General features: G+C 55.2%; 50 protein-coding genes and 2 tRNA genes (1 of these 52 cut by a window edge). 27 read left to right on the forward strand and 25 right to left on the reverse strand.

What is annotated here, in order from left to right; translation table 11 throughout:
• The 6 genes from ACXAIA_RS16805 to ACXAIA_RS16830 all read right to left on the reverse strand — a co-directional run.
• On the reverse strand, nt 1-141 hold the beginning of the coding sequence (locus ACXAIA_RS16805) for an ABC transporter permease (RefSeq protein WP_475350340.1). 669 nt of this gene lie to the left of the window's left edge; 141 of the gene's 810 nt are visible here — the first part of the coding sequence; its start codon is at nt 139-141; its stop codon lies off the left edge, out of view.
• Between the two features lies 1 nt (nt 142).
• Nucleotides 143-1,048, reverse strand: coding sequence for an ABC transporter permease (locus ACXAIA_RS16810; RefSeq protein WP_475350341.1), 906 nt, complete (start codon nt 1,046-1,048; stop codon nt 143-145).
• Nucleotide 1,049: 1 nt separating this feature from the next.
• Nucleotides 1,050-2,060 (reverse strand): ABC transporter substrate-binding protein, encoded by a 1,011-nt coding sequence (locus ACXAIA_RS16815; protein WP_475350342.1) that lies wholly within the window; start codon nt 2,058-2,060, stop codon nt 1,050-1,052.
• Nucleotides 2,061-2,071: 11 nt separating this feature from the next.
• Nucleotides 2,072-3,118 (reverse strand): LacI family DNA-binding transcriptional regulator, encoded by a 1,047-nt coding sequence (locus tag ACXAIA_RS16820; protein WP_475350343.1) that lies wholly within the window; start codon nt 3,116-3,118, stop codon nt 2,072-2,074.
• Nucleotides 3,119-3,394: 276 nt separating this feature from the next.
• Entirely contained in the window at nt 3,395-4,798 is a 1,404-nt protein-coding gene (locus ACXAIA_RS16825; RefSeq protein ID WP_475350344.1) for an ATP-binding protein, read from the reverse strand.
• Complete coding sequence (locus ACXAIA_RS16830; RefSeq protein ID WP_475350345.1) at nt 4,798-5,457, reverse strand: response regulator; 660 nt, start codon at nt 5,455-5,457, stop codon at nt 4,798-4,800. Before ACXAIA_RS16830 ends, ACXAIA_RS16825 begins: the two co-directional genes overlap by 1 nt.
• 162 nt (nt 5,458-5,619) lie before the next feature.
• Here ACXAIA_RS16830 and ACXAIA_RS16835 point away from each other — a divergent pair, with 162 nt between their 5' ends.
• Nucleotides 5,620-5,922: a PepSY domain-containing protein gene (locus tag ACXAIA_RS16835; RefSeq protein WP_475350346.1), complete on the forward strand. Its 303-nt coding sequence runs from the start codon at nt 5,620-5,622 to the stop codon at nt 5,920-5,922.
• A 136-nt stretch (nt 5,923-6,058) separates the two neighbouring features.
• Nucleotides 6,059-6,592 (forward strand): cytochrome b/b6 domain-containing protein, encoded by a 534-nt coding sequence (locus tag ACXAIA_RS16840; protein ID WP_475350347.1) that lies wholly within the window; start codon nt 6,059-6,061, stop codon nt 6,590-6,592.
• Between the two features lie 132 nt (nt 6,593-6,724).
• On the opposite strand, the gene ACXAIA_RS16845 is transcribed toward ACXAIA_RS16840, so the two are convergent.
• Nucleotides 6,725-7,279, reverse strand: coding sequence for a sugar O-acetyltransferase (locus ACXAIA_RS16845; RefSeq protein WP_475350348.1), 555 nt, complete (start codon nt 7,277-7,279; stop codon nt 6,725-6,727).
• Between the two features lie 127 nt (nt 7,280-7,406).
• The gene (locus tag ACXAIA_RS16850) at nt 7,407-8,375 is read right to left on the reverse strand and encodes an alpha/beta hydrolase family protein (protein ID WP_475350349.1); all 969 of its coding nucleotides are present in this window, start codon (nt 8,373-8,375) and stop codon (nt 7,407-7,409) included.
• Nucleotides 8,376-8,554: 179 nt separating this feature from the next.
• On the opposite strand from ACXAIA_RS16850, the gene ACXAIA_RS16855 reads away from it, so the two are divergent.
• A complete protein-coding gene (locus ACXAIA_RS16855; RefSeq protein WP_475350350.1) occupies nt 8,555-9,175 on the forward strand; it encodes a TetR/AcrR family transcriptional regulator in 621 nt (206 codons plus the stop codon).
• A 4-nt stretch (nt 9,176-9,179) separates the two neighbouring features.
• Here ACXAIA_RS16855 and ACXAIA_RS16860 read toward each other — a convergent pair whose 3' ends face one another.
• From ACXAIA_RS16860 to ACXAIA_RS16870, 3 genes are all read right to left on the reverse strand, one after another.
• Complete coding sequence (locus ACXAIA_RS16860; protein WP_475350351.1) at nt 9,180-10,223, reverse strand: patatin-like phospholipase family protein; 1,044 nt, start codon at nt 10,221-10,223, stop codon at nt 9,180-9,182.
• A 108-nt stretch (nt 10,224-10,331) separates the two neighbouring features.
• A complete protein-coding gene (locus ACXAIA_RS16865; protein WP_475350352.1) occupies nt 10,332-11,255 on the reverse strand; it encodes a hypothetical protein in 924 nt (307 codons plus the stop codon).
• 131 nt (nt 11,256-11,386) lie between these two features.
• Complete coding sequence (locus ACXAIA_RS16870; RefSeq protein WP_475350353.1) at nt 11,387-12,520, reverse strand: LysR family transcriptional regulator; 1,134 nt, start codon at nt 12,518-12,520, stop codon at nt 11,387-11,389.
• A 163-nt stretch (nt 12,521-12,683) separates the two neighbouring features.
• On the opposite strand from ACXAIA_RS16870, the gene ACXAIA_RS16875 reads away from it, so the two are divergent.
• From ACXAIA_RS16875 to ACXAIA_RS16885, 3 genes are all read left to right on the forward strand, one after another.
• On the forward strand, nt 12,684-14,078 hold the full coding sequence (locus ACXAIA_RS16875) for a hypothetical protein (protein ID WP_475350354.1): 1,395 nt from the start codon (nt 12,684-12,686) through the stop codon (nt 14,076-14,078).
• A gap of 161 nt (nt 14,079-14,239) precedes the next feature.
• Nucleotides 14,240-14,518, forward strand: coding sequence for a CopG family ribbon-helix-helix protein (locus ACXAIA_RS16880; RefSeq protein ID WP_475346272.1), 279 nt, complete (start codon nt 14,240-14,242; stop codon nt 14,516-14,518).
• Nucleotides 14,506-14,799 (forward strand): type II toxin-antitoxin system RelE/ParE family toxin, encoded by a 294-nt coding sequence (locus ACXAIA_RS16885; RefSeq protein WP_475350355.1) that lies wholly within the window; start codon nt 14,506-14,508, stop codon nt 14,797-14,799. Before ACXAIA_RS16880 ends, ACXAIA_RS16885 begins: the two co-directional genes overlap by 13 nt.
• A 21-nt stretch (nt 14,800-14,820) precedes the next feature.
• Here ACXAIA_RS16885 and ACXAIA_RS16890 read toward each other — a convergent pair whose 3' ends face one another.
• Nucleotides 14,821-15,774, reverse strand: coding sequence for a LysR family transcriptional regulator (locus tag ACXAIA_RS16890; RefSeq protein ID WP_475350356.1), 954 nt, complete (start codon nt 15,772-15,774; stop codon nt 14,821-14,823).
• Between the two features lie 190 nt (nt 15,775-15,964).
• Here ACXAIA_RS16890 and speB point away from each other — a divergent pair, with 190 nt between their 5' ends.
• The 8 genes from speB (at nt 15,965) to ACXAIA_RS16930 (ending at nt 24,624) form a co-directional block, all read left to right on the forward strand.
• Complete coding sequence (speB, locus tag ACXAIA_RS16895) at nt 15,965-16,981, forward strand: agmatinase (RefSeq protein WP_475350357.1); 1,017 nt, start codon at nt 15,965-15,967, stop codon at nt 16,979-16,981.
• 74 nt (nt 16,982-17,055) lie between these two features.
• Complete coding sequence (locus tag ACXAIA_RS16900; RefSeq protein WP_475350358.1) at nt 17,056-18,033, forward strand: ABC transporter substrate-binding protein; 978 nt, start codon at nt 17,056-17,058, stop codon at nt 18,031-18,033.
• A 37-nt stretch (nt 18,034-18,070) separates the two neighbouring features.
• Nucleotides 18,071-18,865 (forward strand): ABC transporter permease, encoded by a 795-nt coding sequence (locus ACXAIA_RS16905; protein WP_475350359.1) that lies wholly within the window; start codon nt 18,071-18,073, stop codon nt 18,863-18,865.
• Between the two features lie 14 nt (nt 18,866-18,879).
• A complete protein-coding gene (locus ACXAIA_RS16910; RefSeq protein ID WP_475350360.1) occupies nt 18,880-19,680 on the forward strand; it encodes an ABC transporter ATP-binding protein in 801 nt (266 codons plus the stop codon).
• Nucleotides 19,681-20,416: 736 nt separating this feature from the next.
• Complete coding sequence (locus tag ACXAIA_RS16915; RefSeq protein ID WP_475350361.1) at nt 20,417-23,500, forward strand: FAD-binding and (Fe-S)-binding domain-containing protein; 3,084 nt, start codon at nt 20,417-20,419, stop codon at nt 23,498-23,500.
• A 201-nt stretch (nt 23,501-23,701) separates the two neighbouring features.
• Entirely contained in the window at nt 23,702-23,959 is a 258-nt protein-coding gene (locus tag ACXAIA_RS16920; protein ID WP_475350362.1) for a type II toxin-antitoxin system RelE family toxin, read from the forward strand.
• On the forward strand, nt 23,952-24,290 hold the full coding sequence (locus tag ACXAIA_RS16925; RefSeq protein WP_475350363.1) for a helix-turn-helix domain-containing protein: 339 nt from the start codon (nt 23,952-23,954) through the stop codon (nt 24,288-24,290). The genes ACXAIA_RS16920 and ACXAIA_RS16925 overlap by 8 nt, the downstream gene beginning before the upstream one ends.
• A 13-nt stretch (nt 24,291-24,303) precedes the next feature.
• A complete protein-coding gene (locus ACXAIA_RS16930) occupies nt 24,304-24,624 on the forward strand; it encodes a Dabb family protein (protein ID WP_475350364.1) in 321 nt (106 codons plus the stop codon).
• A 100-nt stretch (nt 24,625-24,724) separates the two neighbouring features.
• Here the strand turns inward: ACXAIA_RS16930 and ACXAIA_RS16935 are convergent, their stop codons facing one another.
• A complete protein-coding gene (locus ACXAIA_RS16935) occupies nt 24,725-24,976 on the reverse strand; it encodes a hypothetical protein (protein WP_064790368.1) in 252 nt (83 codons plus the stop codon).
• Between the two features lie 192 nt (nt 24,977-25,168).
• Here ACXAIA_RS16935 and vapB point away from each other — a divergent pair, with 192 nt between their 5' ends.
• Entirely contained in the window at nt 25,169-25,399 is a 231-nt protein-coding gene (vapB, locus tag ACXAIA_RS16940; protein ID WP_475350365.1) for a type II toxin-antitoxin system VapB family antitoxin, read from the forward strand.
• On the forward strand, nt 25,399-25,797 hold the full coding sequence (gene vapC, locus ACXAIA_RS16945) for a type II toxin-antitoxin system tRNA(fMet)-specific endonuclease VapC (RefSeq protein ID WP_475350366.1): 399 nt from the start codon (nt 25,399-25,401) through the stop codon (nt 25,795-25,797). Before vapB ends, vapC begins: the two co-directional genes overlap by 1 nt.
• Nucleotides 25,798-25,830: 33 nt before the next feature.
• Here the strand turns inward: vapC and ACXAIA_RS16950 are convergent, their stop codons facing one another.
• The 5 genes from ACXAIA_RS16950 to ACXAIA_RS16970 all read right to left on the reverse strand — a co-directional run bounded on the left by ACXAIA_RS16950 (nt 25,831) and on the right by ACXAIA_RS16970 (nt 32,852).
• The gene (locus tag ACXAIA_RS16950; RefSeq protein WP_475350367.1) at nt 25,831-26,280 is read right to left on the reverse strand and encodes an ASCH domain-containing protein; all 450 of its coding nucleotides are present in this window, start codon (nt 26,278-26,280) and stop codon (nt 25,831-25,833) included.
• Entirely contained in the window at nt 26,264-28,456 is a 2,193-nt protein-coding gene (locus tag ACXAIA_RS16955; protein WP_475350368.1) for a GNAT family N-acetyltransferase, read from the reverse strand. The genes ACXAIA_RS16950 and ACXAIA_RS16955 overlap by 17 nt, the downstream gene beginning before the upstream one ends.
• A gap of 364 nt (nt 28,457-28,820) precedes the next feature.
• A complete protein-coding gene (hydA, locus tag ACXAIA_RS16960) occupies nt 28,821-30,224 on the reverse strand; it encodes a dihydropyrimidinase (protein WP_475350369.1) in 1,404 nt (467 codons plus the stop codon).
• Between the two features lie 17 nt (nt 30,225-30,241).
• Entirely contained in the window at nt 30,242-31,492 is a 1,251-nt protein-coding gene (locus ACXAIA_RS16965) for a cysteine desulfurase-like protein (RefSeq protein ID WP_475350370.1), read from the reverse strand.
• A gap of 235 nt (nt 31,493-31,727) precedes the next feature.
• Complete coding sequence (locus ACXAIA_RS16970; RefSeq protein WP_475350371.1) at nt 31,728-32,852, reverse strand: metallophosphoesterase; 1,125 nt, start codon at nt 32,850-32,852, stop codon at nt 31,728-31,730.
• A gap of 325 nt (nt 32,853-33,177) precedes the next feature.
• Between ACXAIA_RS16970 and ACXAIA_RS16975 the strand changes: the two genes are divergently transcribed.
• From ACXAIA_RS16975 to ACXAIA_RS16985, 3 genes are read left to right on the forward strand one after another with little or no spacing between them, the layout of a single operon-like run.
• Complete coding sequence (locus ACXAIA_RS16975; RefSeq protein WP_475350372.1) at nt 33,178-34,188, forward strand: HlyD family secretion protein; 1,011 nt, start codon at nt 33,178-33,180, stop codon at nt 34,186-34,188.
• Between the two features lie 11 nt (nt 34,189-34,199).
• Nucleotides 34,200-36,971 carry a ribosome-associated ATPase/putative transporter RbbA gene (rbbA, locus tag ACXAIA_RS16980; RefSeq protein WP_475350373.1) on the forward strand — a complete coding sequence of 924 codons (2,772 nt, stop codon included), beginning with the start codon at nt 34,200-34,202 and terminating at the stop codon, nt 36,969-36,971.
• A 4-nt stretch (nt 36,972-36,975) separates the two neighbouring features.
• Nucleotides 36,976-38,118, forward strand: a complete 1,143-nt coding sequence (locus ACXAIA_RS16985) for an ABC transporter permease (protein ID WP_475346293.1) — start codon at nt 36,976-36,978, stop codon at nt 38,116-38,118.
• A gap of 51 nt (nt 38,119-38,169) precedes the next feature.
• Here the strand turns inward: ACXAIA_RS16985 and ACXAIA_RS16990 are convergent.
• A tRNA-Val gene (locus ACXAIA_RS16990) sits at nt 38,170-38,246 on the reverse strand.
• Nucleotides 38,247-38,262: 16 nt separating this feature from the next.
• Nucleotides 38,263-38,339: transfer RNA gene (locus tag ACXAIA_RS16995), tRNA-Val, on the reverse strand.
• A gap of 347 nt (nt 38,340-38,686) precedes the next feature.
• Here ACXAIA_RS16995 and ACXAIA_RS17000 point away from each other — a divergent pair.
• Nucleotides 38,687-39,553, forward strand: coding sequence for an N-formylglutamate amidohydrolase (locus ACXAIA_RS17000; protein ID WP_475350374.1), 867 nt, complete (start codon nt 38,687-38,689; stop codon nt 39,551-39,553).
• A complete protein-coding gene (locus ACXAIA_RS17005) occupies nt 39,553-40,131 on the forward strand; it encodes an N-acetyltransferase family protein (RefSeq protein WP_475350375.1) in 579 nt (192 codons plus the stop codon). The genes ACXAIA_RS17000 and ACXAIA_RS17005 overlap by 1 nt, the downstream gene beginning before the upstream one ends.
• Before the next feature lie 762 nt (nt 40,132-40,893).
• Here the strand turns inward: ACXAIA_RS17005 and ACXAIA_RS17010 are convergent.
• The 3 genes from ACXAIA_RS17010 to dgcN all read right to left on the reverse strand — a co-directional run bounded on the left by ACXAIA_RS17010 (nt 40,894) and on the right by dgcN (nt 44,459).
• Entirely contained in the window at nt 40,894-41,997 is a 1,104-nt protein-coding gene (locus ACXAIA_RS17010; protein WP_475350376.1) for a GGDEF domain-containing protein, read from the reverse strand.
• Nucleotides 41,998-42,472: 475 nt separating this feature from the next.
• On the reverse strand, nt 42,473-43,453 hold the full coding sequence (dgcA, locus tag ACXAIA_RS17015; RefSeq protein WP_475350377.1) for an N-acetyl-D-Glu racemase DgcA: 981 nt from the start codon (nt 43,451-43,453) through the stop codon (nt 42,473-42,475).
• 1 nt (nt 43,454) lies between these two features.
• The gene (gene dgcN, locus ACXAIA_RS17020; RefSeq protein WP_475350378.1) at nt 43,455-44,459 is read right to left on the reverse strand and encodes an N-acetyltransferase DgcN; all 1,005 of its coding nucleotides are present in this window, start codon (nt 44,457-44,459) and stop codon (nt 43,455-43,457) included.
• A gap of 271 nt (nt 44,460-44,730) precedes the next feature.
• Between dgcN and ACXAIA_RS17025 the strand changes: the two genes are divergently transcribed.
• The 5 genes from ACXAIA_RS17025 to ACXAIA_RS17045 all read left to right on the forward strand — a co-directional run bounded on the left by ACXAIA_RS17025 (nt 44,731) and on the right by ACXAIA_RS17045 (nt 50,720).
• Nucleotides 44,731-46,080, forward strand: a complete 1,350-nt coding sequence (locus ACXAIA_RS17025) for a glutamine synthetase family protein (RefSeq protein WP_475350379.1) — start codon at nt 44,731-44,733, stop codon at nt 46,078-46,080.
• A 223-nt stretch (nt 46,081-46,303) separates the two neighbouring features.
• On the forward strand, nt 46,304-47,410 hold the full coding sequence (locus ACXAIA_RS17030; RefSeq protein ID WP_475350380.1) for a polyamine ABC transporter substrate-binding protein: 1,107 nt from the start codon (nt 46,304-46,306) through the stop codon (nt 47,408-47,410).
• A gap of 387 nt (nt 47,411-47,797) precedes the next feature.
• A complete protein-coding gene (locus ACXAIA_RS17035) occupies nt 47,798-48,964 on the forward strand; it encodes an ABC transporter ATP-binding protein (protein WP_475350381.1) in 1,167 nt (388 codons plus the stop codon).
• Nucleotides 48,961-49,890, forward strand: coding sequence for an ABC transporter permease subunit (locus ACXAIA_RS17040; protein ID WP_475350382.1), 930 nt, complete (start codon nt 48,961-48,963; stop codon nt 49,888-49,890). Before ACXAIA_RS17035 ends, ACXAIA_RS17040 begins: the two co-directional genes overlap by 4 nt.
• A complete protein-coding gene (locus tag ACXAIA_RS17045; protein ID WP_475350383.1) occupies nt 49,887-50,720 on the forward strand; it encodes an ABC transporter permease subunit in 834 nt (277 codons plus the stop codon). The genes ACXAIA_RS17040 and ACXAIA_RS17045 overlap by 4 nt, the downstream gene beginning before the upstream one ends.
• A 90-nt stretch (nt 50,721-50,810) precedes the next feature.
• On the opposite strand, the gene ACXAIA_RS17050 is transcribed toward ACXAIA_RS17045, so the two are convergent.
• Nucleotides 50,811-51,521 (reverse strand): TetR/AcrR family transcriptional regulator, encoded by a 711-nt coding sequence (locus ACXAIA_RS17050; RefSeq protein WP_475350384.1) that lies wholly within the window; start codon nt 51,519-51,521, stop codon nt 50,811-50,813.
• Nucleotides 51,522-51,862: 341 nt separating this feature from the next.
• Entirely contained in the window at nt 51,863-52,321 is a 459-nt protein-coding gene (locus tag ACXAIA_RS17055) for an Lrp/AsnC family transcriptional regulator (protein ID WP_033067352.1), read from the reverse strand.
• 214 nt (nt 52,322-52,535) lie between these two features.
• Here ACXAIA_RS17055 and ald point away from each other — a divergent pair, with 214 nt between their 5' ends.
• The gene (ald, locus tag ACXAIA_RS17060) at nt 52,536-53,651 is read left to right on the forward strand and encodes an alanine dehydrogenase (protein ID WP_475350385.1); all 1,116 of its coding nucleotides are present in this window, start codon (nt 52,536-52,538) and stop codon (nt 53,649-53,651) included.
• Nucleotides 53,652-53,783: the final 132 nt, after the last annotated feature.

Consider the following 53,783-nt stretch of genomic DNA (forward strand, 5'->3'; position numbering starts at 1 on the left):
CAGCGTTAGGCCCGATGAAAGTCCCTGAAACACATTGACGGTCACCCCGGCAAGCGCGGACATCACAATCGGCACGACGATAAAAAGACACAGCAAAATGGTCAGGCCAAGCTGTGCGTAAAAGACACCTGTGCGTCGCATATCATGCCCCTCCACGCACCGGCAGGCTCTTGCCCTCGCCGGTAAAGCTGCGCACCGCAGCCAGGCAGGCCCAGGTAATCAGGCCCAGAACGATGCTAAGCGCTGCGGCCACCGGGATATTGGCGTTACGGGTAAACTCGGTATAGATCACCATCGGCAACACATCGATATCGGTCGCCAGCGTAAAGGCCGTACCAAACGCGCCCATCGCGGTCGCAAAACAAATCGCCCCCGATGAAATCAGGCCGGGCATGAGGCCGGGCAAAATCACATCACAAATCACACGAAACCGCGACGCCCCAAGGGATCGCGCAGCTTCTTCAAGCTGCAGATCAAGCTTCTCGGCAGAGGCCATCACTGCCAAAATCACCCGCGGGATCGAAAAATACAGATAACCGATAAAAAGCCCGGCAATGTCATAGGCAAAGACAAGCTTCGACCCAAACGCCGCATCGGTCAGTCCACCAATCACACCCTGCCGCCCGGCCAGCATGATCACCATGAAACCAACCACCGTGCCCGGAAACGACAGTGGCAAGGTCAATGTCCCGATCAGAATGCTGCGTCCGGCAAATCTGTTGCGCACCAAAAACAGCCCGACAATCGCACACAGGATCAGCGCCATCACCGTAACGCCGGCCGACATCACCAATGTCTGGATCAGGCTTTCAAGATAGCGCCCGTTGGTCAGGATCAGAAAATAGGTCGCCCAGCCTTCCGGTCCGTTGCCAACTTCAAAGGCAACGCGCGCCAGCGGGATCAAAAAGAAGGCCGCAACAATCACCAACCCCGGGATCAAAAGGATCGACAGGATCGCCGGGCTCGCCGCCGCAGCACGCGGGGTCATAAAGGATGACAGCAAGGAAGGGCGCGAACGCCCCTCCTTCAGATCAATGTCAATCGACACCTTAACGTACCTCGGAAAGATAGCGGTCAGAGAAACCGGTCTGCACCGTGGCCATTTTGGCGTAATCAACCGGCTGGGAACGGGCATAGTCGGCATCCGGCAGGAATTTCGACGACGCTTCTTCCGACATTGCGCTCGGGATGATCGGACGCAGGAAGGCATTTGCCCAATGGGCCTGGCCTTTGTCTGACATCACGTAATCCAGAACCTTCTTGCCGTTCTCGCCATGCGGGTTGTTGGCAACCAGGCTCATGACGTACGGCACGGTCACCGTGCCCTCGGACGGGATCACGAATTCAACATTGGCGCTGTCTTTGTATTTAGCGCGATAGGCGTTGAAATCGTAATCAAGCAGGATCGGAATTTCGCCCGACAGAACACGGGCATAGGCAGTCTGCTTCGGAACGATCGGATCGTTTTCCTTCAGCTTCTTGAAGAACTCGATACCCGGGGTGAAATCATCGAGCGAACCACCCATGGCACGGTTGATCGCAACCGCACCGGCATAACCGACAAAGGCGCTCGACGGATCAAGATAACCAACCATACCGGCATACTCCGGCTTCAAAAGGTCGTTCCAGCTCTGCGGAACCGGCGCACCGTCAAGGGCATCAACATTGACAAACAGGCCAATCGTGCCGGAATGGATGGCAAACCATGCACCGTTCGGATCTTTCAGACCATCTGGGATGGCGTCAAAGTTGGTCGGCTTGTAGTTCTGAACCACGCCGGCTTCATTGGCCTTGATGCCAAACGACACCCCGTAATAGGCAACATCGGCAACCGGGTTTTCTTTTTCAGCCAGAAGCTGTGACAGGGTCTGGCCCGAGTTCTTGTTATCCTGCGGGACATCAATGCCCAGATCGTTCGAGATATTCTTGAGCTGTCCGCCCCAATCGGCCCATTCAGGCGGGCAGTTATAGCAGATGGCTGCTTCATCAGCGAAGGCAGGCTGGGCCGCCGTGGCGGCAACCGCAAGGCTCACACCCATGACAAGTTGTTTGAAACGCACTTTTGATCTCCCTATAATCGGGGTGATGACTGACGCCGGGCAGGTCCGATCGACTCACCCTTGCTAAGTTGATGGGGCAAAAGCAAACTTTGCGGTTTCGTTTGCCCCCGTATCAGGCCCAGCAGGAATGCAAGCGCCTGCTGGCCCATCTTCTGGGTGGGTTGAACGGCCGAACACAGTTTCGGTGTGATCAGCCCACCCACCGCAATTCCATCAATTCCCCCGACCGACACAGCCCCGGGCACCGAAAGCCCGTGGGTGCGGCATGCGCTGATTGCCGCAATCGCCAGCATGTCGGTCGAACAGACAAGACCGGTCACCGCATTTGGCCCGGTCAGAAAACTTTCAAGAATGTCATCAAGGTTGGTCTCGCCAAATCCGACCTGACAAAGGCGCGGCGCGGCGATATCGTTAATGCCCTCTGACGCAGCGTCACGAAGCGCCTGACAAAAACCGTCATAGCGCTGACGCGAACGGTCAGAACTTTCAAACCGGCCCGCCACCATCGCCAGATTGCGATGGCCCTGTACGATCATGGATTTTGTGATGTCATAAGCCGACTTGGCGTTATCGACACTGATCGATGCGACATCCGTTCGGGTCGGCTGGTTAAACAGCAAAACGAACGGGATGTTTTCGCTGATCAACAGATCAGTCACCCGGTTATCATCGGCATTGGCCAATGTCAGGATCAACCCGTCCACCCGGTTATTAAGCAAAGTCGAAACCGCGCCAAGTTCGCGTTCGGGATCATATTCCGACGATGTCAAAAGCACGGTCATGCCATCTTCATGGGCGGCCTGTTCGATCCCCTGCACCGATGTTGCAAAGACCGGGTTGGCCATGGTCGGCACCAGAACCCCGACCGACCGCGTTTCCGACATTTTGAGCCGTCGACCATTCATGTTCGGCCGATATTTCAAATACGCCATCGCCGCCCGCACGCGCTCGACTGTCTCAACCGGCACCTCATCGGGGCTGTTGATCACCCGTGATACGGTTGCGATTGAAACGCCGGCCTTTCCGGCCACAGTGCGCATGGTGGGCTTGGATGTCATCTGCAACAAAACTCCTTCGACGGGACAAACCATACCCAACGAAGAAGTCAGTTCGATAACGCTTACGTTTCAGTTTGATGAACATTTGAAACGTTTACAATGGCGGAAAACCGCCATTTATGACGTTTCGATTTCAAAACATAAATCGGTAAGATTTCTCACCGAACGCAAATATTCAACCGCGCCCAATCCGGCCCCATCATTCACCAGCTGCCTTTTGGGCGCGTGTTTAGGGAATGCTATTTTACGTTCTATGCACGGCGGTGGCGTCGATGCCTAACTCTGATGCAAACAAAGCTCGGCCATGAAGCCGTCCGTATGGTTCGGTCGTGGTGAATAAAGCTTGAGTTCGGCCTTGGTGTTGCGTGCAATCGCCTCGACAATCGCAAGGCCTAGGCCTGATCCGTCGGCCTTGCTGCTGGATCGTTTGAACCGGGTGGTCAGTTGGCTGAGTTCTGCCGGGCTGATGGCCGCACCGCCGTTTGACACCTGCACGGTATGCCCGTCCACCACGGTGATATCGACCGACTGGTCATCGCCACCATATTTCAGGGCATTCTCAATCAGGTTACGCATGCAAATGGCAAAGGCGTCATGGTCGATATTGGCTAAGAGAGTCGCCAGATTATCAGCATCAAAGCGGATCTCGGCCCCGTGCATCCCGGCCCGTTTCAGATCCTCGATCACAAGGCCAAGCGTCGGGCCAAGCTCCTGATTATGTCCGGTCGGGCTAAAGCCACCGCTCGATTCCGCGCGCGCCAGCTGCAAAAGCTTTTCGGACAACCGCGACAGGCGTTTAAGCGCCTCTTCGGTCTGAACCGCGCGTTTACGGCTTTCATGACCTTCGGGCAGCTCCAGCACCAGTCGCTGTGTTTGCGCCAGTGCCACGGCAATCGGCGTGCGCAGCTCATGCGCGCTATTGGCGGTAAAGCTGCGCTCGACACTTAAGGCTGCCTCAAGCTTGGCCATCAGCCGGTTGACGGCTGTGACGATGGTGTTGATTTCCTCGATCGGGTCGTCCTGCGTAATCGGGGTCAGGTTGCCCTCCCCGCGTGCCTCGATCTCGTTGCGTACTTGCCGCACCGGGCCAAGCGCGCGGGTGACACTATAGACCACCGCCAGAATGGTCACAGGGATCAAAAAGATCAGCGGGGTAAATTGCGACACCACCGTTTCAATGATCGCTTCATTGCGGTGTTCGGTCGGCTCGGCCACCTGCATGAACATGTCACCATTGCCGGTCAGGCTGGTATAGACTCGGACGTCATCGCCATTGCTAAAACCGGGTCTGAGCGGCGCATCAAACGGTTTGTCCGGTGCATTTTGGGAGCGCAGCAAAACCGCGCCATCCGCGTTGCGCAGCTGATATTGCATGAAGTCATCGAAATCGTCGAAATCCTCGTCATAGTCGCTGTCGTCGTCATCGCCCAGCTCGACGTCAAATCCCGGCTCGGGCAGCACAACGATCCCGCCATCGCCCCTGTGGTTTTCAAGATAATCAATCACAAGCGTCGATGCCCGCCGTGATGTTTCAATAAGGGCGGTATCCGCCCCCTCCTCCATCTCATGGCGTGCGGTATAGGCCGCAAACGCCGCGCCAATCACCCAGAACAGTGCAACAATCACCGTCAGGCGTTTTGTCAGAATATATTGCAGACTGTTTTGCGCCCTGATCTTCATTATCCCTCAACCCGATAGCCGACACCGCGCACGGTCTTGATCACGTCGCGGCCAAGCTTGCGGCGCAGGCGGCTGACATAAACCTCGACCGTGTTGCTTTCGATCTCCGCCCCAAATTCATACAGCGCTTCTTCAAGCTGGCGTTTGGATAATGTCTGGCCCGGCCGTTTGACCATCTGATCAAACAGCGCCCATTCGCGCGAGGTCAAATCAACCTGCGCCCCGTCGCGCAACACCGACCGCCCGGCAAGGTCGACCTCGACCCCGCCATCCAGTTCGACAAATGGATTGGGATTGCCGCTATAGCGCCGCGATACCGCCGCCAGGCGCGCGGAAAGCTCATTCAGATCAAACGGCTTCACAAGGTAATCATCCGCCCCGGCATTCAGCCCCGCGATCCGGTCTGAAATCTGATCCTGTGCGGTCAGGATAATGCACGGTGTCGCCGATCCCCGGCGGCGCAAATCGCGCAGCAGATCAAGCCCCTTGCCATCAGGCAGGTTCAGATCAAGCAGCAACACATCATAATTGGTCCCGCGCAGCATGATCTCGGCATCGACCACGCTTGCGCTGTGATCCACCGCCTCGCCCGCGGCCAGCAAATGATCGCGCACCGCGTCTGCCAACATCACTTCATCTTCGACCAGAAGAATACGCACCCCGACCTCATCCCCATGCTTCGCACAATCGAACCTGGCTATCGGCCCTTCCTGACAGCAAGCTGAACACGGGCGATATCGCGTTTCAGTTTGCTGTCAGGAAACCGCGTCATAGTCCGGGTCGATCATGACATTCCCCCTATCTTACGAAGGAACCACGCCATGAAAAACACTGTTTTGAAGAAAGCCGCCCTTGGCAGTTTTGCCGCCGCCCTGCTCGCCACCACCTCCCTTGGCCTCAGCACCAATATCGCACAGGCCAGTGATGATTACTGCAACGCGCCGAAAGCCGAATGGCAGAGCATGGATGCGCTGAAGGAAAAGCTGACTGCGGACGGCTGGGACATCCGCAAGATCAAGGAAGATGAAGGCTGTTTTGAGGTTTACGCCATCAAGCCGGACGGCAAGAAGGTTGAGGCCTATTTCAACCCGGCCACTTTCGAACTCGTCAAGGAAGAAGACTGATCTTCCTTTCGGCTGAGCGCGGCTCTGAGCAATGCTGTCCCCTGGCCCCGTGCCTGCCTGCACGTGTGCCCTTGCTCAGGACCGCCTCCCCGAACCTGTTTACCCGACAAAACCCGCACCAACAGGAGCACGCATCATGTCTGTCAAAGTATGGGACCCGTTTGTTCGCCTGTTTCACTGGGGACTGGCGGCAAGTTTCGTCATCGCCTGGATCACGGCCGATGAATGGGACAACCTGCATGAATGGGCGGGATATGCTGCCGGCTGTCTGATTGCGGTGCGCCTCGTCTGGGGTCTGATCGGCACGCGTTATGCCCGCTTTACCCAGTTCATCAAAAGCCCCCGGGCAACGCTTAAATATCTTGGCGATATCCTGCGCGGCACCGAACACCGTTATGTCGGCCACAATCCGGCCGGGGCCGCCATGATCATTGCCCTCATCCTCGCCATGGCCGGCTGTGCGCTGACAGGCTGGATGTACACCACTACCGTGTTCTGGGGCTCGGAATGGATCGAGGAAACCCACGAGGCACTGGCAAACGGCCTGCTGTTCCTCGTACTGCTGCATGTCGGCGGCGTCATCCTGGCCAGCCTGCGCCATCATGAAAATCTGGTGCGTGCCATGGTCACTGGCCGCAAACGCCGCCCGGCGACCGACGATATCGCCTGAACGAGCATTCCCGCTCAACACTTACCCTGTGACATCCTGAAAAGGTTTGTCCCAACTTGGAGCTCGCGATGAACTCCACGGCAACCGCGTCCACCCCTGGCCGGTTGCCTCTTTTTTGGGGAGATGATGTTCCTAACGCCCAACCGGCTTGGCCGGGTTCCCGACATCTGTCGCCCCGGCAGCAACGTCACGCGTCACAACCGATCCGGCGCCAATGATCGCTTCATCGCCAATGGTAATGCCGGGCAGAATGATCGCCCCGCCACCGATCCAGACATTGTCGCCAATCGTCACCGGCTTGGCGATTTCAAGATGCTGCTTGCGCAGTTCCGGATCGCGATGATGGTCGGCACAGTAGATCTGCACATTCGGGCCCAGCATCGAATGTTTGCCGATCTTGACCGGGGCTGTATCCAAAATCACGCAGCCGACATTCAAAAACACATCCTCGGCCAGATGAATATTGATGCCATAGGCACAATGAAACCGCGCCTCGATCCGCACATCATCCGCACACTCCGCAAACAACGCGCGGAGCTTCGGGCCGATATTGCCGCGTTCCGCCGGATACAGCACGCTATGCTCATGACAGGCTTCAAGCGCGCGATGGCGCATCACGGTTATTTCCGGATCAAGGCAGGAATACCAATCACCGGACTGCATTTTCTCAAACTCGCTTTGGGGCATGATGGTCAGGAACCTTGTTGGCAACGATCGACAGGGTACGCCGGATTGACGGCAACCGCAATCTGCACCGCCCGCCATTGACCAACGCGAACCATCACTGACCACCATGCCCGGCAACGCAGGTACCCTACTTGCCCGTCACATACGCCAGATCCGCACACTGGGCCGCCAGCGCATCACACGCCCTTGCCCACACCAGATCATCGCCCTCAAGCGCACTGCGCAAATAGGCCGCTGTCATCCGCTGGGTCACGGCAAGGCGGTCGGGATCTTCGTCATCAGTTTCCTTGGCATCATAACCGGCAATGCCGCCAAGCCCGTGTTTACCGCCCCTAAGGGTGAGCAAAAAGTCACTGCCCGGACTGCAATAAAACGGATCGGTATGCCATGCCGCCCCGCGCGTGGTCAGATGCGGGTTGTCATCCGCATCGCCTGCGACGACAAGGGTACGTGTGGTCATGTGGGAAAAATCGGGGTTCATGATTGTATAGTTTGCACGGGCATGCGCGCTCAGACTTTCGCCGCCATTGCCCGGTGCGGCCAACAAAACCCCAACCTTGATCCGCGGCTCCATCAGGTTCACCTCCTGCACCGCCGGATCCGCCGTATCGCTCAGGCGTGTCCCCAGCAACATGCCAACAGTATGCCCGCCCAGCGAATGCCCCACCGCTGCAATCCGATCATGGTCCAGACGCCCGGCAAGGATCGGCTGGCCCGCCTCGATCTCGGCGAGATGATCAAGGATATGTTTGAAGTCCGCCACCCGCGAGCGCCAGAAAAACGGCGCCCCCGGCGCATCCGCGCCAAACCCGGCAACCTTCGAATTGCCATGCGTTGGCTGGATCACGACAAAGCCCTGCTCGGCATAAAACTGTGCGAGCGGGCCATAGCCGTTCATCGACGGAATATAAAGCGACGGCCCGTGCCCGTGCGACAGCAGGATGACCGGGAGCCTGGTCCCCTCGGCCGGTGCCGTAATCCGCATTTCAATCGGCTGCGGTCGGTCCGCCATGGGCAAGGTGACCGGACAGATTGATACCGCTGTAACCGCATCCTGAACCGGAATATGACGCGCACTTGTAATCAGGTTATTCATGGCAAACATCCTTGTTTTGCTTGGCGAAACGGCTGATTTCGCCTATAAACCAACAAACGGAACAACGTTCCTGTTGCTGTTTTAAATACGGAACACTGTTCCGTTTATCAAGCATGAATATCAGCGCCCGGAGTCCGTCTGCGCCGCGTTGACCGGGTTAAGTGTGGAAAAACAAAGAGATGCAGGAAGAAACTACCGGCACAAAAAAACGCATCCGCGCCGATGCCGCCCGCAATGAAGACGCCGTGCTTGAGGCTGCCAAGACGGTTTTTGCCAAATCGGGCGTCGATGCGCCGGTGCGTGAAATTGCCAAAACTGCCGGGGTGGGTGTTGGCACGCTCTATCGCCGTTTTCCCAAACGAAGTGATCTTGTGGTTGCCGTCTTCAAACGCGAAGTCGATGCCTGTGCTGCGGATGCCAAAACACTTGCCGCGGACTATCCACCGGGGGAGGCCCTGTCGCGTTGGCTAAGGCGCTATTGCCAATTCATCGTGACGAAAAAGGGATTGGCGTCCTCGCTTCATTCGGGCGATCCGGCCTTTGATGCGCTGCCCGATTACTTCCGCAGCAACTTTGAACCGGCCCTTGAAAGCCTGCTGGCTGCCGCGGCCAAGGCGGGCGAAGCACGATCAGACATCGACGCCTTTGATCTGCTGCGCGCAATTGGCAACCTCGCAAGTGCAGGAAGCCAATCCGGCGGCAACACTGACGACCCCGAACAGAATGAAGGCATGCAGCATACCTATCGCATGCTTGATCTGATGATCGATGGCCTGCGTTTTGGCAAGCGCGCGGATTAATGCGCTAAACGTAATCCGGCGCAAACTGCTCAAGATCGAGCGTCGGGCGGGTGCCGATATCGCCGCGATGGGCATCAAGGAAATGCCCCGCCGCCTCGCGCCCCTTGTCGCGCAGCATGGTCATGAAGTCCCATTCCGCATTCATCTTGGTCGTGTGATCAAGTTCCAGCATCACGTCGCTGGCGATCAGATGCATCCGCATGGTGCCCCAACTGCTGGCCTCGCACTGATGGGGCGGCATGTCCTTGCGGATCACCGACATCATGCGCAGCTCCTTCACCAGGCTGCTGTTAAACGAAATCTCGTTCAGCCGACTTGAGATCTCGTGCGAGGTTTTCGGGATCCCCGGCCGCTTGACCGGGTTGATCTGCACCAGAACCGTGTCATTGGCCGAACATTCCCGCACCAGCGGACCGAGGCTCGGATTGCCGGAATATCCGCCATCCCAATAAGGCACGCCATCAATCTCGACGGTCTTATAGATATTGGGCAAACAGGCAGAGGCGAGGAGCACATCAAGGCTGATATCAGGGTTGCGAAACACCCTTGCCTGCCCGGTTTCCACATTGGTTGCGGTGATAAAAAGCTTGGTCGGGCTTTTGTTCAAAAGATCGAAATCAACCACATCCCCCAACAGCCCCGCCAGCGGATTATCCCCCACCGGGTTCAAATCAAAGGGCGAAAACATCTTGGCGGACATATCAAGCCACTGATACATCGGCGAACTGCCAAGCGACCAGTTGCCAAACAGGACATCAATCGGGGATCGCTGCAGCGGGCTGAACCGCGCGGCTTCGGAAACCGCCGACCAGAACGCCTCAAGATCCTCGCGCGCCCCCTTATGCCCGCCCTTGCAAAAGCCCGATGTCACCACAGCCGCATTCATCGCCCCGGCAGACGTGCCCGAAATCGCCTCAAGCTCGATCTCTTCATCCTCAAGCAAACGATCCAGAACGCCCCAGGTAAACGCCCCGTGCGATCCCCCGCCCTGCAGGGCCAGATTGATCTTCTTGCGGGGCTTTGACGCGTTCTTCGTATCCGTGCTCATGCCATCTCCTGCGACCGGGTCATCATGTCAGGCTTCGAGTGTCTGAACCCTGGCCATGATATGTCGCAAACAGCCCGCTCTGCCAGTGATGAAATCACGCGCGGAAAATCAAGTCGCCGCGCCGCCCGTCGTTTTCGGCTTCTCCGGCGCCTTGCCGCCGGTGCCCTTCAGGTTCGCCACCTTACCCAGCAAATCAAACCAGAACGGCGCGCCAAGACTGATCGCCGCAACCGTAATCAGCCAACCAATGATCGATTTCAGAAACTCCGTGCCGGTGAAAAGCGCAGACATGTTCTGTTCGAAAGTCGCTTCTTTCCATCCAATCGGAAATGACTTCAGTGCATCGATGTTCTTCGGTTCAAGCGCGCTCACATCCTCCATCTTTGCCGCCACCTCCGCCTGCGCAGCAATCTGGGTGCGCAGTGCTTCATTCGTCCAAAGCGCCTCGGCAACATGAATGGTGCTGGCATTTGTCGCCACGACGACAACCCCGGAAATGATCAGAATGAACAGCTTGACCTTGCGCTTGTACCAGCCCGAAATCCGGACCATCCCTTCGTCAAACCAGCTCGCCAGTTTCTCCTGCAACTCAATGGCCGCCTTCTCACCATCGGTTAGCAAGGCCGTCAAAACCGCGGCAAGATCATCATCGTCCTTCTTATCGGCTACATCCCCACCCGCCCCTTGCGGCAGCTTGGCAATCAGCTCTCGGACTTCATCGGCTTTCAGGGAAACAAAGGACTTATCGCCCTCGTTCTTCGCCAGAACCTCAAGCAACACGGCACTCAATGTCTTTGGTTCGATATAGGACGGAAGCTGTCCCGACCGCGAAAGGTTCTTGATCAGCGGATGGGCATAAACCGCCTTGGCGTATTTGTCCCCCAACAACCGCTTGATCCCCTGCTCGAGGTTGGTAGACCTCAACCCAACCCAACTCGCAACCCACTCCTGTGCGGCCGAGGCCACCAAACTCAAGGTCACATAGAAAAAGATCAGCCCCAACGCGACATCGATGACCGGATGCTCAAACATAACAACGTCCCCCGAAACCTTCCCAAAGGTAGGGTACCGTTATATCAGAAACATATCATTGATTGAATAAATATCACTGAAATCAATCATGGATGATTGACGCTATTAAATCCGTTGACGACGAAACCGCCTCAATACCACGTCAAACTGGCCGGAAGGTCCTGTTTGGGGGCGAGTACGATGACCTGATCAAGGAACAGGCGCGCAATCGGCGAAAGGCTTTTGCTTTTGCGGGTAATCACGCCGATATGGCGATGGCGTTCCGGGGTGGTGAGTGGCACGAAGACCAGCTTTTCGGGGGCCGCCATATCCGAAACCTTTGCTGCCAGTTCCGGCAAAACCGTAATCCCCACGCCCTCGGCGACCATGGCGGCCAGTGTGATGGTGTTGGATGTTTCGACAATCGGGCGCGGCAGGATCGGGCCGGTCGCGCCCAGCGCGATATCGCTGTCTTTCTTGGCTTCTTTACTGCCGTTCGGATCAAGCGATTTCAGCACCCTTTCCTCGGCCCGCATCGCCTTTTGCGCCCGCGCCAAAACCGATTTTGCGGCCGGAATGCCTGCCGCCACCGCATCGCGCACCGCAGGACTTAGAACCGGCATGGTGTCCGATGACAGATCGCTGGTCACACCGGGCTGCGCCATCAGCGCCCCGGTGCCGGATTCCGGCCCCAACCCGACAAGTTTTTGCCCGGTCAAATCCGACCAACGCAAAACCGACTTTTGGGCAAATGCATGATCGGCCCGGCACAGCACGCCAAACCGGTCGGAAAACAGCGGGCGAAAGGCAATATCCGGCAGCGCCTGCCATTCCCCGGCAATGCCGAAATCGGCGGCATTATTGGCCACCGCCTCATGCACTTCACCGGCATTGCGTTCATCCAGACGAATGCGTGCATCGGGATGGGCGGCAACAAATTCGGAAATCACGGTCGGCAAAATACGCGTCAGGACCGAGGGTGCCGCGGCAATCGTGATCTTGCCGCCAACACCCTTTGACAGCGCATCCAGATCACCAAGCGCCTCTTCAAAATCGGCCAGTAACCGCCTGGCAATCGGCAAAAACCGCTCCCCGGTTTGGGTCAGCGCCACCTGACGCGTTGTGCGATCAAAAAGGGCTGCCCCCGTCACATCCTCAAACTGGCGAATGGTCGCGGTAACCGCCGGAACCCCAAGCCCCAGAACCCCGGCCGCAGCCGTAAAATTCCCCTGATCGGCAACTGCGACAAACACGCGCATATGACGGATATTCAGCGATGACAGCATGGTCTTGATGATCCGTTTCGGTTAATTCCCCTGCCCGGTCAAACCATAACGTCCAATCGGGGAGTGAACCAAAGCTATTCAGTTTTTATCTCGCCAAAAACTACTTTTAAGGGCATTCTGAGTTTATATCTCCCGTTTTTATCACAAAGAACGAATTCAGAGAATGCGCAACGAGGAGCAGAATATTTTAGATGGCGATGCCGCTATAAAGCTTTGGCGCCAAGGTCGAAATGCATGGAATGACTGGATCAATTCCCACTCAGACTACGTTATTAGTTTTGCTGACGTAGACTTCTCACGTGAGCGAGACTCTAGTGGGAAACTCTCGTTCTCCGGGTTTAATTTCGGAAATGGTCATGTGTTTTTTTCTCTAGCCAATTTCGGGCGAGGAGATGTTGATTTTTCAAAGGCTGATTTCGGTGAGGGCGAAACTAACTTTTTTGGATCAATATTCGGTGAAGGTGAAATAAACTTTTCGGGAACACGCTTTAGAGGCGGGATTGTTAACTTTGGGAACACAAAGCTTGATTCTGCAGGACTAAATTTTTACACGGCGGAATTTGGGGATTGCGACATAAATTTCAGCAACACCACTTTTAACAATTGTCGTTTCTCGTTCGCAAATGCCTCCATCGATTCTGGTGTTTTCAGTTTACTGAACGCTACATTTAATAATAGCTCGATCGACTTTTTCCGAAGTAATTTTCGGAACAGCCCAGTAAATTTTATTGATACTAAAATCAACAGAAGTAACATCGCTCTCTCTTGGGCCCAATTTGCGGACTTATTTTTTTCTCCCCGTATATTGTTAGGCGCTAAATTTAGCGCTCAACATATCTCAGTCAAAAACCAAGCCATTTTTAAAATACCAAAAGATAGCAATGACTTTAAGCTTTTCGATTTGATGGGGGCATCGTTTGCAGGGCCGATCTTCTTATCAGGTAAACTTGACATAATTCCTGACCTACGCGGAACCCATGCATCCCATCAAGTCGAGCTAGGAGAGCTAAAAACAAACCTTCAGCGCTCTGGATTGACCAACTATTGGCCGCTAAAAACACTGAAGAAGTCTGAGAAAACCTTAGATTCAGTCAGATTACGGCGTCTCAAAGAGATTGCTGAAACAAACAAAGACCATCAGGCGGCTTTACGGTTTTCTGCTGATGAGAACAGAGCCCGAAGGTGGCGTGAAACTTCCAAACTTGGGTCAATCTTAGATATCGCCTTTAGCGGTTTAAGCAACTACGGCCAAAGCATTCTAAGGCCCTTTATCTCACTTTTGGCAATTTCTATCGGTAGCGCTATATCCTACAAGATACTTGCAACCGCGACGGTACTCTCGCCAAGAGATATCTGGGAACACGCCAGTACTTTAGCGGTTGGCAACAGCCTCCCCTTCCTGCCGCAGTCCTATGGCTTACGAGAGGACGCAATAGAAGCTCTTTACTGCAACAACCCAAGCCTGCTCCTCGACTCCATAATGATAGGCCAAGGCGTTCTAAGCTTCATCTTCCTGTTCCTGATCGGCTTGGGTTTGCGCAACCGTTTCCGCCTCTAACTCATCTCTGCGAAAGCACGGTTTTGATTGCCGTTGTCAAAAACCGGATACAGTCCCCTTTTCTCATAGCAGAGGGGCAACCTGGCGGGACTGAACCTAGACAAAACGGCCCGAAAACGCTACGGTAGCACAAGGTATTACCTTTTGGCTCAGAGGCTCACATGGCATCTGCAACGTCCATCAAGCTCGATGATGACATGAAAGGCCGCGTTCGGCATCTTGCCGAAGCCCGGCAACGTACATCGCACTGGATCATGCGCGAAGCGATTTCGCAATATGTCGAACGCGAGGAAAAGCGTGAGGCGCTGAAGCGTGACACGGAGCAGGCATGGGAAGAGTTCCAGGAAACAGGCCTTCACGCAACCGCTGAAGAGGTCGACCGTTGGCTGGAAAGCTGGGGAACGGACGATGAATTGCCAGCACCTGAATGTCACAAGTAAGGTTCGCACCGGCAGCCATTCGGGACCTGCAACGGCTCCGTGAGTTTCTGCGCACAAAGAATCCTGATGCCGCGCGCCGTGCCGGGGAAGCCATCCGTCAAGGACTGAAGGTACTTGGCGCGCACCCCAATCTTGGCCGTCTGGTTGATGACCTTCCTGAAGAATTTCGGGAATGGCTGATTGATTTTGGTGACAGCGGCTATGTCGCACGATACCGGATTGACGGGGATAAAGTGACCATTCTGGTCATCCGTCATCAGCGCGAAGCAGGGTATTCTTGAAAGTCCGTTTCCGACCCTAACTCATTTCTTATCCAGCGTCGGCGGCACGGTTTTGATTGCGGTCACCGTCGGATGGACCTCGATCAGGCATTCGCGGAACACGCGTGCCATGCGCGACATCACCGATTGCGGGAAGTTGGCGACACACATTCCGATCTTGAAGCTGAGCAGATCGGGACGAAGGGCGCGCATCTCGCCGCGCTCGACCCATTGTCGGGCGAAATGGGTTGGCAGGAAGCTTACGAACTTGCCACTTCGGATCAGATAGGCCAGCCCTTCCATGTCATAGGCCGTCGCACTTGGCGGATGTTTGAACAGGGACTGAAAGGCGAGTGCGACCGAATAGCCGCGCCGTGCGTATTTCTGTTCGGCCAGTTCCTCGATCGGCATTTTTGAATGGGCGGCTTCAAAAAGGGGATGATCCTTGCCGCAATACATCGTCTGTTCTTCGTGAAAAAGCTGCTGCATCTGGATCGCGGCATTCATCGGCTGGTTGGGCATGACGGCGATTTCCATCTGCCGACTCAATAACGCATTTTCAATCTGGTTGGGCGAGACAACCACAAAGGTCGGATGCACGCCCGGTGCCCGTTCGTGAAACAGCGCAATCGCGCGATCGAGCTTGCAATTGGGGTTTTCGACCATGGCATCAATCACGCCAATGCGAAGTTCCCCCACCATATTGCCGCGGATCGCCCCCACCTCGGCCCGAAATGAGTCGGCGGCGGCAAACAGTTTGATCACCTCGCTATAGATCTTTTGCCCATGTTCGGTCAGTGAAAAGCCAGACCGCCCGCGCCGACAAAGCTTCACCCCCAACCGGGTTTCAAGGGCTGACATCTGTGTACTGATGGTCGATCTTGAAATGCCAAGGTCATCCTGGGCGGCGGTAAAGCCATTGCTTTCAACAATGGTGCGAAAAATCCGCAACTGGCGGAAATCCACATCACTCAGCGGTGGCAGATTGACAGACATCGGGCGCAAACCTTTGCGAAAGTAATAGGTTGAAAAAATCAGACGTTTAGTTTGAAAGTTTCATATTATTGAACGCGTCCCGTCATGGCAATCTCTGGGCACAGTTTGCAAGAGCTTTGAACCATTCTATTGCGCCACCGCGTCACCAGCGCCACCACGCTATCGCGCCACCGCCTTGAGGGACGACCACATGAGCACCACCACCGACAAGCCGGATACTGCATCGGGCATTTCCTTTGTTCCGCCCTCGGCCATGACCTTGCCGCGCTATGCCGGTGTCGCAAGCTTCATGCGCGCCCCGCAAATTTCAATATCGGATGCTGCCTGCGCAGAGGTCGATATCGCACTCCTTGGCGTGCCATGGGACGGTGGGACCACCAACCGTCCAGGCGCTCGTCACGGTCCGCGCCAGTTGCGCGATCTGTCGACCATGATCCGCCCGAAACACCCCGCCACCGGCCAGAACCCGTTTGAAGACCGCAATGTCGCCGATCTCGGCGATGCGCCGGTCAATCCGGCCGACATCATGGATACGCTGGAAAGCGTCACCGGCTTTATCGCCAAACTGAAAGAAATGGGCATCAGCCCGCTCAGTGCTGGCGGCGATCATTTGTTGTCCTACCCGATCATCAAGGCGCTGGCGGCTGATGGTCCGATTGGCATGGTGCATTTCGATGCCCATACCGATTTGTTTGACAGCTATTTCAACGGTTTCAAATACACCCACGGCACCCCGTTCCGCCGCGCGATCGAGGAAGGCTACCTTGATCCGAACCGCGTGGTTCAGATCGGCATTCGCGGCACGATGTATGACGGCGAAGATGTCGAATGGGGCCTTGAACAGGGTGTGCGCATCATCCGCATGGAAGAGGTCCTTGATCGCGGCCTTGATCAGGTTATGGCCGAGGCGCGTGACATTGTCGGCATGGATAAAACCTATGTCAGCTTTGACATTGATGCGGTTGACCCGGCCTTTGCACCGGGGACCGGCACACCGGAAATCGGCGGCTTTTCCAGCCGCGAAGCCCAGAAAATGATCCGTTCCTTGAGCGGACTTAACCTTGTCGGGGCCGACCTTGTCGAGGTTTCCCCACCCTTTGATCCTTCGGGAGGAACAGCCTGGCTTGGCATCTCGCTCATGTATGAATTGCTGTGCGTGCTGGCCGGGTCAAAAGCCACCAGTAACCCGAACCGAAAATCGGGCTGAGGCAACCGAAAAAGACCAGAAAACCAAAAGACTAAAGCCATATCAGAGAGCATCTCACACCGGAGACACTATTGATGAAAAGCGTACTTTCCAAAATCTGCCTGTCGGGTGCGGCACTGGCAACCGCCTTCTCTCTTTCCACGGCCGCCTCGGCCGAGGAACTCACCATCGCCCATTCAACCTGGGTCGGCTATGGCCCGCTTTATATCGCGCAAGAAGAAGGCTTCTTTGAAGAAGAAGGCCTTGATGTTGATCTTGTCGTGATGGAAGATGTCAAAACCCGCATGCCGGCCCTCGCGGCTGGCCGGATTGATGTTGCCGTGACCACGATTGATACGGTGCTGGGCTTCTACACCGAAGACCATCCGCTGACCTATCTGTTTGCGCTTGATGATTCACGCGGCGGCGACGGCATTGTTGCCAATGCCGATATCACCAGCATGGCAGATCTCAAGGGCAAAAACGTTGCCTATACCGAGGGGTCTGTTTCGCAGTTCTTCCTGAGTGTCCTTCTCAAGGAAGCAGGCATGAGCCTTGATGACGTCAATTCCATGAACATGTCGGCCGGTGACGCCGGTGCGGCCTTTGTCGCCAAGCGCGTTGATGCCGCTGTAACCTGGGAGCCGTGGCTGACGCGCGGCAAGGACACCGAACATGGTCATCTTCTGATCGACAGCTCCAAGGCACCGGGCCTGATCACCGACATCGCGGTCACGACCGAGGAAACCCTTGAATCCCGTCGTCCTGAAATGGAAGCACTGTATCGTGCATGGGCCAAGGCGATTGCCTGGCAGCAGGCCAACGAAGAAGCAGCCGATGCCATCATGGCAAAGGGTGTTGGCGGCTGGCTTGAAGATCCGGCGGTCTTTGCCGAAACCCGTGCGGGCATCGCGTTTTATGATGCAGCCATGAACAAGTCCTTCATGGATCCGGCCAACGAAGACGGCATTGTTGGCACCATCGAAAACGCCATGACCCTTGGCAAGGAAGGCGGTCTGTTCTCGCTTGATCTCGATCCGGCAAGCATGCTGGCGTCCGACATCGTCAAGTAACGCAACGCATAATACAAAGACTTAAAGAGCAAGCATCATGTGGACCAGATCGCTTTTTTCACCCAAGACCGATATCGAAAGGTCGACCTATGTCACCCTTTCACTGATTTCGGTTGTTGTTGTCCTGGCCCTGTGGTGCTTGCTCACCTATGGCGGGATCACGCCCAAGGACTTCCTTGCCGCCCCGCATGAGGTGGTGGAAGCCGGCATCAAGCGCATTGCCAATATGTCGCTGTTTGAACATATGTGGGCAAGCCTTGTTGTCATCCTGTCGGGCTTTATCCTCGCCTCCGTTTTTGCCGTTCCGATCGGCATCCTGATGGGCAGCTTCCGCGCTGTTCAGGCGCTGATTGAGCCGATTACGGGCTTCATGCGCTACATCCCGGTTTCCGCTCTGATCCCGCTTCTGATCCTGTGGATCGGCATCGGGATCGAACAGAAGATCATGGTGATTTTCCTTGGTACCTTTTTCCAACAGCTCATCCTGATTTCCGATGTTTCGGCCCGGATTTCCAAGGATCTGATTGATTGCGCCTATACTCTGGGCGCGGATCGCCGCCGTGTCGTGACGCGTGTGCTGGTGCCGGCCTGCATGCCCGGTGTGATGGATAACCTGCGGGTGACCATGGGCTGGGCCTGGACCTATCTTGTGGTGGCCGAACTGGTCGCGGCCGATACCGGCCTTGGCTATATGATCCTCAATGCCATGCGCGGGCTGTTTACCGATGTGATTTTGCTCGGTGTCTTTACCATCGGCATTCTGGGCCTGATCACCGACTTCTTCTTTAAATGGGCACGCCGGCGCTTGCTGCCCTGGTCTGCCGATTTTTAAGGGGCGATACAGTCATGAGCATGCTTTCACTTCGTGACATCACGGTACGGTTCGAACCCAAGGGCAAACCAGCGGTTCTGGCCCTTGATGACGTCTCGCTTGATGTTGCCAACGATACCTTTTCCGTCATTGTCGGCCCGTCGGGCTGTGGCAAATCCACCCTGCTCCGCCTTGTTGCCGGACTTGAAACCCCGACATCGGGTCGCCTTGAACTCGATGGCGAGCCGATCAATGGCCCGTCGGCCGATCGCGGCATGGTGTTTCAAAGCTACACGCTGTTTCCTTGGCTGACCGTGCGTGAAAACGTCATGTTCGGTCCGAAACTCAAAGGTCTTTCGAAATCGGAGTGCGAAGACATCGCCGATGATCTGATCAAGGCCGTTCACCTTGACGGGTTTGAGAAATCCTACCCCAAGGAACTTTCAGGCGGCATGCGCCAGCGCGTGGCGCTCGCCCGGGCACTTGCCAATGATCCGCGCATTCTGTTGATGGATGAACCGTTTGGCGCGCTTGACAGCCAGACCCGTCAGATGATGCAGGAACTCCTGCTTGACGTCTGGCAGAGCCGGCGCAAGACGGTGCTGTTCATCACCCATGACATTGACGAGGCCATCTTCCTCGGCGACGAAGTCCATGTCATGTCCGCCCGCCCCGGCCTGATCAAGCAATCGCTTGATATCAGCATACCGCGCCCCCGCCACATCGATGCCCTGACCAGCCCGGAATTCATGGAGTATAAGCGCACCATCCTGTCGCTGATGCATGACGAAGCAATCAAGGCCGAAGACGCCGCCAACCACCGCAAAACCGCGTAAACGCGGCGCGCACAGCGACAAAACGCCCAGTTTAAAGGGCACGAGCAAACACCTGCCTGACTTGCCACCACCCGACAGGCTCAGGCACAGGGAATGTGCGGCACACAGCAAATCCCGCACATTCCCGACTTTTCTCGGGCACAGCAAAACGCCGAAACCCGCCCTATTCTGGGCATTGTAACCCGTCGACGCCACAAAATGCCGAACTTCGGCACCCGAACAGCCCGCCCCCAGTAATCCACCTCACGCATACTGAAGCGCGACGCCCAAGCCGATTACCCCGACCGACGCCCCAGATTGCGCTCCCCGTTCCCCGGAAAGAAGCAAGCCCAAAGCACCCACCACCTGGATACCGTGCCTGATGCAAGAATTGCAGGCAAAGACCGGCAGTGACGAACTGAGATTTGACGCCCGAAAACGGGCTCAAGCGGATCTCCGTTTTGCGGCAAACTGCACCCCCTGCCCGCCGCAAAATTTGCGTCCGGAATTTCCAGCCAAAACAATTTGTATGAGGAATAAAAACCACCCATCAGGCGACTTTTTGACCGGCTGCCCAGAGCACCCTGCCCGGTGCTTCTATTATTCACTTATTTTGAATAATCTTTCGGAATTTTCGATTTGTCTATTCAATCGCGATCAGGTCAAATGGGCGGCATGCCATTTCGGGGTCCGGCCCGCACCGAAGACCCCGCCCAAAAGGCATATGATATTATCATACGAGTATTGAGAGAGCCTGATGTCTGTCCCTGCCCCGGCAACCACCCCGGTTACGAATGCGTCGAACAAGAGCGTGATCACGAAATTGCCGGCCCTGACCCCGGATCGGTCGCTGGACAGTTTGACGCTGGGGTTTCTCAAAACGCTGGAGGCCGAGGGCAAGTTTAGCGGTGAAATCCATGCCGATTTCCCGACCCGCCTGATCCATGCCACCGACAACAGCGTTTATCAGGTGATGCCAACCGCCGTCCTGCAGCCCAAAACCCGTGATGACATCAATGTGGTGATGGAACTGGCGGGGCGGGAGAAATTTTCCGAGGTCAAAATCACCCCGCGGGGTGGCGGGACCGGCACCAATGGCCAGTCGCTTAACAACACCATCATTATTGATACCTCCAAACACCTCAACAATATCCTGGGCTTTGATGCCGAGCGCGGGCTTGTGCATGTCGAGCCGGGTGTGGTGTTGGATCAGTTGAATGCTTGGCTAAAGCCGCATGGCTATTTCTTCCCGCCGGCTGTGTCGACTGCAAGCCGCGCCACGGTGGGTGGCATGATCGGATCGGATAGCTCCGGCAAAGGATCGCGGATTTATGGCAAGACCAGCCATTACATCCATGACATGACGACAGTCCTGATCGATGGCACGGATTTTAACACCCGCGCGATGACCGCGACGGAGGCCCAAGACACCATGACCCGCGCGGATCGTGTGGGGCAGCTTTATAAAAAGGTCCATGACGAAATCGCCCCCCGTCGCGATCAGATCAAATCGACCTTCCCGGAAATGAACCGGGGACTGACCGGCTATAACCTTAAGGAAGCGGTCGGCGATACCGGGGACATGAACCTGTCCTTCCTGATTGCCGGGGCCGAGGGCAGCCTTGGCATGGTCAAGGAAATAACCTTCCGCGTCATTCCGCTGCCCAAGCACAAGGCGGTCACGGTGGTGCGTTATGACAGCTTTGACAGTGCCCTTCGTCACGTCAAAACGCTGGTGCAGTTCGATCCGGTCGCGATTGAAAGCATCGATGACAAGGTCATGAAACTGGCCCGGCAGGATGAAAGCTGGCACATGCTGGGAAAGCTTCTCGGCACGGAAAACAGCAACACGCCGACACGCGGCTTTAACGTCGTCGAGTTCGTTGGCGAGAGCGAGGCCGAAGTCGCGGCCAAGCAGGCGGAACTCAAATCCTACCTTGAGGCCAACCCGACTGAAGACTTTGCCCCCATCGGCTTTGTGCAGGCGACCGACCCGGGGCAGATTGCCGCCATCTGGTCGATCCGCGCGAAATCGGTGGGCTTGCTGGGTAACCTTGAGGGCAAACGCCGCGCCACCCCGTTTGTCGAAGATACCGCCGTGCCGCCGGAAAACCTGGCCGATTTCATTGCCGAATTCCGCGCACTGCTGGACGCCGAGGGGCTTGATTACGGCATGTTTGGCCATGTCGATGTCGGCTGCCTGCACGTCCGCCCGCTGCTTGACATGATGGATGAAGAGGACGAGGCCCGCATCCGCCGTGTTTCCGACGCGGTGGCGGACCTCACCAAACGCTATAACGGCCTGATCTGGGGCGAGCATGGCAAGGGGTTCCGGGGCGAATATAGCCCGGTCTATTTCGGGCCGGAGCTTTATGACGTTCTGCGCCGCATCAAGGAGGCGTTCGATCCCGAAGGGCAACTTAACCCCGGCAAGATCGCATCGCCCTATTCCAAAAACACGCCGATCACGGCGATTGACGAGGCGCCCATGCGCGGCCAGTTTGACCGCCAGATCGAGGATGCTTTGCGGGGTGAATACCTGAACGCGACGCGGTGCAACGGCAACGGGGCGTGCTTTAACTGGGATCTGATGGATGCCATGTGCCCGTCCTATAAGGTCACACGATCACGTGTGCATTCGCCCAAGGGCCGGGCCGGGATGATCCGCGAATGGATCCGCCAGCTTTCCGTCGGCACCGATCCGATGAACAAGGATCTGGCTGTCATCAATGGCCGGGATTTTTCCCATGACGTCTATGAGGCGATGGCCGGTTGCCTGTCGTGCAAGGCGTGTGCTGGGCAATGCCCGGTCAAGGTCGATATCCCGGAAATGAAATCCCGGTTTCTTCAGGCCTATCACACGCGCTACAAACGCCCGATCAAGGACCATGTGATTGCCGCGCTTGAAAGCATGGCGCCGCTTCTGGCAACCGCACCGGGCCTGTTTAACGCGCTACAATCCATCCCGCCGATGCCCTGGATTTTCAGACGCTTCATCGGGCTTACCGATTTGCCAAAACTGCATCGCCAGAGCCTTAAATCCGGCCTGCGTCAACGCGGCATCGGCAAGTTCAAGCAGTCGGAGCTGGATGCGCTTTCGGCGGATGAAAAGACCAAGTCGGTGATCCTTGTGCAGGATTGCTTTACCACGCATTACGACACCAACGTGATGCTCGCCCATGTCGATCTTTTGCAGCGCCTTGGTTACCGCGTTTTCGTGCCGCCCTACCGCCCGAATGGCAAGGCGATGCATGTGAAGGGGTTCCTCAAACGCTTTGATTATCAGGCGAAGCAAAATGACATTGTGCTGGGCAAAATCGCCAAATCCGGTGTGTCCATGATCGGGATTGAGGCCAGCGTGACCCTGACCTACCGGCAGGAATACGCCCAGCGACTAAGCAATCGCCCGGATTATCGCGTACATCTGTTCCATGAATGGCTGGCGGCCGAGATCGAGCACGGCCGCCTCACCCCGCCGAAAATTGATAACGGCGTTAACATGGGCACGACCGATGCCCCGGCAAGCCTGTTCCCCCATTGCACGGAAAAGACGTCCCTGCCGGATGTCGGCGTGAAATGGCAGAAAATCTTTGACGCGTTCGGGCTCAAGCTCACGACGAAAAAAACCGGCTGCTGCGGCATGGCTGGCGTCTACGGCCACGAAACCCGCCACCAGGAAACCTCCCGTGAGCTCTATGACCTGAGTTGGAAAAAGAAGGTGGATGCCACGGGCCCACAAAACATGCTGGTGACCGGCTATTCCTGCCGCTGTCAGGTGGGCCGCTATGAAGGGGTCAAGCCGCTGCATCCGGTGGAGTATCTTGCCAAACTTTTGGCTTAAGACTGAGCAAGCCATTAACGCCAACCGTCATCCCCGCGTAGGCGGGGATCCATAAGCGCCATAACAACAGCTGGATTCCGGGTCGTCGCTGCGCTTGCCCGGAATGACGTGCCCTCACCCCATGTTCTCATAACGAGAATTCTTTTCTTGCTCCAACGTTCTCATTATGAGAACATTTACTCGAGCAACAGGAGAATGCACGTGCAGGTCCGCTACGAACCAAAGGCGATCCGGGATATACGATCCCTGCCCGTAAAGGTTCGTCGCCAGATCGACGTCAAGATTGAAGCCTATGCCAAGGCCCCGGAATCCTTGCGCAACAATGTCAAGCGCTTGCAGGGTTCTGAATATTTCCGGCTTCGGGTCGGAAACTATCGGGTGATTTTCAGTATCGAGAACGGCCAGGTCACAATCATGGTTGTTCAACGCGTGCGCCATCGGAAAGAAGCTTATGACTGAGTCAACATCAACCAAATTCGTGCCTGTTGAACAGTATCAGGCGCTTGAAGACATGATCGAGGATTTGCGCGATATCATCGCCGCCAAGGATGCGCGCAGCGACCATAGCCTGCCCGCCGAATATGCGCGGCGCATTTTCATGGAAATCGATCATCCACTCACGGTATGGCGCGATTATCGCGGCATGACCCAGCGTGCGCTTTCGGAAAAATCCGGCGTTGCGCCGGGATATATTTCCGAAATCGAAAGCGGCAAGAAGAAAGGCTCGCTTGATGCCTTTCGCAAACTTGCCCGCGCCCTTGATACCAGCATTGATGCGCTGGTGATGTAAGTTTGGGAAAACCATGATCCGTCACATCGTTCTGACCAAATTCAAGGCCGAGGTCACAACGGCCGAAATCGACAGCCTGTTTGCCAAGCTAGCAGACCTTCAAAACCACATCCCCGGTATGCGCGACTTTGATGGCGGCGTTTCGGTCAGCCCGGAGGGCCTGGAACAAGGCTTCCGCCACGGATTTTCAATTTATTTTGACGATGCCCCGGCACGTGATGCCTATCTGGAACATCCTGAGCACAAAGCCTTGGGTGGGCAGTTGGTTGGGCTGCTTGAGGGTGGCGTGGCCGGGTTGGTGGTGTTTGATCTGGTTGTCGGTTCGTCTTCTTAATCGCGCAGTTTAGCACCCGGACGGCCTGCTTCGCTTGACTCGCAGGGACCGGACGATCATCCGGTCCCCATCCATATTACTTACCAATAACGTCAAACTATTACTCAGAAACAATAACTGTGCCGTTTGAAGCCCATATAACAATCCTGTTGTAGAAGATCAGGATGGACTGGAAGAATACCGCAAAGGCAATCGACAACAGGAATGGTGCCCAAGGGAACGGCCTATCGGATATCCCGCCCATAACACCACCAAAAATTGCTCCGAGAATGAACAGAAACGACAGCAATTTGCAGAGGAAGAAAACAAGGCCACGAAAAGTCGTGAGCACGGCGTAGATTACAGACTTCATTTAATGCTCCAGCACAACACGCTATGAGTGAAACACCCACAATGATTGCACTTTAATTTCGGATGTCGGGCCACTTCAACTCAAAAACGCACCTTGGTAAGATTCTCTACAAATAAGTGCATGTATATACATTTGACATATACATATTCAAAGTGCACAATGCCTGGAAGCTTACCGCTTATGGAGGCATCCATGACCCAGGCGTCCGTATTTCTAAACAACAAAACGCAGGCTGTTCGCCTGCCCAAGGATGCTGCCTTTCCCGAAGGCACGAAAACGGTTGAGGTGATTTCGGTCGGGGTGACCCGGGTAATTGTGCCGACCGATCACTTGTGGGAAACGTTCTTTGACAGTCACACCGTCAGTGATGACTTCATGGAAGACCGCAATCAGCCCGCCATGCAGGAACGGGAAGCGCTGTAATGCTGCGCTTTATGCTGGACACCAATATCTGCATCTATGTGATCAAGAACCGCCCACCGTCCTGCCGGGAGAAATTCACCACCCATAGCGGGGCTTTGGCAATTTCATCGGTCACCATGGCCGAACTGATTTATGGCGCGATGAAATCCGCCAAACCGGAAAGCAACCTGCGCACCATCGAGGAATTCGCCGCCCGCCTGACCGTGCTTGATTTCGACACCAATGCGGCAGGCCATTACGGCGAAATCCGAAGTTCCCTTGAAGCCAAAGGCACCGTCATCGGCCCCTATGACATGATGATCGCAGGGCACGCACGCAGTCATGGACTGATCCTTGTCACAAACAACATGCGCGAGTTTGAGCGGGTGGAGGGCTTGCGTCTGGAGAATTGGGTTTAGAGGGGAAAGAAGCGATAAGTTAGGTTTTCGACGTTAAGCGTACTCTGGAGCCAAAGCTGTTTGAAAGTATGACAACTCCGGACCGCTCGCATTCAATCGTTTAAAAAACTGTGGCGGTTGGAAAGCTCCCACCTTGGAGCGAATTGACGACAACGATAGGCCTCTCCCTAGAGGAAACACGTCCTCGAACACAATTGCATAGCCCTTGGTCGCGCCAGAAAAATATTCTTTAAATTCAAATTCGCTAACGCCGCTGACGTCAGAAAATTCTTCCCAGATGCCATCTGGACTCGCCTCAGCGACCCGGTCCACTACACCAAGTGCGCAAACTTCGCCTTTTGGAAGTTTGCTGTATATCCAGACGTGCGTGCCTGGCACAAGGTTGAGAGCTTTACGGCGCAACTCTACTTTCTTTTCTCCGCGAAGCATTCGGCGAACATATCGGTCTTCGACTGAGATAAGAATGTTATCCGTTCGCGCCATTCAATCCCCCTGCAGCAACCACTTTAAGTAGCTCGTTATGACTAATACGTGTTGCGGTAACAAACCGCGCACCATTGTTGCATCCGAGCTTACACAGTTTGCTGTATGACACGATATCGTTAAATTTCACTATACTGCTACAAAGCAAAGTTAGCTTGCGCGGACTTTTGCCAATGTTCTTAAGTTCCGAATGCCGCACTACACCAAATCGGTTGGTTTCAACTGCAATCTGTGCGGATGTCAGCTCTCGCACCTGTGTTGCATTTGCAATTGCGACTGCACTGCTTCGCCCATTTCCGGCAGACGACTCATAAAAAATAATCACACTATTGGGCTGTATAGTTTTATTCGGCCTACTGTAATAAACGCGTGAACTGTGAATCGAAGCGGAGTGATCCCCCAACAAAGAGAGCTGATCAGAAGTCCCAAGCAGGTCGTCCGCATAATATCTTCGGATTGGTACAATCAATCCATCGCGATGCGGCAAAAGAAGAATTAAAGGTGACAACAGCGTCTCAAATTCAGCGAGAGACAACTGATTGAGGTTATCCTCTGCGTCACGATACTCAATTACTTGACTGGCGCTTTCATACTTCGGTGGCTGCTCAGGCAACTTTATTTTGGCGAGAGCAATTAAGTCGGCCCTGAACTGAGACCAGAGATTACTTGTAATGACCTTGCCGTATGAAATTTTATGGAAAACTGTTCTAGAGGTTTTATCTTCATCGTCGGGGCGAAATCCCAGTGAGAGAGCGACTTCACGTGTTTTCGCATGCCCTACAGGTATTTCCAGCTCAAGAATTGCCGGCGCATGCTTAGATAAGTTCTCACAAAGTTTTCCAAGTAGGCCATCAACGACAGCTTTTGTATTTCCGGAAGTTTCGCTGGCAACTAATTTCACTGATGTGGCAGATGGCCCGCGCCGCTCAGCTTTCCAAGTCATCATTGCGACAAGCTTATTACCTTCTTTAACAGCCTGACAATGCGCTCCTGTCAGTCCTGTCCAACCTTTTAGCAAGGCGGATCGAAGACCTTCACTTAACAATACGATATCAAAGAATCCTTCTACTTCCGCCTTGGACACAGCCTTAGCATCAACGATAGAGATTTCGACATTGGTGATTTCGTCTGAGCGAAACTCTAGTCCCCGATTAAATTCGTCGTCGGGGCTTTCAGCAAAATCGCTGACGCTCAAGACGTCCAACTGATAGTTTTCCAGCAGACGGTCTCGCGCTCTCAGAATTGCCTTCTCACTAGTGATGAAACCATTAGCAGCGTGAATAATGCACAATGACAAATGCCTAAGGTCGGAAACATCTTGCTTAGTTAAAGTTGCCGACCGCGCACGATCCGGAAAAACCAATCTGGCAAGGTCATTCTGAAGACCTTTAAGTTTCCTTAGCTCGTCTTTATCCCTTACGTCTGGAATTTCAGAGAATAGGGCACATAGCTTCAGCATAGTATCGTCATCGGGATTATAGCTTGTCCGCAAGAGCTCTTTCGGAAACTCATCAGTCAAAGCTGCTTGAAACTCATGATTTAGAGCAGCTTTAAGAACTGCCTTTGCCTCCTTCTCGCGAGGTCGCCCTTTGCTAAAATCGAAAAGAACATTCAAGTCTATCGCATAAAGAGGCGTTGCTCCCGAAAAAGCGCTTTTCAACCCAAGGCTTGGAACCGAAGCTTGGCGTTGATCTCCCATTAGATCGAACAAATTGGGAGTATCGAGGTCCAGAACTTTCGTCAAAATGGTGCGGTTGCGGACCTTCCCACCTCTTTCTGATCGAACCGTTTCGAAACCTGTGTTCTCATAAAACTTGTTTGCGGCAACAAGGTCAGATGCCACCCGGGCGGTAATACTCAGATACCCTCCGGTTTCCGCCCAAGACACAAGAGTACTGATTAGGGATTTGCCTACACCCAGATGGCGACATTCCGCGACGCAATAGGTTTGCATAACCCTTACGTAAGGAAAAACGCCGCCAAACATCAAATGGCCAAGGTAAGCACCACCTGAAGAAACAGCTACAAATAGCTTTCCCTGCTCTGCTGCTTGTTGGTACGCAGCTTCTGGCAAAAAACCTAGCGCCAACCTCTCGGTATCAGCCGCTTCCTGGCAATCGGTCACAAATTTATATACGTCGACAGCCTTAGATAAAATTGAGAACCCAATAGCCAACTGCAACCCCTTTAATTCAACACCCACCAACACGTATAATATTTGGCGGACTGCCTATACAAGAACTAGTTAAAGTAGAAACTCAAATTTCTTGTAAGAGGTCTAGTTGTTCATTCGCGCAATTTATTAAAACTCGGGACCAAAAGAGAGGAACTGAAAGCTACGTAGCTTAGCCGAGCCCAAAACCTCGCGGTCACAGCACTCAAATTTGTTTTGCAGAAGACAAGAAACGCCAAAAGGCAGCGCCGATTTGCGGCTCTACCTTTTGGTTTTGATGCGTGTGGTTGGAGATTCCCGCCTGCGCGGGAATGACGGTCAGGGGTGGTGGTAGTGGCCGGTTTTGCCAATCTGATCAGACCGGCTTTCACGTCACCAAATTTGATTTCTGCCGGGCCAAGTATTTGCCGTCGCCCTTTTGGCCGGTAACTTCGCCGTCCTTGACCACGGTTTTGCCGCGGACGATAGTGTGGACGGGCCAGCCTTTGACCTCCAAGCCTTCATAGGGGCTGTAGTCGCAGCCCTGTTGCAGGATGTCGTTGGTGATGGTGACGTTTTTGTTGGGGTCCCAAAGGGCCAGGTCGGCGTCCGAGCCAATGGCGATGGTGCCCTTTTGCGGGTACATGCCGTAAAGTTTGGCGTGGTTGGTGGCCGTGAGTGCAACGAAGCGGTTGAGGTCGATGCGCCCCTTTTGCACACCTTCGGAAAACAGGATTGGCAGGCGGGTTGCGACGCCGGGGATGCCATTGGGGATCCAGCGGAAGCTTTTCTTGCCCTTTTCATTGAGCTTGCCTTCCGGGTCGTTAAAGCGGAACGGGCAATGATCGGATGAGAACAGGTCAAACACACCGCGTTCCAGACCATCCCAACAGGCGTCCTGACTTTCCTTGTCGCGCGGCGGTGGGGAGCAGACAAATTTTGCCCCTTCGAGTTCGTCCTGATCAAGGTCATCAGCCGTCAGCATGAGATATTGCGGGCAGGTTTCGCCGACGACCTTGGACCCGCGCACGCGCGCACGTTCGATTTCTTCCATCGCCTGCTGGTTGGAGACATGGACGATGACAATCGGGGTGTCGACGATTTCGGCCAGTGACAGTGCGCGATGGGTGGCTTCGCGTTCGGCCGCGATGGGCCGGGTTGTGGCGTGGGATTTGGCGGAGAATTCGCCGGCGGCCTCGTGCTGCCCGATCAGGAAGCGAATGGCGTCTTCGTTCTCGCAATGAACCAGCACCAGTGCGCCGGTATTGCGCGCGGCATCAAGGGTATCGAGGATTTCATCATCGCGCAGACGCAGGTTTTCATAGGTCATGAAAACCTTGAACGAGGTATAGCCATCCTCGACCAGGGCCGGGAGTTCCTGACCCAGAACCGACGGCGTCGGGTCGGTGACGATCAGATGGAAGGCCACATCGATGTGGCAATTACCATCGGCCTTGGCGTGATAGACATCAAGCGAATGACGCAGGCTGTCGCCCTTTTCCTGCATGCAGAATGCCAGGATCGAGGTATTGCCGCCAATGGCGGCCGATCGCGTGCCGCTTTCGAAGTTATCGGCCATGACGATGCCATCACCGGATGGCTGATCAATATGGACGTGGCTGTCGATGCCGCCGGGCATGACATAAAGCCCGGTGGCATCAACGATATCATCCGCACCATCAAGGGCATTGGCGATGGCGGCAATCTTGCCATCCTTGATGCCAAGATCCGCAACATAGGTGTCGCTGGCGGTGACGATGGTGCCGTTTTTGATGATGCGGTCAAATTGCATGATGTGGCCCCTGCCCCTTATTGATCGGCTGTATCAAGCAGGCGGTCAAACGCCGCGGTCAGACGGTCCACCTGTTCAACTGTGTTGTAGTGCACCATCGAGACACGCAAAACGCCAGCATTATCAGACAGGCCCATATATTCGACCAGACGCCGGGAATGGAAATCGCCAAAGCGAATGGCGATCTTTTCACGGTCAATGATCTTGCAGACCTCCTCGGCATTGCGGTTATCAAAGCGGAACGCAATGGTGGGAATGCGCGTGCCGTCGCGGTTGGTATCCTGCCCGATGACAACACAGTCATTGCGTGCGCGCAGGTAGCTCAGCAACCGTTCGGTGAGCGCATTTTCCTGATTGGCGATGGCGTCATAGGCGGCGACGATTTTATCGCGCACCGCACCCGTCCCCCCTGCCCGTTCACCCAGTTCCGTCAGGTAATCGACAATGCCGCAAACCGAATAGGCCATTTCATAGCTGGGGTTGCCAGCCTCAAGCTTTCCGGGGACTTTGTCCTTGCCGTAGAAATAATGGTACAGCGTATCAAGCTCTAGCAGCAGGTCATACTTGCCATACATCATCGCGCCATGCGGGCCGTAGGTCTTATAGAGGCTAAAGACATAATAGTCGGCGTCAAACGCCTTCACATCGACCGCGCGGTGCGGCGCATAGGCCACCGCATCAACGCAAATTTTGGCACCATTGGCGTGGGCATAATCGGCGAATTCGCGGATCGGATTGATCTCGCCAATGATGTTGGAAACATGCGTTACACAGACCAGCTTGGTGCGATCGCTCATCGCGGCCTTGAGGCCATCCAAGCTTAAACGACCGGTTTTGACATCCGGTTCCCAGAAGCGGATGTTTACGCCGAATTCCTCAAGCGCGACCCACGGGCCGATATTGCTTTCGTGATCGCCGATGGTGACGACAATCTCGTCACCCGGTTTGAACTGGCTGCGCATGGCGCGCGCAAGATTTTGCAGCAATACCGTGGTGGAGGCCCCAAAGATGATTTCTTCGGGGCGGCTTGCATTGACCCAGTGAGCGGCAGCCTTGCGCGCATCCATAAGGGCCTCAGCGGCCTTTTGCGAGACTTCGTAGGAGCCACCGATCTGCACATTGCGTTCGATCAGGAAGGCATTGATGCGATCCAAAGCCTTGGACAGGATTTGTGAACCGCCGGCATTGTCAAAGAAGGTCCAGCCGTTGGCGAGGGCTGGAAACTGGCTGTGGACATAGTCCATATCAAGGGTACGTTGATCTGCCATTGAAGGCATCCTCCGATTGATTTGTCTTTTATTTTAATGGGCGAGAACGGCGTGGAGGAAGTTCCTTGTGCGTTCTTCTTTGGGTGTATCTAATATTTCGGTGGGCGTTCCGGCCTCGATCATCGTCCCCTACCCCAAACGGCGCAAATAAAAACGGCGTCCTGATTTCTCGGGACGCCGTTTTGTTTTGCGATATTGGCTTTTGGGCTGGGTCTTTGCGATTAGCGCTTTGCCCTTAGCCCTTGCGGAGCGTAATCACGGTGAGTTCGGCGGGGACGCCGACGCGGATGGCGAAGCCCGGCCATTGGGCGGTGCCGTTATTGACGTAAAGCTGCATGTCGCCGATGTCATACATGCCTGAGACAAAGCCGCCATTCACCAGTGCGACGATATTGTCAAAAACCGCCACCATGCCGCCATGGGTATGACCGGAAAGCTGCAGATCAACACCGAGTGGTGCGGCATCGCGGGCCATTTTTGGTTGATGGTCGAGCAGGATGACAGGCGCGTTTTCCGGGCGGCCTTCAAGCGCCTTGGCGACATCGGGTTCGGGCCGGTTGGTGCGGTCCGCACGCAGGTCGGTGACCCCGGCAATGGTGAGCTGATCGCGCCCGCGTTCAAGAACGATATGGTCGTTCTCAAGGGTCAGCATATTGAGCCCGCCATAGTGGCTCATCCAGTTTTCATAGCCGAAATAATATTCATGGTTGCCCGGAATGGTGATGACGCCATCGGGTGCCTTAAGCTCATGCAGCGGTTGCACATCGTCATAACGCAGCGGCAATTCGCCATCGATCAAATCGCCAGTGATGACAATCAGGTCGGGCTCAAGCGCATTGGTTTTTGCCACGACCTCTGCCACCCAGGGGCGTTCATAAAGCTTGCTGATGTGAAGATCGGTAAGCTGGACCAGACGATAGCCTTCAAACCCGTCGGGGAGATCCCGGATGGTGACATCCATTTCCTTGACGTCAGGCACGCGCATCGACTGCGCGACACCAAAGCAGGCAAGTGCGATGGCGGCAAAGGACATGATGGTGCGCAGAACGACCGGGCCATGCACCTTGCGGCGCAGGATCACCCAGCGCAACAGCAAGCCGATCAGGTCATAGGCCAGCTGGAACCACAGCAGGAAGAAGATCACGCCAAAGGCGACATTGACCGCCACCACAACCGGTTGCGGGAATTCCGGCACGAACATGCTGCCAAAGGCAAAACGGGCATAAAGGTGATGTTGCGCGCCAACGACCAGCAACACCCCAAAAGCAATCTTCGCCCAGCGCGGCCAGGCCAGATGGCGCACATGGCGCACCAACACATACAAACAGGCCAGACCAACAAAGACGTGAAACAGAAGCACCGAAAAAACAATCCTTTGGAAACACACAAACCGCGGCGCAATATAGCCGAAACGCCAGCAACAATCGCCGTCAAAGTGACCGATATTCATGAGGGGGCTTCATAGGCCCTATGAGGCGGGTCATGCGGCATCACATTCCATAACGCATGAAACAGTGCGTTGGTTTCGCAATTGATTGCGCAACATCAAAGCCTACACCAAAACAATCACCTAGGATCATTCCAGAGAGTGTTGCGTTGCAAAAGCAGGAGAGCAATACTCGTTGAAATCATCAACCCGGCCTGCCAATGCCCCGCCTTGGTCCGCCCCGATACCGGAGAATGGAATGAAAAGCTTGCGTGCTGTGTTGATCGTGCTTGTGGTGATCGTCGCTGCTGCCGGGGGTGGTTATGCCTATTGGCAGGCACAGCAATCCGAACTCCCTGAATTCATCGCATCGGGCAACGGGCGGATTGAAGCCGAGGAAGTCCGGGTTGCGACCAAATATGCCGGACGGGTCGAAGAAGTTCTGGTCGAAGAAGGTGATCAGGTCACCCGCGGGCAGGTCCTGGCGCGCATGGATACCGCCGAGCTGATGGCAAGCCGTGCGCGCGCCCGTGCAGAGGTCGCAGCCGCCGAACAGGGCATTGCGGAGGCCGAAGCCCAGATCGTGCAGCGCGAAAGCGAGCTTTCCCTGGCCGAGCAGCAGCTTTCGCGCGCCGAAGAGCTTGTGAAAAACAATAACATTTCCCAACAGGAAGTCGATCAGCGCCGTGCAGATCGCGACATTGCCAAGGCGGCGCTCACCGCGGCCAAGGCGCGGCTGACAAGTTCGCGGCTGAATGTCGCCGCCGCCTCGGCCGAGCTTGAAGGCATTGAAGTACAGATTGATGATTCGGTCCTCAAAGCCCCGCGCGACGGCCGGGTGCAATACCGCCTTGCCGAACCGGGTGAGGTTCTGGCCGGTGGTGGTCCGGTGATCACGATGATCGATCTGACCGATGTTTATATGAATGTGTTCCTGCCGACCCGTCAGGCGGGTCTGGCCTTTGTCGGCAACGAAGCACGCATCATCCTTGATGCCGCGCCAAGTGTTGTGATCCCGGCCAAGGTATCGTTCGTTGCCGATGATGCGCAATTCACCCCGCGCGAAGTCGAAACACGGTCCGAGCGCGACAAACTGATGTTTCGGGTCAAGATCCGCATTGATCAGGCACTGTTGTCCGAACATCTGAGACGGGTGAAAACCGGCCTGCCGGGTGAGGCCTATGTCATGCTGGCGGATCATCATAACTGGCCAGATGAATTCACCCCGAATGTGCCCGATGACGCGACCCTGCGTCAGACCGCGCAATAGAGCGCCCCACCATGGTGGACAACACCGACAGCAGCAGTAATCAGATCGCCGTAAGGCTTGAAGGCGTCTCGCACCGGTATGGCAAGGTCGCAGCCCTTGATGGCATCAGCCTTGAAATCCCGGTGGGCCAGACGGTCGGGTTTATCGGCCCGGACGGGGTTGGGAAATCAAGTGCGCTGGCCCTGATATCGGGCGCACGCAAAGTGCAGGATGGAACGGTGGAAACGCTGGGCGGATCGATGACGGATGCCAAGCACCGCAACGCGATCCTGCCGCGCATTGCCTATATGCCCCAGGGGCTTGGCAAGAACCTTTATATGGATCTGACAGTGCGTGAGAACCTTGCGTTTTTCGGCCGCCTGTTTGGTCAGGGCAAGCATGAGCGCGATGAACGCATCGCACGGCTGGTTGAGGCGACCGGGCTTGATCCCTTTACCGAGCGCCCGGCGGGCAAGCTTTCGGGCGGGATGAAGCAGAAGCTTGGGCTTTGTTGCGCGCTGATCCATGACCCGGATATTCTGATTTTGGATGAACCGACCACCGGTGTGGATCCGCTGTCGCGTCAGCAATTCTGGCAACTGATCGATGCGATCCGCCAGACGCAAAACGCGATGACCGTTCTGGTGGCGACGGCCTATATGGATGAAGCCGCGCGCTTTGACCGGTTGATTGCGATGAATGACGGCAAGGTATTGGCGACCGGTACGGCCGATGAAATTCTTGAGCGCACCGGATCGGAAACGCTTGAGGCTGCTTTCATCGCCCTTCTGCCCGAAGAACAGCGCAAAGATCATCATGAACTCAATATCCCGGAACGCACCATTCACGGCGACACGCCAGCGATTGTGGCCGAACATCTGACCAAGAAGTTCGGTGATTTTACCGCCGTTGATGATGTCAGCTTCCGGATTGAAAAAGGCGAGATTTTCGGATTTCTCGGCTCCAACGGTTGTGGCAAGACCACGACCATGAAGATGCTGACCGGGCTTTTGAATGCGTCAGAAGGTACCGCAGAGCTTTTTGGCAAGCCGGTTGATGGCACGGATATCGCGCTGCGCAATCGGGTGGGCTATATGAGCCAGGCCTTTTCGCTCTATTCCGAGCTGACCGTGATGCAGAACCTTGAGCTACATGCGCATCTGTTTCACATCGCGAAAGACAAGATCAAACCAAGGATCGACGAGCTTTCCGAGCGGTTCGGTCTTGGCACCTATCTTGATGATCTGAGTGAACGGTTGCCGCTTGGGGTGCGCCAGCGTTTGTCGCTGGCGGTTGCCATCATTCACAGCCCGGAAATCCTTATTCTGGATGAACCGACATCGGGCGTTGATCCGGTGGCACGTGACGGGTTCTGGGAGCTGCTGATCGAGCTTTCGCGCGATCAGGGCGTAACCATTTTCATCTCCACCCACTTCATGAACGAGGCGGAGCGCTGTGATCGCATCTCGCTCATGCATGCGGGCAAGGTTTTGATCAGCGATACACCAGACGCGATTACCAAGGGGCGTGGCTGTGATACGCTGGAAGAGGCCTTTATCAGCCACCTTGAGGAAGCCGACGGCGCGGATGAACAATCCACACCCGCCCCTGCCCCGGAAGATGCGCTGAACTCAAACAACGGCGATCAGGCCAGCTGGAAACCGGCGCATGCGTCGCTGTTCAGTTTCCGGCGTTTGTGGGCCTATTCCCTGCGTGAAACCATGGAACTGGTCCGCGATCCGATCCGGTTGATGTTTGCCCTGATCGGCACGGCGATCCTGATGCCGGTGTTTGGTTGGGGCATTACGTTTGATGTGGAAAACCTGACCTATGCGGTTTTGGACCGCGATCAGAGTGCGGAAAGCCGGACCTATACCGAGAACCTGTCGGGATCGCGTTATTTCGAGGCGCAAGCACCGCTGACCAGTATTGATGATCTTGAAGCCCGGATGTTGTCGGGTGACATCACGCTGGCGATTGAAATTCCGCCGGGCTTCGGGCGCGATGTCGGCCGGGACGCCAGCCCGGAAATCGGCGCGTTTATTGATGGCTCCATGCCATTTCGCGCCGAGACCATCCATGGCTATGTCGAAGGCATTCACCAGCGGTATCTCAGCGAGCATCTTAAACGCGATGTTGGCAGTTCCGATACCGGCCAGCCGCTCAGGATTGAAACGCGCTATCGCTATAATCAGGATTTCAAAAGCATCTATGCCATGGTGCCGTCGGTGATTGCGCTGTTGCTGGTATTTATCCCCGCCGTGCTGATGGCGGTGGGCGTGGTGCGCGAAAAGGAACTGGGATCGATCACCAACCTTTATGTGACGCCGGTATCCAAGCTTGAGTTTTTGTGGGGCAAGCAATTGCCCTATGTGGTGCTGGGCCTGATCAACTTTTTCCTGATGAGCGCGATGGCGCTGTTCTGGTTTGAGGTGCCGTTGCTGGGCAATGGGCTGACACTGCTGATCGGGGCGACCCTGTTTGTCACCGCCACCACCGGCCTCGGACTTTTGATTTCGTCCTTTACCAACACGCAGATCGCCGCCCTGTTTGGCACGGCGATCGCGACCATGGTGCCGTCTGTGATGTTTTCGGGGATGATGCAGCCGGTTTCCTCGCTCGAAGGGGTATCGGCGCTGATGTCAAAGGCCATTCCGACATCGCATTTCATGTCGATCAGTGTTGGCACCTTCACCAAGGCGCTTGGCTTTGCGGAGCTTTACCCCGAACTGATCAGCCTTCTGATCTTCTTCCCGGCATTGACCGTGCTTTCGATGCTGCTTTTGAAAAAGCAGGAGGTGTAAGGACATGCTTGGCAGACGGATCAGTAATATCTATCGCCTTGGCATCAAGGAGCTTTTCAGCCTCAGACGCGACATGGTGCTGATTGCACTCATCGTCTGGGCGTTTTCCTTTGCGATTTATAACTCGGCGACCGGCTTTTCCCATGACTTGCGGCGCGGCTCGATCGCGATTGCCGATCAGGATGGCTCCGCCCTGTCGCTTCGGATTTCGGACGCGTTTCTGCCGCCGTATTTTCAGGAGCCGGTGCGCATTAACGAGCGCGATATCGATGCGGCAATGAATAGCGGTGAATTTACCTTTGTGCTGGTAATCCCGCCGCAATTTGAGGCCGATGTGGTGTCCGGGCGCGATCCGGAAGTGCAGCTTAACATCGATGCCACCGCGATGATGCAGGCGGGCATTGGTCAAGGCTATATCAGCAATATCATCGCACAGGAGGTCTCAACCTGGCTTGGTGGCAAGTCGGCCTGGGCCGGGCAGAACCAAAGTGAAGCCGCCACCATCATTACGCGCTATGCCTATAACCAGAATGTCCGCAGCGAATGGTTTACCAGCACGATGGAGATCATCAATGCGATCACCATGCTGTCGATCATCCTGTCGGGTGCCGCCCTTATTCGCGAGCGCGAACATGGTACGATTGAGCATTTGCTGGTGATGCCGCTTAACCCCTATGAGATCATGCTGGCGAAAGTCTGGGCCAATGGGCTTGTGATCCTGATGGCCTGCATGCTGTCGATGATTTTTGTCGTCCAGCTGGTGCTTGGCGTGCCGATTGCCGGATCGAAGCTTTTGTTCATGGGCGGGGTGGTGATCTATCTGTTCTTTGCCACGGCCTTGGGCATTTTCCTGGCCACCATGACGCGCTCCATGCCGCAATTTGGCCTGTTGTTCATTCTGGTGGTGTTGCCACTGCGCCTACTTTCTGGGGGCAGCACGCCGCTTGAAAGCATGCCCGAGGAACTTCAAAACATCATGCAGTTCTCCCCCGCAACACATTTCGTCAAATACGCGCAGGCCATCCTGTTTCGCGGCGCTGGCATTGACGTTGTCTGGCCGGAATTCCTGCTGGTGTTTGCGATTGGCGTTGGCTTCTTTGCCTTTAGCGCCATGCGGTTCAGAAAGAGTATCGCGCAGATGCGGTAAGGCATGATCCAGATACACAAAACCCCGCGCGGGAACCCGGCGGGGTGGGAATGGTGGGCCTAACAAGACTCGAACTTGTGACCTCTCGCATGTCAAGCGAACGCTCTAACCAACTGAGCTATAGGCCCCTATGGGTGGGAAAGATGGTGGGCCTAACAAGACTCGAACTTGTGACCTCTCGCATGTCAAGCGAACGCTCTAACCAACTGAGCTATAGGCCCGCAAATCCATCTTTCAGAAGACCAGGGCTTCGTAACCGAAAACCATGATCTGTGCCGTTTGCGTCGGCGAGGCGGTATTTAGCCCAAGGCGGACCTTGGCGCAACCCCAGAAATGGTTTTTTGACAAAAAATGTTCATCAATTCCGTGGCAATTCCCATATGCTAGAGGCTGGAACCTTTTTCATATGGGCTGGAACGTGCTGCGAGCATGGGGCTTGCAAAACAGTTTGCCGACCGACAACAAAATCGGTGCAATCCATATGTAAAAAGCTCTAAGGTGCGAATGAATCGCAGGACGCTAGTCAAGGCTGGTGCCGCGTCGTATGGGATGGACTTTACGAAAGACAATGAACCAGTTGCCTTCGGAAATTACCACAACCGGCCCCGCCACTGTTGTCCTGCCGCCCCGGCAAACCCTGCCGGTGGTGTTTGCCTCCCCGCATTCCGGGCGCCAGTATCCGCAAGACCTGATTGAGCGGGCGCGGATTGGTGCGTTTGAGCTGCGCGCCTCCGAGGATGCCTTTGTCGATCAATTATTCAATGCCGCCCCCAAGCTTGGCGCGCCTTTGCTGTGCGCGACGTTTCCGCGGGCCTATGTTGATGTGAACCGGGCAGCGATGGAGCTTGATCCGCGCATGTTTGATGGCGACCTGCCCGAGGATGACGACATCAATTCGATGCGCGCCCTTTCGGGGCTGGGATCGGTGCCACGTGTGGTCAGCGGCGGGGTCGAGATCTACAAGACCCGCCTGCCCGCCGAAGAAGCGCTTTCACGGATTGATACCTATTACCGGCCCTATCACGGCGCCTTGCAGAAACTGATTGATCAGACGCGGGCGAATTTTGGCTACTGCATTCTTATTGACTGCCATTCGATGCCCGGAGATTCGTGTGATAGCGCAAAAAACCGCGTTGATCTGGTGCTTGGCGATTGCTATGGAAGTTCCTGCCACCCGTCATTGACGCGGTTTGTGGAAGATTGTTTCCGCGATATGGGGTTCTGCCCGTCGCACAATGATCCATATGCCGGGGGTTATTGCACACGCCATTACGGTCGCCCGCGAGAACATGTGCACAGCCTTCAGATCGAGCTTTCGCGCGCGCTTTATATGGATGAAGCAACAATCAGCCCGCATCGTGGATTTGACGTCCTGCGCGACCAGATGACCGATCTGATATCTCGCTTCCATGATCTCGACGGGACCCCGTTCTAATGGCCGATACAATTGAGAACAGCGACGTGTTGAGCGACCTGATCATCCGTGATGCCGAACCCGAAGATTTTGAGCGCATCACCGAGATTTACGGCCACCATGTTTTGCACGGTCTGGCATCGTTTGAAGAGCGCGCCCCGGAAATCGCCGAACTGACATCGCGCTGGCAACATGTGCGCGAACGCGGCCTGCCCTATCTGGTGGCCGATGTTGATGGCCGGGTTGAGGGATTTGCCTATGCCGGGGCCTATCGCACGCGGCCGGCCTATCGCTTTACGGTCGAGGACACGATTTACATCGCCCCCGAAGTCGTCGGCAAAGGTGTGGGCAGTGCGTTGCTTTCGGAACTGATCAAACGGGTCACCGCCCTTGGCTATCGTCAACTGATCGCGGTGATTGGCGACAGCGCCAATGTCGCGTCCATCGGCCTGCATGCGCGGCTGGGCTTTCGGGTGGCGGGAACGCTTCAGTCGGCCGGCTTTAAAATGGGCCGCTGGGTCGATAGCGTGATCATGCAGCGCGGTCTGGGCGACGGGGACAGCGACACCCCTGACGGCAATCCCACGCGCGAGAAATAGGCTTCAAACCGCCCCAAGAGATTTCCAAAGGCGTTGTCATGACATTATCATGCAGCGCCTTTTTTGTGCCTGACCACCAGACTTACCGAGAGTTGATTTGCGCCGCACCATTTAACCAATTCCAAAACACACCATATGCTCAGGGGTTGAACATATGCTTTGCTTTTATGTAATTGGCTGAAATCAGGCAAAAAAGAAGGCCGCCTGTGACAGCGGCCCAAGTCTAGGGAGGAAACGTCCAAGAAACGAGCGACAAGTCGCTCGCCGGAATGCACTGCGTCCTACCGCAGCGCACAAATGGAGATTACTGATTTGCCGGGGAGGACGCAACAGATTTTTGACTATTTTTTTGTCAGAAATATTACTGCTTCTTTTTTGAGCATTATTTTGAGGCATTGACCGTCAAACGCCCGCAATTTTCACATCTCCCGGCTATTTTTTGACCATTGAAGAAAACAGAATGTTCGAAATGGAGCGGAGAATCGGCGCGAATCCGAACAGATTTGAATCGATTTTAGTCTCCTTTTTCTGCCGGATTCCGGATTTTGCCCCCGACAGGGCCGATTAACCAGCCCCTGCCCGATGCCAAAAGCCGTTCGTTCGTCCTCCATTGGCCCGACGCGCCGGACAATTGCGCAGCCGCAGCCACACGACATGGCACGCGCACACGAGGATGGCGCTCCCCAGTACCGATATGATGAGGTTAGCTTGAGTGAGGAGAGTTCAGACAGGAAGACTGAGGACGCCAGCCGAGATCAGGTGTTAGTTGATGCTTTGATCGACAGAGGGCGCATTGGCCGCCGAGGGGCTTGCCATGGCGCTGACCGTGTTGCGGCGCCCGGAATAGGCCTGTGCTACGTCATCATCGCGGTCCCGGCTTTTTTTGGCGTCATACATGCGCTGATCAGCGAGATTGATCAGGTTGTGGGGCAAGGCAATGGCGTCTTTGACGCGCTCGGACAGACCGACGCTTGCTTTTTGCACCTGCCCGTTTTCAAGCTGCGCCAAACCGGGCGCCATGACACGGTCAAGCACCTCAGCAGCGCACGCGGCATCGAGTTCAGGCAGCAGGACCAGGAATTCCTCCCCACCCCAGCGGACAACAAGATCCGAGCGGCGGAAGCGATGGATCAGGTTTTTGCCGACTTCGCCCAGAATGCGGTCACCATAGTCATGACCATAGCGGTCATTGATCTGCTTGAAATCATCAAGATCGATAAAGGCCACTGTGTAAGGCACGCTTTTACGTTGGGCCCCATCGAAACTGACCCGGATCATTTCCATGCCAAAGGCACGGGTGTAGCACCCGGTCAAAGGATCAATCGCGACTTCGTGGGCGGCGGCAATGGTACGGTAAAGCTGGACCAGGGCGGAAACGAGTGCGAGGGGAAGCAAGAACGCCAAAAGCATCTCAAAAGGCACAAACCCGGTCGCAAGGCCGCTTTGCGCGCCAATCGCCAGCAACACCAGAAACGGCAAGGCCAGTAGCCCCGCCTCGACCAGAGTGATCGGCATGATGGCGATCATCATCACCAATCCGATGAGAAGGAAACTGTGCGTGCTGTGCATCCGATCAGATGCCAACGGATCGTAGGCGGCAAACACACACAGAAGACTGGCCGCAACGATCAGCATCAGCATTGGCAGATACGGGAAATGTCGGCGCCAGCGGGCACTGACCGCACGATTTGTGATCACGGCAAGCGCAACACCGGCCACCAGAAGACGCAGAACAAAGGTCTGCGACGACCACATTTCAGAGGTAAAAGCCCCATCCCAGAACGGAACGACGAGCATCATAACAAGAACAAAAAGGGCGGCAAAACGGGCGGAGAGTAGAATCGATTCCTTGCGCCGCAGATGCATGAGTTCTGCATGCCGTGGGGTATAGAGAAAATCCCGATAGCAGCAGTGAAACGTCCTTTGAGACGGGCTGCCATTTCCAAGAGGGCTTGAAACCACGCGAACCGCTCCAACCAGATTTAAATAGACCAGTTTCGGCCCTTTTTATAGCTGGTCCATGGTTCCTTTAATTGGCCGAAGACACAACTATACATTAGGGTGACGCGATGTAACATGAGGGCTGAAATAGAGCTGTAAGACAGCAAGAACCCACTACAAGACATTGATTCGTAAACAAAAAGTTAACACAAAATCCACCACAGATGGCAGCAAAAAAAATTTTGGTCGGGATATTCTACCGCGGGCCGAACCATCCTGCACGTGAGTCCGAATGCCGGAAACTGAAACGGCGCACCGGATTTACGGTGCGCCGTTCAAATTCACCCCAATCACAGGGTGATTATGCAGTGGTATAGATGCGTGGTCGCCCCTATCCCGATCAGCCCCAAAGTTCGCGATCAGGCAGCCCCATGACGCCATTCTTGAACGTCAGGGCATGATCACGGTCCTTGGCCATCCAGATCGGACCGTCGAGATCGACAATGCGCGACATGGCACCGGTAATCATTGCAGGCGCCATGGCAAGAGACGTTCCGACCATGCAGCCGGTCATCAGTTGCATGCCGGACTTTGATGCGGCCTCTGCCAGTTCGAGCGCGCCGGTCAGACCACCGGTCTTGTCGAGCTTGATGTTGATCATGTCATAGAGATTTGCCAGACGCGGAATGTCGGCCAATGTATGAACAGACTCATCGGCACAGAGCAGCACCGGGCAATCAATATCGATCAGGCCATCATCCTGCCCGGCAGGCAGCGGCTGTTCGATCATTTCAACACCCAAACCATCAAGTTCGGCGCCGATATCTTCGAGCAGATCAAGTGACCAGGCTTCGTTGGCATCGACAATGATGCGCGCCTTGGGAGAGCCTTCGCGCACCGCACGGACCGACTCAACAACGTTTTCGCCATTGAGCTTGACCTTGAGCAGCGGCGCATGGGCGATCTTGCGGGCAGCTTCGCGCATATTGTCCGGGGTGTCGATCGACAGCGTTTCGGCCGTGATCAATCCTTCCGGGGCCTTATGCCCGATCAATTCCCACACACGACGGCCCATACGTTTGGCTTCAAGGTCCCAATAGGCACAGTCAACGGCGTTACGCGCAGCACCGGCCTTCATGGCATCCTGAAGTTCCTTGCGGGTCATGCCACGGTCAAGGGCGTCAGCCTGTGCTTCGATGTCGGCAATGACACCTTCGACCGTTTCATTATACCGGGCATAGGGAACGCATTCCCCATACCCGGTATGGGTGCCGTCGCTCAAGCTCACCTTGACCACATGTGCCTCGGTCCGGGCCCCGCGCGAGATTTTGAAAACCTGTGCGAGGGGGAAGACTTCGGAAATCACAGTGAGTTTTGGCAACTTAGATCTCCTGGAGCTTGTCGACCAGCGGGGCAACACCGGTACGAACCGGGTCAACAGCCGGAAGACCGAATTCGGCTTCGATGTCGGCCAGAAGCTTGGTCGCAGCGGCATCGTGAAGCGCCTTGGTGTTGACGGCAAAACCAACAACCTTGCAATTCGGGTTGGTCAGTTTGGCGTGCTGCAGGTTGACTTCAAGGCAAGTCTTGAGATCCGGCAGCTTGTAACCCGGCAGACCGCGCATGTGCGTACGGGTCGGTTCGTGGCAAACCACAAGTGCATCGGGCTGCGAACCATGGATCAGGCCCATGGACACACCAGCAAACGATGCGTGGAACAGGCTGCCCTGCCCTTCCATGACGTCCCAGTGATCGGCGTCATTGGCCGGTGCAATGGTTTCAACGGCGCCCGAGATGAAGTCGGAAATCACGGCGTCAACCGAGATGCCTTCGCCGGCGATGAAGATACCGGTCTGGCCGGTTGCGCGGAAATCGGACTTGATGCCGCGGTTTTTGAATTCGGCGTCGATCGCAAGGGCGGTGTACATTTTACCAACCGAGCAGTCGGTACCGACTGCCAGAACGCGCTTGCCCGAGCGTTTTTCACCATTACCGACCGGCACTTTCCCGTCGAAGTGACGAACGTCAAACAGGCTGACACCTTTGGCCTTGGCCGCATCGACCAGTTCCGGAATGGTCGAAAGACGGGTGTGCAGACCGTTGGCGATGTCCATGCCGGCATCGATTGCAGCCAGCAGGGTTTCCATCCATGCCGGGCCGATGATGCCGCCACGGTTGGCAACGCCGAGTACCAGGGTTTTAACGCCTGCGGCCTTTGCTTCGGCAATCGACATTTCCGGCAGGCCGAGGTCGGCCTTGCAGTCCGGCAGGCTCAGCTGACCGACGCACCATTCCGGGCGCCACTGCTTGATACCGATAGCGGTTTTTGCGGCCAGTTCGTCCGGCGCGTCACCAAGAAACATAAGATACGGATGTGCGATTTTCATAATACCTCCTTGACCAGCATCCAAACGCTGCTCTTAATATTGTGGCGTGACTATAGCGCAATCTGGTAGGATCGTTCCAGAGATATGAAACGATATCTTCGACGATCACACCAAAACTTCGCCTATAATTCTAAAAAACACGACAACGACGAAATTAAATACAATAGTCTTCGAAGACCAACATCCTTTCTTGTGAATTTGTTCGGGAATGGCCCGAAAAACGCAAGAAAATGCAATTTTGAAGGACTGGCGTGAAAGCGCCCGACTACACATGAGCACCGATCTCAAGACGTGGCTATCCGAGCGAAAAATCGAAGAAGTCGAATGCATTGTTCCGGACATGTCCGGCGTTGCCCGCGGCAAGGTTCTTCCGACACAGAAGTTTCTGAAGGGTCTGGAGGCCAAAAGCCTTGCCATCCCCGAAGCAATTTTCTGCCTGACGGTGACCGGCGGCTACCCGGAGGAAACCGATGCATTCCTTGACCCGGCCGAGAAGGACGTGGCCATGGTGCCCGACCCGGACACCGTGCGCGTTGTGCCCTGGTACGAGGAGCCAACGGCCCAGATCATCTGCGACTGTTTCCATTTTTCCGGCGAAGAAGTTTCAACGTCCCCGCGCGGCGTGCTGAAGCGTGTTCTCAAGGCTTTTGAAGAACGCGGCATGAAGCCCGTGATTGCGCCGGAACTTGAATTTTATCTGGTGGCAAAGAACACCGATCCCGATAACCCGCTGGAGCCGCCGATTGGCCGTTCGGGCCGTCCGGAACGCGCATCGAACGCCTTTGGCATTGATGCGATCAACGAGTTCGATCCGCTGATCGAGGACCTGTATGACTATTGCGAGGCCATGAATATCGATGCCGATACCATGAGCCACGAATCGGGTCCGGCCCAGCTTGAAATGAACTTCAACCATGGCGACCCGCTAGAGCTGGCCGATCAGGCCTTCCTGTTCAAACGCACGCTGCGTGAAACGGCACTCAAGCATGGTGTCTATGGCACGTTCATGGCCAAGCCGATGGGCAACCTGCCGGGCAGCTCGATGCATATTCACCAGAGTCTGCTGGACCTTGAAACCGGCAAGAACCTGTTTGCTGATGCAGACGGGGAAAACTCCAAACTGTTCCTGAACTATATCGGTGGTCTGCAGCGTTATCTGCCCGCCGCCATGCCGCTTCTGGCGCCCAACATGAACAGTTATCGCCGTCTGCAGCCTTGGTCGGATGCGCCGATCAACATGCATTGGTCGCTTGATAACCGCACGGTCGGTCTGCGCCAGCCAAACGGCCCGCCCGCCGCACGCCGGGTTGAAAACCGCCTGCCGGGGGCCGATGCCAACCCGTATCTGGCGGTTGCAGCATCATTGGCCTGTGGTCTTTTGGGGATTCTCGAAGAAGTCGACGCCACCGCCCCGATCGAAGGATCGGGTTATGATCGTGCGCATTCCCTGCCCCGTCACATCCACGAGGCGCTTGCGAAATTCCATCGCTGCAAGCCGCTCAAGGAGCTTCTGGGCGAGGAATTCGCCGCAGCGGTTCTGGCCGTCAAGGAAGCAGAATGGGATGCCTATCAGACCGTCATCAGCGCGTGGGAGCGTGAGCACCTGCTGCTGAACGTGTAAGACTCCGATTTTGAATTTTGCGCCGGGTATTGTCGCCCGGCGCAAGAATGTTGCATGTTAAATGCACAAATTTCTACTTGATGCGAAAAATGCACATTTTTCCATCTTGTATTTGACAATATCCTGAAGCATTCGAAGGATATTGGAATTATCTCCGGGTTCTGGGAGACCAAACAACAGAACCGTAAACTTTCAAACGCTGCCACATGGGAGGCTCAGCGAAATGAAATCTCTTCTTAAAACATCAAGCCTTGCTGTGCTTGCAACTGCCATTGCCGGTTTTGCAACCAGCGCATCGGCACAGGAAGTTCTCAACATCTATAACTGGTCGGATTATATCGGCGAGGAAACGGTTGCGAACTTCGAAAAGGAATTCGGCGTCAAGGTCAACTATGACGTTTACGACAGCAACCAGCTTGTCGAAGCCAAGCTTCTGGCGGGCAATTCCGGCTATGACATTGTGGTTCCGACCCTTGCCGATGCCGAACGCCTGATCAAGGCCAAGCTTTTCCAGCCGATCGACAAATCCAAACTGTCGAACTATGGCAACCTGGACCCGATCATTCTTGAGCAGCAGGCCAAGTATGATCCGGAAAACACCTATGCGGTTCCGTATTTCTGGGGCACCAACGGCTTTGGCTATAACGTTGCCAAGATCAAGGAAGTTCTGGGTGACGACGCACCGGTCGATAGCTGGGCGATGATCTTTGATCCGGAATATGCCGAAAAGCTGTCGTCTTGCGGCCTGTCGCTTCTGGATGATCCGGGCGAGATTGTTCCGCTTGTGAACTTCTATCTCGGCAATGTGCCGGACGGCGAGCCGACCAAGGAATCGATCGAAAGCGCCTTTGCGCAGCTTGAGAAGATCCGCCCGCATGTGACCTATTTCCATAGCTCGCAATACATCAATGACCTTGCAAACGGAAACACCTGTATTTCTGTTGGCTGGTCGGGCGATGTCGGCATGGCAGCCCTTCGCGCAGAAGAAGCCGGCAACGGCAACGAGATCAAGTATGTCATTCCGAAAGAAGGCACGCTGATCTGGTTCGATGCGATGATGATCCCGGAAGATGCACCGAACCCGGAACTGGCACACAAGTTCATCGACTATGTGCTGCGTCCGGACGTCGAAGCTGAAATCGCAAACTATGTTGCTTATGCGACCCCGAACCTTGCTGCGATGGAACTGGTAGACCCGTTCCTTCTCGAAGACGAGGGCATCTACCCGCCGCAGGAAGTCAAAGAACGCCTGAAGTCCAAAGTTGAGCCGGGCGGTCGCCTTCTGCGGACCCGTACCCGTATGTGGACGAAGCTTAAAACCGGTCAGTAAGCAATCCTAACGGATTGTGATCCCTGATCTTTGCGAAGGGCGCGACATAGTTCGCGCCCTTTTGCTACTCGCGTCTGCCCGCCAGTGACTCGTGCTCAACGGCATCAAGCAGCTGCAAATCACGCCATTTCAGCACCGGCGAATCCGCGCCAGATTGCACATTTTCTGAACACCACATGCCGTTTTCCTGCCAATTTAGGCATCAAATGGCGATTGTTGTTCAAAATATCGCACACCCCTCTTTACAGATTGCAGAATTGCTTCATCCTGCTATCAGGAAGAACCGACCTTCTTCAGCAGTGCCGCAACATCAAACGATTGCGCACCAGGTCATCAGGGGCTGACGTCTGATTTAATCGGTTCATCTTGACATTGAACAAGGGGAGAATGCTGGTGTCAGAGGCGGTTTTGGAGCATGTGCACGAGGATGTGCACAAGACGCAACCTTGGAACAATCCGGACGCGGTTCCCTATATCCGCTTTGAGAATGTGACCAAGAAATTCGGCGACTTCTATGCCGTCGACGATGTTTCCCTTGATATTTACCGTCATGAATTGTTTGCCCTTCTGGGCGGATCGGGCTGCGGCAAAACGACACTTTTGCGTATGCTCGCCGGGTTCGAAGAACCGACATCGGGCAAGATTTATATCGATGGTGTCGATATGGCGGGTGTTCCGGCCTATGAACGCCCGACCAACATGATGTTCCAGTCCTATGCCCTGTTCCCGCATATGAGTGTCGAGCAGAATGTGGCATTCGGCCTTGTGCAGGATGGTGTATCGCGCAGCGAGACCAAGGAACTGGTGGCCGAGATGCTCGGCCTTGTGCAAATGAGCAAATTTGCCAAACGAAAGCCCCATCAGCTTTCGGGTGGTCAGCGCCAGCGTGTTGCGCTTGCACGGTCGCTGGTCAAACGGCCAAAGGTACTGTTGCTTGATGAGCCGCTGGGCGCGCTGGACAAAAAACTGCGCGAACAGACCCAGTTCGAGCTGGTAAATATCCAGGAAAAGGTCGGCACCACCTTTGTCATGGTGACCCATGACCAGGAAGAAGCCATGACCATGGCATCGCGCATTGCCGTGATGAATGAAGGGGTAATCAACCAGACCGGCACCCCGTTTGAGCTTTATGAATATCCCAACAGCCGCTACACCGCGAACTTCCTTGGTCAGGTCAACCTGCTTGAAGGTGTCCTGATTGATGACGATGAAAAATATGCCGTCATCAAATCCGAAGAAGCCGGCTGCGACATCTATATTGATCATGCCGTTCAGGGCCATCAGGGCATGACATTCTGGGCAGCCCTTCGCCCCGAGCGCCTGCGCATCACCAAGGAAGCCCCAACGGACGCCAAATACAATTGCGTGTCAGGCAAGGTTGAAGAGATCGGCTATCTTGGCGGTATTTCGACCTATCACGTGCGCCTTGAGGGCGGCAAACGCATCAAGGTGACCGAGCCGAACTCGACCCGCCAGATCGAGCCCCGCTATACGTGGGAAGACACGGTTTGGGTATCGTGGGAGGCCGGGGCTGCTTCGGTTCTGAACAAATGAGCAGTGACAAGCTAAGCTTAAAACAAAAATTTGATCGCTGGATGATCAAACATGGCCGGGTGCTGGTGATCGGCATTCCGTATTTCTGGCTGTTTTTGTTCTTCCTTGTGCCGTTCCTGATCGTTCTCAAGATCAGCTTTTCCATGGCCGAATATGCGCAGCCGCCCTATACGCCGCTGTTTGCCTGGATCGAAGAAGGCATCACGATCACATTGAATTTCGGGAACTACCTGTTCCTTTTATCTGACAGTCTGTATGCCACGGCCTATCTCAATTCGATCCGGATTGCGGCGATTTCAACCATCATCACACTTCTGATCGGCTATCCGATGGCCTATGGCATTGCGCGTGCCCAAGGATCGATGCGCAGTGTGCTTTTGATGCTTGTGATCCTGCCGTTCTGGACCAGCTTTCTGATCCGTGTTTATGCCTGGATCGGTATTCTGGACCGTGAAGGATTGATCAACGCATTCCTGCTGTGGACCGGGATTATTTCCGAGCCGCTGATCATGCGTCAGACCGAATTCGCGGTTTATGTCGGGATTGTTTACACCTACCTGCCCTTCATGATCCTGCCGCTGTATTCGACGCTGGAAAAAATGGATGTCAGTCTGGTGGAAGCCGCCCTTGATCTGGGCTGCAAGCCCTGGCAGGCGTTCGCCAAGATCACCTTGCCGCTTTCGATGCCGGGCATTCTGGCCGGATCGCTTTTGGTGTTTATTCCAGCCGTTGGCGAGTTCGTCATTCCGGAGCTTCTCGGTGGTCCGAACACGCTCATGATTGGTCGAACATTGTGGAACGAGTTCTTTGCCAACCGTGACTGGCCGATCGCATCGGCTGTGGCGATTGCGATGCTGATCTTCCTTGTCGTGCCGATCATGTGGTTCCAGCATATCCAGACCAAGCAGGAGGAAGGCCAGCAATGAGCAACAAACGTTCAACCTTCCTGATTTCGGCGCTGGTATTCGGCTTTGCCTTTTTGTATGTGCCGATCCTGCTTGTCATCATCTATTCCTTTAACGAGGGCAAGCTGGTGACGGTCTGGGCGGGCTTTTCGACCAAGTGGTATGTGTCGCTGTTTTCCAATGACGGCATGATCGATGCCGCGTGGAACAGCCTGCGGATCGGGGTTATGTCGGCCACACTTGCCCTTGCCTTGGGCACACCGGCCGGTCTCGTGATGTCACGTTTTGGCCGGTTCAAGGGACGTACCCTGTTTTCAGGGATGATTGCCGCCCCGCTGGTGATGCCCGAAGTCATTACCGGTCTGTCCTTGCTGCTACTGTTTGTGACACTTGAACAAATGATTGGCTGGCCTGCGGGCCGTGGTCTTTCGACGATTACGATTGCACATACGACCTTCTGTGCGGCCTATGTTGCGGTTGTCGTGCAATCGCGCCTGTCAGGCATGGATACTTCGGTCGAGGAAGCGGCAATGGATCTGGGTGCCAAGCCCGCCAAGATTTTCTTTGTCATCACGCTTCCGATGATCCTGCCGGCCCTGCTGGCCGGGTGGTTGCTGTCCTTTACGCTGTCGCTTGATGATCTGGTGATTGCAAGCTTTGTCGCCGGTCCGGGCTCCACCACCCTGCCGATGAAGGTGTTCTCGTCGGTGCGTCTGGGTGTCTCGCCCGAGATCAATGCGCTTGCGACCCTGATCATTCTGGCCGTGTCGGTGATGATCATCATCGCCAGCCTGATGATCCTTAGGTCCGAGCGGATGCGCAGCCGGGCGTCATCAGGCGTGGATGCCTGATCCCCGGTAAACCACACATCGATCAAACAAAAAAGCAGCGCAGGACACATCATCCGGCGCTGCTTTTCTTTTAAACATGGTCTTGTCTGATCAGACGTCCTGTTCGATGGCCTGGCGCATCATTTCGCGGCAATGCATGCCCGGTGCGGAAACCTGCCAATAGGACACAACGGCTTCCTCGGCGGCTTCTTCGAAATCAATGATCAGATTGTTAAGCGCGTTCTGTTCCATCAGCTTTTTGACCCGGTCTGGCAGTTGCGACATCTGCCACAGTCCCAGAACCAGCGCATAGGACGACCGCATCAGCTTGCTGGCATCATCGGGCGTGATTTCATAAAGCTCGGCCAGGGCATCGGCAGTCCGTTTTACCATGGATGCAAGGAAGCGGCGTTGATTGACGACCATTTCATCGTCGGAGCCGGATTCCAGAACACCTTGTGCCAGTGAGGCCAGATGCAAAAACTTGTCGTTCTTGACCAGAAATTGAACGAACTGACGGGCGACACGGGTTGAATCCCGTTCTTCTGGCCGACGCAGCGCTTCCTGATCAATGACATCGAGATTATTCTCAAACCACTCTTTCTGGAAGTGGCGCAGCACCTCAAGGAACAATGCTTCCTTGCTTGAGAAATAAAGATACAGCGTGCCTTTGGCGAGATTGGCCTTGCGCGCAACTTCAGCGGCCGATGGTAATGTGCCATCACCTTCCATGTAGAGCTTGCGGGCGGCATCCAGAATGTCTGCACGGCGTTTTAGTTTCTGCTCGTGACTACGAGCACGAACAAGATTGTCTTGTTCCATTTGGTTAGCTTCCCCCAACGTATTTTCCCCGCACATATTATTGCATTTTAATTCACCTAAAAGTCAAACTGCGGGTTTGGAATAAATGGATAAAATTCATGAACCATTGAAAATTCATGCGTTTTTCCGACCAAACACCTACGGAAATAGATGAATATCGGTCACATACTATCAATCCACAGATGGCATTCTGAACAAATTCCCCGATTTCGTACAGTTTTCCACCCGATTCGCACCCCATCACCCCCAAAGGGATAATGCCCCGGCGCCAATCAGTATGGTGCGCCCGGCACAGTTCCGTATCGTGAAATAAACAGGCTGCCCGATTTGAACTACCCGATTTAAACCGGCAATTCGGTGGTGCGTTTGACTTCGCGCAGTGTGATGACGGTCTGAACCCGTTCAACACCGGGAAGCTGGGTCAGCACTTCGCTGTGGATGCGCTCGTAATCGGCCGTGTCGCTATAGACGACATGGACGAGATAGTCGCTTTGCCCGGCCAGCAAATAACATTCGACAACTTCGGGCACCTTTTGAATTTCCTTTTCAAAGGTTTCAAGTGCCTCGCGGGTCTGGCGGGTGATTGCGATATTGACGAATGCGTTGCCCGGCTTTCCGATCCGTGCCGGATTGAGAAGCATGGTGTAGTGATCAATGAAACCGGCTTCTTCGAGAAGCCGCACACGCCGCAGGCAGGCAGAGGCCGAAAGGTTTACCTTTTCAGCGAGTTCCGCATTGCTGATGCGACCGTCTTTCTGCAGCAACCGCAGAATCATCCGATCTCGTTCGTCCATCTCCATTCGAACAATCCTCCGACGTCATCGTCTTTCTGTTGAATTATCTAGCAATGATACCATCAAACCCCCCTTGAATTGAAGATTAATTGCCCAATTTTTAGGGTATCATTCAAGAATAATAACAAAAGAGGCGGTAGCACGCTCTAACCGCCCGGGAATCCCCGGAAACGCCGTGGAGTTCCCCCGATTGCCACCATTTTCGTCGGGAGAAAACGACATGCTGATTGGTGTTCCAAAAGAGATCAAAAACCACGAATATCGCGTCGGCCTGACGCCAAGCTCGGTCCGCGAACTTGTTGCCCATGGCCATGCGGTTCAGGTTGAAACCATGGCGGGTGCCGGTGTCGGCTTTGCCGATGAGGATTACGTCGCCGCCGGTGCGACGATTGCCGGTGCGGCGTCTGACATCTTTGCCAGTGCAGAAATGGTCATCAAGGTCAAGGAACCGCAGAAAGTCGAGTATGAGCAACTCCGCCCCGGTCAGTTGCTGTTTACCTATTTGCATCTGGCCCCCGACCCGGACCAGACGGCTGGTCTGATCAAGTCGGGCGTCACCGCGATTGCCTATGAAACCGTGACGGATCGATCCGGTGGCCTGCCGCTTCTGGCGCCGATGTCGGAAGTAGCCGGTCGCATGGCGCCACAGGTCGGGGCTGCAGCTCTTCAGAAAGCCAATGGCGGACGGGGCATGTTGCTGGGCGGTGTGCCCGGTGTGGCACCGGCCAAGGTCGTTGTGATTGGCGGCGGTGTTGTCGGCACCAATGCCGCACGCATTGCCGCAGGCATGGGCGCAGACGTGATCATTCTTGATAAGAACGTCAAACGCCTGACTTATCTGGATGATCTTTATGGCCCGCGCATCAAGACGCAATACGCCACCATCGATGATACCGAGGCGCTTGTGCTTGAGGCCGACATGGTGGTTGGGGCGGTGCTTGTGCCAGGTGCTGCTGCCCCCAAACTGATCAAGAAAGAGCAGCTGTCACGCATGAAACCGGGATCGGTGATTGTCGATGTCGCCATTGATCAGGGCGGTTGTTTTGAAACGTCCAAGGCAACCACCCATGCCGATCCGACCTATATCGTCGATGACGTCGTGCATTATTGTGTTGCCAATATGCCCGGTGCCGTCGCACGCACATCGACCTTTGCGCTCAATAACGCCACCCTGCCCTTTGCGTTAGCACTTGCCGACAAGGGCTGGAAAAAAGCCTGTCAGGATGATCCGCATCTGGCTGCGGGACTTAACGTCCATGATGGCAAGATCACCTATAAGGCCGTTGCCGATGCGCTGGGTTATGATCATTTGCCGCTGGAAAGCGCGCTGGCCTGAAGGCCCACGACCAGATCATGAAAAAGGGCGCCAGTTGGCGCCCTTATACATTGAGAGGCACGAACATTTGGTATGATGTTCGTGCCTCTTTTCATTTGGGAGCCTGCGTATACGCAGGCTCCCGGATCCGTG

The organism is Thalassospira sp. ABL2_045, assembly GCF_056161285.1.

What these genes read in the sequence shown, in the direction of transcription:
- ACXAIA_RS16820 (WP_475350343.1), bottom strand. Translation starts at nt 3,118, where the DNA reads ATGACATCCAAGCCCACCATGCGCACTGTGGCCGGAAAGGCCGGCGTT.
- ACXAIA_RS16825 (WP_475350344.1), bottom strand. Translation starts at nt 4,798, where the DNA reads ATGAAGATCAGGGCGCAAAACAGTCTGCAATATATTCTGACAAAACGC.
- ACXAIA_RS16835 (WP_475350346.1), top strand. Translation starts at nt 5,620, where the DNA reads ATGAAAAACACTGTTTTGAAGAAAGCCGCCCTTGGCAGTTTTGCCGCC.
- ACXAIA_RS16840 (WP_475350347.1), top strand. Translation starts at nt 6,059, where the DNA reads ATGTCTGTCAAAGTATGGGACCCGTTTGTTCGCCTGTTTCACTGGGGA.
- ACXAIA_RS16845 (WP_475350348.1), bottom strand. Translation starts at nt 7,279, where the DNA reads ATGCCCCAAAGCGAGTTTGAGAAAATGCAGTCCGGTGATTGGTATTCC.
- ACXAIA_RS16850 (WP_475350349.1), bottom strand. Translation starts at nt 8,375, where the DNA reads ATGAATAACCTGATTACAAGTGCGCGTCATATTCCGGTTCAGGATGCG.
- ACXAIA_RS16855 (WP_475350350.1), top strand. Translation starts at nt 8,555, where the DNA reads ATGCAGGAAGAAACTACCGGCACAAAAAAACGCATCCGCGCCGATGCC.
- ACXAIA_RS16860 (WP_475350351.1), bottom strand. Translation starts at nt 10,223, where the DNA reads ATGAGCACGGATACGAAGAACGCGTCAAAGCCCCGCAAGAAGATCAAT.
- ACXAIA_RS16865 (WP_475350352.1), bottom strand. Translation starts at nt 11,255, where the DNA reads ATGTTTGAGCATCCGGTCATCGATGTCGCGTTGGGGCTGATCTTTTTC.
- ACXAIA_RS16870 (WP_475350353.1), bottom strand. Translation starts at nt 12,520, where the DNA reads ATGCTGTCATCGCTGAATATCCGTCATATGCGCGTGTTTGTCGCAGTT.
- ACXAIA_RS16875 (WP_475350354.1), top strand. Translation starts at nt 12,684, where the DNA reads ATGCGCAACGAGGAGCAGAATATTTTAGATGGCGATGCCGCTATAAAG.
- ACXAIA_RS16880 (WP_475346272.1), top strand. Translation starts at nt 14,240, where the DNA reads ATGGCATCTGCAACGTCCATCAAGCTCGATGATGACATGAAAGGCCGC.
- ACXAIA_RS16885 (WP_475350355.1), top strand. Translation starts at nt 14,506, where the DNA reads ATGTCACAAGTAAGGTTCGCACCGGCAGCCATTCGGGACCTGCAACGG.
- ACXAIA_RS16890 (WP_475350356.1), bottom strand. Translation starts at nt 15,774, where the DNA reads ATGTCTGTCAATCTGCCACCGCTGAGTGATGTGGATTTCCGCCAGTTG.
- speB (WP_475350357.1), top strand. Translation starts at nt 15,965, where the DNA reads ATGAGCACCACCACCGACAAGCCGGATACTGCATCGGGCATTTCCTTT.
- ACXAIA_RS16900 (WP_475350358.1), top strand. Translation starts at nt 17,056, where the DNA reads ATGAAAAGCGTACTTTCCAAAATCTGCCTGTCGGGTGCGGCACTGGCA.
- ACXAIA_RS16905 (WP_475350359.1), top strand. Translation starts at nt 18,071, where the DNA reads ATGTGGACCAGATCGCTTTTTTCACCCAAGACCGATATCGAAAGGTCG.
- ACXAIA_RS16910 (WP_475350360.1), top strand. Translation starts at nt 18,880, where the DNA reads ATGAGCATGCTTTCACTTCGTGACATCACGGTACGGTTCGAACCCAAG.
- ACXAIA_RS16915 (WP_475350361.1), top strand. Translation starts at nt 20,417, where the DNA reads ATGTCTGTCCCTGCCCCGGCAACCACCCCGGTTACGAATGCGTCGAAC.
- ACXAIA_RS16925 (WP_475350363.1), top strand. Translation starts at nt 23,952, where the DNA reads ATGACTGAGTCAACATCAACCAAATTCGTGCCTGTTGAACAGTATCAG.
- ACXAIA_RS16930 (WP_475350364.1), top strand. Translation starts at nt 24,304, where the DNA reads ATGATCCGTCACATCGTTCTGACCAAATTCAAGGCCGAGGTCACAACG.
- ACXAIA_RS16935 (WP_064790368.1), bottom strand. Translation starts at nt 24,976, where the DNA reads ATGAAGTCTGTAATCTACGCCGTGCTCACGACTTTTCGTGGCCTTGTT.
- vapB (WP_475350365.1), top strand. Translation starts at nt 25,169, where the DNA reads ATGACCCAGGCGTCCGTATTTCTAAACAACAAAACGCAGGCTGTTCGC.
- vapC (WP_475350366.1), top strand. Translation starts at nt 25,399, where the DNA reads ATGCTGCGCTTTATGCTGGACACCAATATCTGCATCTATGTGATCAAG.
- ACXAIA_RS16950 (WP_475350367.1), bottom strand. Translation starts at nt 26,280, where the DNA reads ATGGCGCGAACGGATAACATTCTTATCTCAGTCGAAGACCGATATGTT.
- hydA (WP_475350369.1), bottom strand. Translation starts at nt 30,224, where the DNA reads ATGCAATTTGACCGCATCATCAAAAACGGCACCATCGTCACCGCCAGC.
- ACXAIA_RS16965 (WP_475350370.1), bottom strand. Translation starts at nt 31,492, where the DNA reads ATGGCAGATCAACGTACCCTTGATATGGACTATGTCCACAGCCAGTTT.
- ACXAIA_RS16975 (WP_475350372.1), top strand. Translation starts at nt 33,178, where the DNA reads ATGAAAAGCTTGCGTGCTGTGTTGATCGTGCTTGTGGTGATCGTCGCT.
- rbbA (WP_475350373.1), top strand. Translation starts at nt 34,200, where the DNA reads ATGGTGGACAACACCGACAGCAGCAGTAATCAGATCGCCGTAAGGCTT.
- ACXAIA_RS16985 (WP_475346293.1), top strand. Translation starts at nt 36,976, where the DNA reads ATGCTTGGCAGACGGATCAGTAATATCTATCGCCTTGGCATCAAGGAG.
- ACXAIA_RS17000 (WP_475350374.1), top strand. Translation starts at nt 38,687, where the DNA reads ATGAACCAGTTGCCTTCGGAAATTACCACAACCGGCCCCGCCACTGTT.
- ACXAIA_RS17005 (WP_475350375.1), top strand. Translation starts at nt 39,553, where the DNA reads ATGGCCGATACAATTGAGAACAGCGACGTGTTGAGCGACCTGATCATC.
- ACXAIA_RS17010 (WP_475350376.1), bottom strand. Translation starts at nt 41,997, where the DNA reads ATGCATCTGCGGCGCAAGGAATCGATTCTACTCTCCGCCCGTTTTGCC.
- dgcN (WP_475350378.1), bottom strand. Translation starts at nt 44,459, where the DNA reads ATGAAAATCGCACATCCGTATCTTATGTTTCTTGGTGACGCGCCGGAC.
- ACXAIA_RS17025 (WP_475350379.1), top strand. Translation starts at nt 44,731, where the DNA reads ATGAGCACCGATCTCAAGACGTGGCTATCCGAGCGAAAAATCGAAGAA.
- ACXAIA_RS17030 (WP_475350380.1), top strand. Translation starts at nt 46,304, where the DNA reads ATGAAATCTCTTCTTAAAACATCAAGCCTTGCTGTGCTTGCAACTGCC.
- ACXAIA_RS17035 (WP_475350381.1), top strand. Translation starts at nt 47,798, where the DNA reads ATGCTGGTGTCAGAGGCGGTTTTGGAGCATGTGCACGAGGATGTGCAC.
- ACXAIA_RS17040 (WP_475350382.1), top strand. Translation starts at nt 48,961, where the DNA reads ATGAGCAGTGACAAGCTAAGCTTAAAACAAAAATTTGATCGCTGGATG.
- ACXAIA_RS17045 (WP_475350383.1), top strand. Translation starts at nt 49,887, where the DNA reads ATGAGCAACAAACGTTCAACCTTCCTGATTTCGGCGCTGGTATTCGGC.
- ACXAIA_RS17050 (WP_475350384.1), bottom strand. Translation starts at nt 51,521, where the DNA reads ATGGAACAAGACAATCTTGTTCGTGCTCGTAGTCACGAGCAGAAACTA.
- ACXAIA_RS17055 (WP_033067352.1), bottom strand. Translation starts at nt 52,321, where the DNA reads ATGGAGATGGACGAACGAGATCGGATGATTCTGCGGTTGCTGCAGAAA.
- ald (WP_475350385.1), top strand. Translation starts at nt 52,536, where the DNA reads ATGCTGATTGGTGTTCCAAAAGAGATCAAAAACCACGAATATCGCGTC.